Source organism: Teredinibacter purpureus (assembly GCF_014217335.1).
Lineage (GTDB): Bacteria > Pseudomonadota > Gammaproteobacteria > Pseudomonadales > Cellvibrionaceae > Teredinibacter > Teredinibacter purpureus.
On record NZ_CP060092.1, the window covers coordinates 3,706,092 to 3,763,431 of the forward strand.

Consider the following 57,340-nt stretch of genomic DNA (forward strand, 5'->3'; position numbering starts at 1 on the left):
AAGCTGAAGGACCAGTCACCCCCAGCCACACATTGTATTTCTTCATCTGACAATTCTCTCAGAGGAGAGAATTCCAAACTAACAATACTTTTCAATTCACATTTGTCTAATTTACGCATATTAAAGGTCCTATTTTTGTTAAGGGTTATTCCTTAGATAAGGAGTCTAATTTTATCTGCCTTCCCGCAGATTCGACTGTTTCCAGCCTATGTGCAACCAGAACTCTAGTAATATCCAAAGCTTTGATATTACTGCTAATCATTGCTTCATTTTCAACATCAAGATGACTGGTTGCCTCATCCATGAATAGGATCCTCGGATTCCGATACAGGGCTCTTGCCAATACTATCCTCTGCTTCTGGCCCCCACTAAAGCTGGTTCCCATTTCACCAACCAAAGTATTCAACTGCATTGGCATTTTGTTAATTTCGTCATAAATGCATGCTAACATTGCACATTCAACAACCCTTTCCATATCTGGAGCTTCAACAAAACATGAAATATTGTCTATCAAATCCCCACTCAAAAGCTGATCTTCTTGCATTACTGAGGATATTTGACTGCGATAATTATTCAAGTAACCGACAGGCATTCCATCAATCAATATCTCACCCTCAGTAGGCTTAACTAGCCCCATCAAACATTTAATCAATGTAGACTTGCCACAGCCACTAGGCCCAGTGATTGCCACAGTTTCACCGGCCTCTATTGAAAAACTTACATCCTTAAAAACCCAAGGCTCGAACTCTGCATAGCGATAGGACAACCCTTTAACTTCAATTCTTCCATTTATTTCTTGCAAGCTCCGCTCCTCAGAGCTGGAGGTATCCTCTTCACATTCAGTCAGCGTGATATCTGCCAATCTTGTCAGATGCAGACCGATCATTTTGAATTCGATCACCCTTTCAATCAAAGCATTCATTGAACGGACGAAATGATCTTTGTAACTCATAAAGGCATATAGCATGCCAAGTGTTAACACACTATCTATGACTTGTTGTGCAGCGAAGTACAAAACCAATATATGCTCCAACCCAAATAAGAGCCCACTTACTGCACCAAAACTTATGCCCCACCTTGACAGTTCAATTTGTTTATTTAACCTATTTACAAATTTATTTTGCCACTCATTCTTCCGATCATTTTCTCTCTGGAATATCTTAATGGTTTGAGCAGCACGGATACTCTCCATCAAATGACTACTCTCGGATGCTGCAGCAACAATTTCGGCCTCACTTAAATTTCTAAATGGCCTGTACACTGCCAACCTAAATCCCAAGTAGCACAAAAGAAATATTACAACTATAAAACTCAAAAAACTGCTGTACACGATCATTGCTGTGAGTGTTAAAACTGCAAGTATACCGTCAACAAGTACGGACACTACGCCATGAGTCAATATATTTTGTACCTGACCTATGGAGCCAAACCTAGATACGATATCCCCCATATGTCTCTTCGAATAGTAGTCTACGGGCAACCTAATTAGATGCCTAAATAGGTTTGCCGTCATTTGTGAGCTAAGTAACGTCGTCATCCTCAGCTCCACAAAACTTCGGAATGCCTGCACAGATACATTAACCAACGTCAATATGCCAAAGCCGATAGCCAAGACAGTCAACAGGTTCAAGTCATTCCTTACTAACACATCATCAACAACATACTGCATGTAAAGCGGCGACAATAGCGCCAATAACTGTAGTAGTAGGGATAGGCCAGCCACATATATAAGGCTTTTGAATAAACCACTACTGTTTGACCAAAAATCAGTTAGGGATAACTTTGCTGCTTCAGACCTTGGTTTAAAATCAACCGATGGAAACAACTCTAGAATAACACCGGTAAAATCTAAGTCGAATTCCTCTCTGCTAATCTCACGCGGCCCCATGGCTGGATCTGTCAGGCAAAACTTGTTCTTTTTGATGTCTGTCAATACAGCAAAATGTTTCATTCCCCAATGCACGATGCATGGTAACTTAACCGATGAAAGGTCCTCAATCTCACATCTCACTGCTCGAGATGACATATTTAACGCTTCAGCAGAAGCAATCAGTTGCTTGAGTGTCGCTCCTTTACTCGAAACGGAAAACTTTTTCCTTAAGCTAACCAAGTCTGTTTCTAAGCCATAGTATCCAGCCACCATCGCAATACAGGCCAACCCACACTCTGTAGTTTCTGCCTGTAATATTAGCGGTACTTTTTTCTTCGACCCAAAACTAAGTCGCGCCGTTATATCGTTGATCAATTTTTATCACTCATAATCAAAGCCTATTTTTTAGGCCAAAAAATGGCTCGAATATCCACTCAACTATTTTTCGCTCTTCGAGCTCCACATCCGCCTTGAATGTCATTCCTGCTCTGAGCTTATAGCTTACCCCTGCCATTCCAACTTCTTGCCCTATATTTTTCACTCTAACAAGATAAACTGGCTCACTAACTTGCACTGGAGGGTCAATTAATTCGTATGGCATTATTGGTGATTCTGAAATACTGTCAATTTCGCCAGGAAACCCTCCAAATTTTTGGTATGGGAATGGGTCATACCTCAAATGAACTTTATTTAACTCTTCTATCATTCCAATAGCTCTTATTGGCACCAAAAGCGTCGCATACAGTTCATTTTCCTTCGAAACAAGTGTCATCAGGGGCTTTGCACTTGCAGGATTAATCTGCAACCCTTCATGCACTTGTAGATTGGAAACAACGCCACTTAATGGTGCCACAGTCACCCTTGACCTTTGCCCCCTATAGACTATCAGCTCCTGCTCTAACTCACCTTTCTGGCTTTCATACTGAGCCAACCTATTCAACCTTTCCGTTGGCAATATTCTTAACTTTGATTCGAGTGAGCTTATCTCATTTTTTTGAGACTCCACTGCGCGAACCACATCTTGATAATGTGCTTCCACTTCCAATTTGGCTCTTTCAGCTCCTTCAACCTGCTTATCCGATGAATTATTTGAGCTACGCAGCGCTCGCTGCCTTTTAACTTCCAAGATCGCAAAGGATAATATTCCCTCACGAGTTACAACTTGGCCTTCTAACAACTTCAAACTCCTCTTTTTGAAGGCCAGCTCCGCTGTCAAACGAGCTTCTTCTTCGCGCGAAACAGCAGTATATCGTGCGATGCTTGCCTCCAAGGCATCTATCTGTTTTAGATACTCAGATTGTACCGCCTGCACAGCATCCTCTTTCCCTCGCAGAAATTGATCTTCTTCAATCTCAAGCAGCTGCGCACCTTTTTCTACGTACTGTCCCTCAACCACATATACCTTGGTTACAACGCCAACACCCTTGGGGTAAATGCCCGAAGAGCCCTCAGCCGTGATAAGCCAACCCACCACTGTCTCTTTTTTTGTGTATGTCCCTTTACAAGCGAACACAACAACACCAACTGTCACACACAAGATGATCAACGAAATTATTTTTTGAGCTTTATTTGGAGACACTAATACATCGCCATAGAGCCTACGCCTATAGTTTCGTACAAACCGCTTCCTAAAAAGATTTTGATAGTCCATTTGTTGACCACTACCTTTCAATATCCCCAATGTCATGCCAAGCCGTCTCCGCTCCATTTCTTATTAATGAAGAGTTAGATTAGGCTGGGGGATGGTTATTTCATGATAAGAGATAGAAAACTACTAACAGCCAATTCTTTTCATAAACCAGCTAGCATACACTTCCCTTAAGAAGTGTCCTACTTCTTCCTACTCCTACACAACATTACTGCAAGTAATGGACTCCTTCCGCTAAAGCTAACCATGTTATGTTTTTTGCATGATCCTATAATAGTGCGCGCTGTTATTCAAGTTTCAACGAGAACTGTTTACTGCCATTACTGTATTTGCGTGTAGTGTGTAGTGGTCTAATAGCACCGGACACTTTAATGAGAGACAATATTAGTCAACAATTAAGGTGTCATTATGAGTCAGAAGCGTACTTACAAGCAGTACCCGAAAGAGTTTAAGGAGGAGGCCGTTGCGCTTGTTCGAGAACAAGGCTATTCCGTTCCTGAGGCCGCTAAATCGTTGGGTATCGCAACCAACATGCTCTACAAATGGAAAGAAAAGGTGGAGTCTAGTGAGGCAGGTGAAGTGCTGGCCGAGGATGAGAGAGTCGAGCTTAAGCGCTTGCGCAAGGAAAACAAAGAGCTGCGCATGGAGAAAGAGATTTTAAAAAAGGCCAGTGCCTTCTTTGCGAAAGAAATGAAGTAAAGTACGATTTCATTCAGACTGAATCACCTCGCTTTCCTGTAGTTATGTTGTGTCGCGTGATGGGCGTTGGGAAAACGTCCTATTACGATTGGCTTAAGCGCCCAGGCACAGTGATAACAAGCGATACCTTGCACCTACACCGTAGGATGAAGTGGCTTTTCGAGCAGAGTCGCAATAGCCTGGGTAGTCGCGAGATGATGAAGAAATTACGCGAAGAAGGCTTTCAGATTGGTCGTTATCGGGTTCGTAACTTGATGCGCAAGCTTGGCTTAAGGGTCACTCAGCGAACCGCCTATAAAGTGACAACCAAACGCAAAACCTCGGATGCCGTAGCCGACAACTTGCTGAATCAGAATTTTAACCCAGTGGGGCCGGATCAAATTTGGGCGGGCGATGTCACTTACCTGAAGACCGGCGAAGGTTGGATGTATTTGGCGATTATTATGGATTTGTACTCGCGTCGAATTGTTGGTTGGTACATTGATAAGCGCATGACAACTAATTTAGTGAGCAAGGCCCTGATAAAGGCCTACAACCTAAGACAGCCGCCTAAAGGCTTAGTTTTTCATAGCGATAGAGGCTCACAATATACCAGTAAGCGCTATCGAAAACTTCTAGCGGCTTACGATATGCGGGCGAGTATGGGAGACGTTGGTGCCTGTTGGGATAATGCGGTTGTTGAACGCTTCTTCGGAAGCCTTAAACACGATTGGATATTTAAGATTGCGCAGCCGACAAGAGCGCACATGAAGACTGACGTGGGCAAATATATGCGCTACTACAATGTACATCGTTTTCATTCGGCGAATGAAGATTTATCGCCAATAAAATACGAAGAATCCAAGTATGTGCTGCAAAATGGAAGAGTCGGTTCTGCTCGAATAGAGCAGGTTCGACACTTCCATTCTGCAGTCAACAAGTGAAGCGCGTTAGCAGGGAATTTATAAAAAATAGGTGTCCGGTTTTACTTGACCAGAACAGTGGTCAACCTTTTTTGGCCAGCCGATTAGAGGTTTCCCAATAATACGCTTCTTTTTCGTTCGGTGACATTCCAAGATTGTGACTGTGAGGTCTCACCGAATTGTAATATTTGAAAATGTAGTTCCGCACAGACTCGCAGGCTACAGCTTCATTTTTGTATCCCACCTTAGGCAAATTCTCAACTTTCAAACTTCTGAAGAATCTTTCCATAGGTGCGTTATCCCAACAATTTCCTCGACGGCTCATACTCTGCTTAATTTTATAGGACAAAAGCAACTGACTGAACTCTAAGCTTGTATAATGACACCCTTGATCTGAGTGAAACATTAAACCTGAAGGCCGGCCTCGCAACTCAAATGCATTGGCTAGTGCTTGTTTGGTTAATTCACAGTCAGGTGAAAACGATAGCGCATACCCAACAATCTTACGGCCATATAGATCTAATACAGTGGCCAAATAAAGCCATCTATCTCCTATCCAAAGATAGGTCACATCACCACACCAAACTTGATTAGGCCTCACAGGGCTAAACTCTCGCCTCAAGTGATTCTTTATTTTCTTATGGCTCTTCTTTGCAGGCTTATATTTATGCTTCGGGAGCTGACAGCTCTCCAACTCTAGACGTTTCATGGCCTTAGATGCCTTGTAACGACTTAAATCATAACCGCCTTTGGTGACAACAGTCGCCACGGTTCTTGCTCCAGCAGAGCCTCCGCTTAATTCAAACGCCTCTTTCACTTCTGCATCTACTCTCAGCTCTTCAGGACGGATTCTAGTTGATGCCTTTTTCCAGTACTGATAACTGCTACGATGCACACCAAAAACTTGGCAGAGTATTTGGACTGAGTAGCTCTCTTGAAGCTTGTCTATCAACGCGAAACGCTTAGTTCGTCCGTCATCAAGAGAGCGGTAGCCTTTTTTAAAATTTCTTTCTCCGTTTTAAGCCGCTGGATTTCTCGCTCCAACGCTTTAATTTTGACTTGCTCTTCAGATATTGGGGTACTCTCTGGCGGTTCTCCTTGGCGTTCGTTGTTTAATGAACGTGACCACTTATCAACGGTGGACTTACCAACACCCATCGCCTCAGCGGCTTCTCGGATGGAATATCCTTGATCAAGAACCAGTTCTGCAACTTCCTGTCTGAATGCGGGTTTAAAATGTTTTGGCATGATGCTACCTTCGTTAAGGGCGATTATAATATCACCTCTAAATAGGTGGCCAGATTCAGTGTGCCACTACACATCGCCTCAGAGGCTTCTCGTATAGAATAACCCCTATCAACAACAAGCTCTGCAACTTCCTGCCTGAATGCAGGTTTGTAATGTTTTGGCATATTGCTACCCTTCTTTAAAGATGACTATAATATCGCCTCTAATTCGGTGGTCAAAATTAGTATGCCACTACAAGTGTGATGGCTGGGGTTTTTAGAACGTGCTCGAACAAAAAACGTATACCTTGAAACTGTAACCGGCAGGAACTCGGGGATAGCTTTTTGTCTCTTACCAAGTGAAGAATATAGTTTTGTACGTCATCTTCGCTCAACAAGTCTGGTGAGCGGGCATAATATGTCGCCAAACTTGTTACTCCATACAAGTAACATTCTTTCGTGTTTTCTGCCAAATTCCTGACTGTCATGATGTCAATCATCGATTGGCGAAGCGGGGTCATTTTACGGGTCTGGGTATCCATTACTTATCTCCAATTGCCCGCCAGGATTTGGCAGGATAAGATAAGTTTGGACCGGAGAGTGCAAAAGGTTAAATTTTAAGCAGGAAGAAGAAAGGGGCGCCAGCTACCGCGCAGCGGTTTAGTTCAACGTCTGGTTTTGGCGGGTTTTTGGAGTGCTTTCTTTTGTGCCTTCAGCACAAAAGAAAGAACGGAAAAAACCTCGCCAAGAACCTATTGTTATGGCAACGGCTTGTTTACCACTGCTAAGTTAATTTGTAGGTAGCTACCTAATACACTAGGACTAAAACTACCCGATAAGGCGGACTTTGTATAGGGTTTGTTGCGCCAGAACCCCGCAAACCAGTGGGAATCTTGCGCGATATCTCAGAGCCGCCTGCCTTGAACCTGAAAGAATAGCTCTGATGCTGATAAGGGAGGGTTTGTATGATGCACTTCCCTTATGCTTTACCGTGAGTACTTGCTCACATTTACTTGCCAGTGTGCCGAACTTTGGTAGCGGCGGCCTGTAATTACACTGTGTTTTACACGCTAGTCATGGTAGAACGGCCAGTTACCCGAACCGCCCCCATACAGATCCGGACGTGCGGAATTACCGCATCCGGCTCTTCAATAATATCGTTGCTCGTGTAAATCACGAACCCTCAATACCAATCTACTGTAATGTATCGCTTCGACACACGCATAGGTTGGATCTGAAAATATCTTAACATGTCCTTAAAACCATTCCAGCTAAAACTCCGCTTCTGACTGCGACGGTTAAGCCATTTATATAAGCAATGTAATACATGATTATATAGGCTCGACACGCTACGGCCGTTGCCTGGCAGCGCAAAGTAATTTTTAACGCCAATGAGTTTACGCCTAAGCATAGGCATTAAAATATTTAACCGCTTGGATCGATTGTTCTTAATCCAGCAATAAATATCAGTCATCAACGCCTTGTGTTTCTTTGCAGCCGTTTGACGTTTCAGCCTTGGCTCACCATTCCTATCGGCACCCCAGAAAAATTCAAAACCTAGAAACTGAAATTTTCGGGTTCTACTTGGGTGGAATCGACTAAATCGCTTTATGTGCGTTTTCTCAGGTGCTACTTCAAGATCAAACTCTCTTAATCTTTCAGGTAAACGCTGATAAAACGCACGTGCTTCATCGCGATATTGGAAGGCAACCACAAAATCATCGGCATAACGAATTAACATCGCCTTACCTTTTAGTGTTGGCTTAACACGCTTCTCGAACCAAAGATCTAAGGCGTAGTGCAAGTATATATTTGCCAGTACTGGACTGATTACCCCACCCTTGGGGTGTTCCCTTAGTGGACTTAATGTAATACCCTTCCGGCGTCTTAATTCTTGCTTTTAACCACTGACCTATTAATTTGAGTAGCGCTTTATCGTTAACCCTTTCCTTTAACATCTTCATTAGCCAGTTATGGTTCATGTTATCGAAGAAACCTTTGATATCGGCTTCGACGATATACCCATAACCACCAAACTGAAGATTAAGGTTCAAACTATGCACCGCTTGGTGGGCACTTTTTACAGGACGATAACCATAACTGCTCCGTAAAAAGTCGTTTTCCCAGATAGCTGATAATATCTGACTGACGCCTTGTTGAACTATTTTATCATCCAGTGTCGGCAAGCCCAGCGGTCTTAGTTTTCCGTTTGATTTTGGTATCAGTACGCGTTTAACATCGCTAGCTCGATACGTTTTCTGTTTCAAACTGTTCTGTAAACATGTGATATTTTCAGAGAGCCTTGGTAGGTAATCAGATGATGTTATTCCATCGATACCAGCCGCTGACTTCTTATTGATTTGACCCCAGCTTTGTATCAGTAAATCAGAATCAAGCTTTCCATAAAGATTCTGAAACTGATGCTTAGGGTGAGTCTGTGCTTTAAATGCTATGGATTGCAATTCGGTTGTCATAGTGGTTCCAGCCCTACTTTGTCCGGCCTATGTATCTGTTACAATCCGTGATATTACTGTCAGCCCCGTCGTAATGCTTATTAAGAAAACACGTACTGTTTTTTTTCATCATTACTACCATGGGCTAATCCGACTTCCAAAGTGCCATCGTTCGCTTCGTGTTTTACTCGGCAGCCCTACCCACCTCCTGCGGGAGCAACCTTGGATCTCACAAGTTCCTGCCTCATCTCTTTATACATGCCACGGCTTTATAACTCCGCTAATTCGCCACAATCTTGCCTTTACGATTGCTTTGCGTGGGCTTCGACAGCGTTACAGGCCTTGCCAATTAGAACAACACATTTACGGAGCGATACCAACACTTCAGGGACACGAATCCCCTGTGGCCTACATAATTCTCTGTCTACGCTTCACACTGTTTGTTCGATTAATTGAAAACTTTAAAAATAAATAACGTTTTCCGGAAAGGTATCAGCAATCCTTAATCTCCGCGCAGCGCGCAAGACTCGATACGGGTGAGCGGCTAACTCTTACCCGACAGGGACTTTCACCCCGCAAGATGGGACAAGCTTCCTTGTCGCACTAACGCCGAGCTCACCGGCGCATATTGCGGAGAGCGTTTTTATGTAAAATGGAGCACCGCGACATACATAAAAACGAGCGTAGCAATATGCGTCCGTGTGCAGCGATTTGTTACTTGTACCAAACACCTACTCACTTTTAACTACGCTGCTACGCCAATTGCTGTATTTTTTTAAAAAGCCTGAAGCTTTGGTTAGACCCAACTATAACCGTGGGATAGCCAAAACAGAAGGCATAAAATTGACCCAAAACAACAAGTGATTATGGCAACCAACAGAAAGGAACAAACGGGAGGAATAAGCCGCAAACTCCCTTTGCTAGGTAAAGCTTGGTTGCGCTTTTTTGCAACGAAGCTTTACCGGATTACCAAATCTACCTTTTACAAAGCACGTTGTAAGCGACCAAAGGTGGCTTACCTAAACTTGATGGAGGGTAACGAATTTAGGAACACCCTACTGAAACTTAACTACACACCAAACTTTTTTTAATAGACAAGTAACGCCTGTGTATGAGGCATTTTTTATGTAGTGTAGTTTTGGGGTACAGTGGCGCAGCCACCCCAAAACGAAGCGAAGTAAAAAATGTCCTTATGACACATTTGTTAGGGCTTTGGCGGATTTTCATAAGTTAATACTCTAATGCTCCGCGTTCCTATTTTGGACTTTAAATATTGCGTAACGGCCGCTGTGGCCGATTTTACACTTTGCCGCTCCTTCTCGTCTGTAAGGAAGTTATTTTTACCGTGCTCTAACTCCATCTCTCTGAATACAACTTTCACGCTCGATTTAGAAATTTCAACATAGGCTTGAACGTAAATATTTTCGCCCAACTTAAAGCCAAGGTTTTGGGTATGTCCGGTTGCTGGTAACAGCCCAAAAGATACACTCTGATTAGTACGCTCGAAATCAAACTCTCTTAGAACCTGAGTAATTTCCTCTGCGGCAATATCCACATCCTCATTCGAAAGAAATAGTTTACCCGAATCACTATCTGCAACAAAGCCAGCTTCAACTTCCTGTAAACTCTGAGTCTTGAGCATTGCACTAGGCGGAATACAGCCTGCCAAAAAACACACGAAGAAAAGAATTGTAATGCTTAATTTCATATTGGCCTGGTCTTACCCACAAAAAGTAGACACCATATTAGGCGCACTCTTGGTAATAAATTTCTTCAAACTCTGCAGGGCTTATATAGTCATTCGCAGAGTGGCGTCGTACGCGATTGTAAAACAATTCAATATATTCGAACACACTTGAATACGCGTCATTTAAGCCTATGTACGATTGACCAAACACTTCCTCTACTTTCAGACGTGAGAAGAAGGATTCCATTGCCGCATTATCCCAACAGTTACCCTTTCGGCTCATGCTGGGAGTTATATCAGCATCGTGCATCGCTAGGACATATTCTCCGGATCGATACTGCACTCCCTGATCTGAGTGAAGCAACAACCCTTGCTCGCATCCCCGACTTGAGGTGGCCATGTTAAGTGCATCTAAAATCAAATCCGTGGTCATTGTTTTATCCAATGACCAGCCAATGATCTTGCGGGAGAACAAGTCCATGATCACCGCCAAGTAAACGTGACCGTTCTTAACCGGTATATAGGTAATGTCCGACACCCACTTTTCATTTGGCTTAGTGGCCTCAAAGTCGCGATCCAATACGTTTTCAGCGAAGTTATTATCCCCTGAACCTTGATGACCATACTTGAAGCGTTTGCCGTTACGGGCCTTTAGACCCTCTTCCTGCATAATTTTAGCAACATGATTAACTGAGCAAGCGAAGCCTTTTTCATGCAGCTCATAGATTAATCTAGGCGCACCGTATCGTGCCTTAAACTCCTCAAAAGTCTCACTGATAGCCTTGCGCAGCATTTCTCGATACTCATACTCGAAACTAGGCTCTCGTTCGCGCCATTTGTAATAACCTGATCTGCTGACAGCTAACCACCCCGCCATCTTGATTATTGGGAATTGACCACGAAGCGACTCCATGTAGGCATACCTCACCAGCTTGGCTTGCTGAAGTATGCCGTCGCTTTTTTTAGGAATTCGTTCTCTTCTTTCAGGTCGCTTATTGTCCGCTGCAGCTCGCGTACAGTCTCGCTTTCAGGCTTTGAGTAATCCACACCATTCACACCATTAAATTGTTTTTCGGATAGTCGCTTATATTGACGTCGCCAATTATAGATTTGACCGGGGTGAATACCCAACTCTCTCGCCACTTCAGCAGCTGAGGTGTCAGGCCCTTCTGAGCGTCGAACGGCCTCCCTACGAAAATCTTCGGTGTAATGGTTGTATTTGTTCTTAGTTTTTTTAGTCATAATTAATACCTCATTAGGTGGGAATGAGGTGTCTACTTTTCGTGGGTAGCTCTAGGCCCTAACGCCTTTGTAACAGGCATTTTTTGTGTAGTGGAGTTATGCGGTAAAGTGGCGAAGCCACCGCAAAACGGAGCGCAGCAAAAAATGTCCTGTTGACAAACTTGTTAAGTGCTTTACTCATTTAGATGCTTACAGCTTGCTTTAAGCAACAATATAGCAGGCTCTGGTTTAGTATTTGTTGGTTGCGTTACCCAGATAATTTGAGCACTTTCTAAATGTGGGTACAAGTTAAATTGTATTTGCTCTGCACCCTCGATGCTAACTGCAGAAACGTAACTGCTAGTTTGCCCTATCAATTCTAGATTGTGCCAGCGATCTTCTCTTTTCGGTTCAATGACACCAGTGCCATCTATAACGTACCTCAAGCTACCCAATCCTGCATGAGAGTATGAGAACTCGTAAATAGTGCCATCGTTCAAAGTGATGGGTTCAGCTTTACCGCTAACGTAATTAATGTGCTCTCCAGTAAAATTCTGGCACTTTGCTGAGAACGAGCCTGCAAAGGTAGGTGTAACAAGTGAAGCTACCACTATGATGAAAATATATTTCATAACTCGATTCCTGAGGGCACTTAACGCCGAGCTCACCGGCGCATATTGCGGAGAGCGTTTTTATGTAAAATGGAGCACCGCGACATACATAAAAACGAGCGTAGCAATATGCGTCCGAGTGCAGCGTTTTGTTATGGGCTGGGTGGCACTTATTCTCTACAGCGCTCGTTGTGGAGCAAACGCGGAACTTTAGCCTATTAAAAACCCAACCCGTATAAACTACTATTCTTACAATTCGCACTTTCTTGATGGAGCCTTGAAGATGCGAACCACCCATTTTCTATTTCGCAGTGGAATCCCAAACGGTGAGCCAAAGAACGAACAGTTTTAGACTCACCTTGTTCCAATACTTTTTATTGTAACCACTTCACTACATTCTTGTGCCGAGTGAAACTATTTATTCTTTCTCCACGATTGCACTTACTAAACTGCGAACTCTCAATTTAATAAAAATTCTGGAACGACAACTAAATCATTTAAACCCGCCATAACGCCGCTGTAACCTGCCCAAATTATGGAGCAGTTTTGTGCGAGAATGTGCGCAGCGCATTGCACAAAATCGCGTAGTAATTTGGGTCAGGTTGACAGCTTTGTTAAGTGCTAATGCTAAGCCGTTTGTATAAACCACAGAAAGCCTAACCCCAAGGAAGCTATACTAATAAAAATTGATTTTAATATAATTTCACGATGAAATACCGCCTGATAAAAAAGAGTAATAACGTTAACTAGAAGCATATAAGGTAGCGCCAACCCTAAATAATATGGAACTGGAAATAATTGCAAGTACACCGAAATAAAAGCAAAAACCACAAGCACTGCGGTTAACAAGGGTATTGCCCAATATGAAGAGAAGAGTTTAGTCATCTATCATTCCCAACCACGACGTTGATATGACTCTTTGTCTTGATCGGGATAATCAGATTTGTATTCGCCCCACTTCATATATTTGTAGTATTTAGTCATTGCGTCAAAATGAGAGTCAGCCTCACAAACCCAAACAAGTGTTGCATCTTCATCCAATAATTTTCTTGCTCCATCCCCATGAACACCTGCCAGACAAAACGTCTGTGATCCCTCATCTTCTTCAACCCAGAGTTCATGCTTCATAATTTGGTGACACTTAACGCCGAGCTCACCGGCGCATATTGCGGAGAGCGTTTTTATGTAAAATGGAGCACCGCGACATACATAAAAACGAGCGTAGCAATATGCGTCCGTGTGCAGCGATTTGTTACTTGTACCAAACACCTACTCACTTTTAACTACGCTGCTACGCCAATTGCTGTATTTGTTTAAAAAGCCTGAAGCTTTGGTTAGACCCAACTATAACCGTGGGATAGCCAAAACAGAAGGCATAAAATTGACCCAAAACAACAAGTGATTATGGCAACCAACAGAAAGGAACAAACGGGAGGAATAAGCCGCAAACTCCCTTTGCTAGGTAAAGTTTGGTTGCGATTTTTTGCAACGAAGCTTTACCGGATTACCAAATCTACCTTTTACGAAGCACGTTGTAAGCGACCAAAGGTGGCTTACCTAAACTTGATGGAGGGTAACGAATTTAGGAACACCCTACTGAAACTTAACTACACACCAAACTTTTTTTTAATAGACAAGTAACGCCGCAATAATTTGCCGCCGAAGCGGAGTAGTTTTTTGTGTAGAATAGCGAAGCTATACACAAAAAAGTGCGGAGCTTTGGCGGTCAAATTGATTGCCTTGTTAACTCGGGCACCCTATTAATGGGACACATTTTCAGCTATCGAATTTTTGACATTAAGTCTGGCGTCGCAGCCAAAAATGAATTCACCGTCTCTCTCTGTAACCCAATGATTGCCAACTCCCCTAGGGTCCGATGCAAATTTCGCCTTCTTTCTCTTTATGAGGCGCTTAACTTCTACCAACCCGACCTTTGGCCCCAATTTCATTTGTTCGAGAAGCATGCTCTCATATTTATTGCAATTTTCCCACGAATCCATAACTACAGAATTCCAAGCAGTCACAACTATTTTCATAGCTGCTTCTAGCTCCTCTTTAGAGTGATCGCGAGGCAAGCTCAATATAAGCGATTTCCCAAACTCTAAAATAGTATGCGATATTTTCGTTGTTGGTATCATAGCTTCAAATGTTCTGGTTCAAGATAGAGTTAACGCCGAGCTCACCGGCGCATATTGCGGAGAGCGTTTTTATGTAAAATGGAGCACCGCGACATACATAAAAACGAGCGTAGCAATATGCGTCCGAGTGCAGCGTTTTGTTATGGGCGCCGAATTCGCAAAGTAAGTGCAACGCGCCTGCATCTTCCTTTATATAGGGTGAACTGGGATACTCATGGTTTTTCTCGACCGGCAAGAAGAGGGACCTCATGATGTACCACCAGCTCACCACTGATGAAAGATATACTATAGCGGCCTATTTAAAGCAACGTAAATCTCAAGCCTATATTGCACGGGCCTTAGGCCGCGATCCTTGCACGATCTCCAGAGAGTTAAAACGAAATCGTCGCCCAGACGGTAAATACTGCGCAGCGCGAGCAGTAAAACGTACCTCTCGAATACGGAGGGAGTCTCGTCGTAAATGGCAATTCAATGATACCGAGCTTCAGATGGTCATCGCCTTAATACGCCTCGATTGGAGCCCAGAACAAGTTTCCTTGTGGCTTAAGAAGTGCAATATATTATCGATCAGCCATTCGACCATTTATCGCTATATTTGGTACAACATGTTTTATTCAGGGGATCTCTATAAGCACTTACGTCAATCAAGCAAGAAACGCCGAAAAAGATATAGAAGCCCTGACTCTAGAGGCGTTTTAGCCAATAAGGCCCATATCTCTGAGCGACCTCTAGGGGCAGAAAATAAGAGCCGAATCGGTCATTTCGAAATTGATACCGTTCATGGTTCACGCGATCAACATTCAATTGTCACGTTAGTTGATCGAAAAAGTAAATACACGATCATTGGCAAAATTAGGAACCGTACGACTGACGAGTTAAATCGAAAAGTTATTCAGCTAATCAAAAAACAGGTTAATCAGGTAAAAACAATTACCGCTGATAACGGTACCGAGTTTCATCAATACAAAAAAATTGAAGACGTCACTAACTCAACATTTTACTTTGCCAACCCCTACCACTCATGGGAAAGAGGGTTAAACGAAAATACCAACGGTCTCATACGACAATATTTACCTAAAGGAGAATCAATGAAGAGCATAACTCAAAAGGATTGCGATAAAATTGCAATGAAACTTAACCGACGACCTAGAAAATGTTTAAATATGGAAACACCGGAGGCAGTCTATGTTCGTTAATCACTTTCATTGCACTTCAGTTGATAACCTGGGGGCTGGGTGGCACTTATTCTCTACAGCGCTCGTTGTGGAGCAAACGCGGAACTTTAGCCTATTAAAAACCCAACCCGTATAAACTACTATTCTTACAATTCGCACTTTCTTGATGGAGCCTTGAAGATGCGAACCACCCATTTTCTATTTCGCAGTGGAATCCCAAACGGTGAGCCAAAGAACGAACAGTTTTAGACTCACCTTGTTCCAATACTTTTTATTGTAACCACTTCACTACATTCTTGTGCCGAGTGAAACTATTTATTCTTTCTCCACGATTGCACTTACTAAACTGCGAACTCTCAATTTAATAAAAATTCTGGAACGACAACTAAATCATTTAAACCCGCCATAACGCCGAGCTCACCGGCGCATATTGCGGAGAGCGTTTTTATGTAAAATGGAGCACCGCGACATACATAAAAACGAGCGTAGCAATATGCGTCCGAGTGCAGCGATTTGTTATGAGCTGGGTGGCACTTACTTTCTACAGCGCTCTTTGTGGAGCGAACGCGGAACTTTAGCCTATTAAAAACCCAACCAGTATAAACTACTATTCTAACAATTCGCATTTTCTTGATGGAGCCTTGAAGATGCGAACCACCCATTTTTTATTTCGCAGTGGAATCCCAAACGGTGAGCCAAAGAACGAACAGTTTTAGACTCACCTTGCTCCAATACTTTCTATTGTAACCACTTCACTACATTCTTGTGCCGAGTGAAACTATTTGTTCTTTCTCGACGTTTGCACTTACTAAACTGCGAGTTCTCAAATTGGACAGTATTCTGGAACGATTTACAAATTATTTAAACCCGCCATAACGCCCGGCTAAGCCGCCGAAACGGAGTTGGTTGTTTTGTGCGAGCGTAGCGAAAAAGCACAAAACGAGCAACGCAGTGGAGGTCGGTTTGAGCCGTTTGTTAAATGTTGATAGTACTAAGAACCGTCTCATCACGACTGACCTTCTTGGCTTTAAATGCATTTGAAAACTTTGATTCGCTTCGGTATTTACCTTTTTGTTTTGATATGTCTTTTCTAGTTAGAACGATTTCAGACAGCCCTTTTAGATAAGCGCAATAGTAAGAGTATTTGCTGCTATCAAAATTATTGATTCGCTTTTGTACTTTAGCTAGCTCTCTGAAAGCTAGAATCGTTGCGCGCTCAGAAATACCCACTGCGATCTCTTCCGGTAATGAATATATGGCTAAATCTTCTTCTGGCATTATATCAATGAGAAGCCTACCGTTTTCAAATTCACCATCTACGTTCTCCATTCTTATTGCAAGCCGATTACCGTCAAACTGCTCTAATCCATATTCTTTAAGAAGGCGAACAGCATCACCAAATCGAATCGGGAAATATCGCCCTTTTTTGGGCTGAGATTTAAGATCCTTTCTCCAGCTCATAGCTCGCTCTTAAATTTAACGCCTTTGTCAGTTGCGTTTTGGTTGTAGTGTATTTTTGTGCAAAAATGGCCGAAGGCCATGCACAAAAAGAAGCGAAGACCAAAACGTCAACTGGACAAACTTGTTAGGGTTTTGATTTACTTGCACAGTAGTTTTGACCTAGTAATATAAAAATAATGCACCCAGCAAATTAAAGGTATAAATAATAGCAACGGAATACCTGATTTAAACCCTATAACGCTACCCCATATTATGGCAGACGGAACAAGTAAGTAGAGATAAACCATCATTCCATATTTAATTGGAATATAACATTTACTACCACAACTTGGGCACTTAGCAGGGCTGAACCTAGTTGCCCAATATTTTTGCCAACTACTTATACAGTTTTCATTACAACTTGGGCATTTATACATATTGCTATAGCACCCTAACGCCGCCAGCAACTGCCGGAGTGAATTGGCTGCTTTTTTGCGTCTTTTTGCAAAAAAGAAGACAGTTTACGGAGGTCAGATTGACTGGCCTTGTTAGAATTTTTCCCTTATTTATACATCACACTAAAACAGTCCACCATTGTGGTGAGTAGTATTTGCAATTTTTCTGCGAGCCACTTCTTTCTCCTTCTCCTTTTTTCGGTAATCATCTAACTGCCTTTCTTGTGCGGCATTCGCCTCCTCAAGCTCAACCAATTTTTCGTCTTTTTCACTTTGAGAGAAATGATATTCTTCTTTATAGGCTTCGCCACAATATATGCATTTGTTGTACATATTTCTGGGAGTTTTCCTAGAGCATTTTTCACAAGTAACCTTCTGCTTGCTCATATTAGACTTTTCCGTTTTCTAACGCCGCCATATGCGGCAAATTTGGAGTTGTTTTTTTTGTGCTAGCGTAGCGTTAAAGCACAAAAAAAACAACGGAAAATTTGTCCAGCCAGCTTGCTGGCGCAGCATGATGGCCTTGTTAAATGGCGATACACCAAACAACACCAACACTGCGTTGCGGAACGCAAATGGAGCCTTGCTACCAAAGTGGCGAACAACGCTACATGAACACCCGTAAACGCTAAACCTGAAAACTCTAAGAAGAACGACCGGTAAACTTTACATCACTACCCCGCTCTGCTTTTTTCTTCATTAAAACTACCCGCTCGAAAATAACACTTTTTACGAGTTACTAAAATATGCTTGCAACCAGTAAAACTTAAAATACTAAAACAGACTTTTAGAGTGGTTTGCACGGTTTAATGCTGGTAGAGCTAAACGAACTGTTTCGTTATGAAACTAGCATAATATTTAAAACCACTACACAGCTAAAAATGTAAGTTTAAAACTGAAATCTTCACGCCGTATAAATAGTATGTTGCCGAGCTATTTAACGCCGAGCTCACCGGCGCATATTGCGGAGAGCGTTTTTATGTAAAATGGAGCACCGCGACATACATAAAAACGAGCGTAGCAATATGCGTCCGTGTGCAGCGATTTGTTACTTGTACCAAACACCTACTCACTTTTAACTACGCTGCCACGCCAATTGCTGTATTTGTTTAAAAAGCCTGAAGCTTTGGTTAGACCCAACTATAACCGTGGGATAGCCAAAACAGAAGGCATAAAATTGACCCAAAACAACAAGTGATTATGGCAACCAACAGAAAGGAACAAACGGGAGGAATAAGCCGCAAACTCCCTTTGCTAGGTAAAGTTTGGTTGCGCTTTTTTGCAACGAAGATTTACCGGATTACCAAATCTACCTTTTTCGAAGCACGTTGTAAGCGACCAAAGGTGGCTTACCTAAACTTGATGGAGGGTAACGAATTTAGGAACACCCTACTGAAACTTAACTACACACCAAACTTTTTTTAATAAACAAGTAACGTCGTATTAAGGGGCGCCGCTTGCGGCGTCCCTCTTGAATACTTTGTTATATGCCACTCTCCAATAGTACACAAAAATTGTACAACAGATCGTAAATAGAAAAAAAGACCAACTAAGTATCATTGATTCCCTAATGGCAGAATTAGACCACTCTATTAAATCATATGCCCGTGTGGTTTCTCGCCTCGTCTCACTATCGTATTTCGTAGGAACGTATTTAACCCTTCGGTCATTGTCATCTAAGACATCTACGATAATCCCCTCATCAATATAGATCGTCGATGCCATTTGCATGGTCACACCTTCAATTTTTTCTTTGGCTGCCCTACCAGAGCTAAGATATTTTTCATAAGTTTCGAGAAAATCAGGATGCGATTTTAAAATAGATGGACGCTCTAACTTAGCATCCAATACAACGAAGTTTAAATACGTAAAGCTTAGGCAATACATAAACCCTGCAAAAACGCACATCGAAAAGATAGTAACCGATTTTTTCGACGACGATTCTCTCACTGGGCCAAATAGCTTTATCGTGATCAGCAAAAACCCGAGGTATAGTGATGCGGTTCGCGCAAAACCTAACAGCCCTAAGTGCAACGACTCTGCTTCTGATAGAAACATAATATTTACAGAGTCCAAGTAATATCCATGCACAAAGTCAAAAACGAGATACAGGATAAATAGCGTAGAGATAATCTTGTTCATAAAAGCATATAACGTCTTGCTCACCTGCACATACTGCGGAGAGCGTTTTTGTGTAAAATGGAGCGTAGCGACAGACACAAAAACGAGCGTAGCAGTATGTGTCAGCGTGCAGCAACTTGTTAGCTTTTTTTCTCATACTTTCTAACTGTTTCTTGCCGCTCTTCTAGCCGTTTTAAACAGTATTCTTTATCGGTTTCAGACTCAGGAAGTTTACAAAGGAGCGATTCTGTTTCAGATTCGACAGGATTTAAACTACGATAACTTGCTATGTTTTCAATTGATTTTTCCAAGTGATCGAGGTGACTGGACAAAAACACCTTCGAGAACAAATGATCTCCTGAGCTACGATACCAATTATATGAGTCTATAGCCTCGCTTATGGACATTTCATACTCCCAGTAAATATATTTTAACTCCTTCTCACTACCACCCTTCAAGTCTTTCGCTCGAAGCACATCAATGTTAGATGACAGTACTTTCTCTAGGTGGGAATAGTTTTCTACGCCGGCATGAAATCCGTAATAAACACCGCCACTAAATGCAACCAAAATAAAACTTAATGATATGTAGATATTTTTCTTCATATTTACTCGAATTTTCGCGTAGAAGCTAACGCTGCCATAATTTGCCGACTGAAGCGCAGCGTAAGGCGGTCAAATTGATGGCCTTGTTATAAGCCTGCAACTTTAATTCCTGGTACAGAATCTGCGATGTGCTTTGCATCATGCTCATTTATCATCATGGTAGTTCTGAAAAACTCGCAGCCTTCAATCGTACAATTTTTAAGAACGATAATACCTGTTATAAGGGTGTTCTCTGGAAGAGGGATAATATCGCCCCCGTCAATAAAACCAGTATTTATCATACGACAACCCATTATCGCAATTGCTGCGGGGCCAACAAACTTACATCTGGTAAAGTGCTTATTTTCGTGAACCTGTATACCGGGTACCCTCAGTTCTTCAATAGGGATAATTTGGTCTTTAAAGCTTTCTTGAAGAGGGTTGACTCTGTTTTTGGGTTGGCTAACTGAGTGGGTGTATTCAGCCATTGCAGATTGATTTTGTGCAGCTTTTACTAGATAAAATATTAGAGAAACACTGATAGCGCCAATTAGACCAATAGCGACCCAAACCAATATCCCCAGCTCTTTAAATAGTGGTGACTCAGAAGCAAAGAAACCAGTCAAAGTGCCACTACCACCAATTATAGCGATAGTGACTAACCGCCATGCCCAGTCTGCAGCAGACATCCCCGTCGCGAAAATATTAATTGATTCAAATATTTTATTTTTCATTTTATCCCTCTAGGGCTTATAACGCCAAGTGCAGCGGCAGTTTGTGGAGTGGCTTTTTGTGTAGCGTAGCGATTTACACAAAACAAGCCACGTAGCAAACTGTCCGTCTGGCACGACTTGTTAAATTTTTTCATGCACGGAGAACACAACAGGTTCTTTACCATGCTGCTCTAGAAATAGCCCTCGACTTAAATAAGTACAGCCATGTAATTTCTTTAGCCCGCGCCCAATTTGACCAAACTTAATCTTACTCCCTACCTGACCAGATAAATACTCCATCGCTTCTGCGTGACCCGACAAAGACATTGGCCGCTTATACCCAGACCAGTACTCTTGATCATATATCCCTTTAACGAGGATAGAATTGCAATTTTTTCCAATACCTTCGCCCGTGAAATTCAGAGTGAGATGAAATTCACTGCCTTCTTCGAATGGCTCTACGTATTCTAAAAGTAATCCATCGTAATATTCCCCACCTGAATAAGAGTTGGAGCATACAAAAAATAAAAGAATAGTGATTATCTGCTTCATAAATTTAACGCCTTTAGCATGTGCGCCCGCCTTTTGGGCGTCGCATGGCTAAACTTGTTAAGGGCAGCACTGTATTAGCTAATTGTGCTGGACTTAGCCCGGCACAAACAAATGCGAAGCACTGCCCTTGATTATTAGTTGACGACAAAACGGAACACAGGGAACGGATGGATTGAGATGGATACAACACGCTAAACCCTCCATTGGTGCCACGTTGACGCGGTCTTTATTACAAGCCACTTTACCGGTTAAACACACGGACTGAAAGAGGCGGACGATCACTGCTAACTCGTTGGTGGAAAACCCTAAAACCACGAACAGCCTTTAACGCCTTTAGCATGTGCGCCCGCCTTTTGGGCGTCGCATGGCTAAACTTGTTAAGGGCAGCACTGTATTAGCTAATTGTGCTGGACTTAGCCCGGCACAAACAAATGCGAAGCACTGCCCTTGATTATTAGTTGACGACAAAACGGAACACAGGGAACGGATGGATTGAGATGGATACAACACGCTAAACCCTCCATTGGAGCCACGTTGACGCGGTCTTTATTACAAGCCACTTTACCGGTTAAACACACGGACTGAAAGAGGCGGACGATCACTGCTAACTCGTTGGTGGAAAACCCTAAAACCACGAACAGCCTTTAACGCCAAAATCACCTGAAAAATTAAGCAGTGAAAAGGCATTGATAATAGTTTTTGTTCCAGTTTACCGCCTGACTACAACCAAGGCGATGCTTAATTTTGTCAGGTGCATTTTCTTGTTAGCAATCTCATGGTACAGGACTATGCCTGATCCCGAATGACAATCGTTCGTCCGGCTGACTAAATCGACTATCTATTGAGTGTACCGTTAACCTTACAGTAACTTTTTTTGGAAAGAGTTTCCAAGAGATAGATTTCAGCTGGTTAAACGACAAGGAATTATAGCACTTTTCATCGCCCAAAAAACCGGCTCTAAGTTTTAGGTTTTGGCTTTCAATTATTTTCTCCTTCCGGAGAACCTCTATAAGCACTTCCCAATTCAATTTATCTACCTTGGTGCCATCTCTATTTGCTAGAAAAAGATCCTTGGGGAGAATACAATCAGAATCATAAATAACGATTTCTGGCCTTACAAACCTTTTAGGCGTAAAGGTGTAACTCCGAACCTCTCCCTGCTTGTAGAAGAAATATTCGTCTTCAATCCACGGCTCATGATTTGAATAGGCCTCACTGGTCATAAGCATTAATATGATTGCAATATATTTGTTCATTTGGCTTGCTAACGCTGGTGTAACCTGCGCCCGAAGTGGAGCTGGTTTTGTGCAAAAATGGCCATAGGCCATGCAACAAAACCAGCGTAGCTTTGGGCGTCAGGTTGACACCCTTGTTAAATGCTTTACTATGCGCATAGATATACGCATAAACGAGGTGTTTATATGGAACCCCTGTACGATACCGAAGCCCCCAAAAAGCCTACAAACCTCACTGTAAATAGTGACTTGCTGGCAAAAACGCGCGCCTTAAACATAAACCTTTCAGCCACATTAGAACAAGCCTTAAAGCATCAGTTGGCTCAAGCCGAAGCCGCTAAATGGGCAAAAAAGAACAAAGCAGCCATTAAAGTATACAACTCCTTCGTAGAGGAGAATGGCTGTTTTGCTGACGAATACAGGGCTTTTTAATGGCTCAATTTGATGTATACCGTAACCCCAGCAAGCAGAGCAAGAAGCACTACCCGTACCTGCTTGATATTCAAAGCCCCTACATTTCGGAAATTGCAACTCGGATAGTTATCCCCTTGGGCTATGCTGTTTCATTTAAAAATGAGGCAATGACAAACCTTACACCAGAAATTTCCTTTGAAGACGAACAGCTTCTTCTATTAACACCACAAATCTCTTCCGTTCCAGCAAATATCTTAAGCGACCCCGTTGGCTCTCTTTCACATTTTAGAGAACAAATTATCAATGCCTTGGACTTCGCAATTACGGGCATTTAACGCCTAAATAATTTGCCGCAGTAAATTGGCGGTTTTTTTGCCCCGCAAAAAAGACGACAGTTTACGTAGGTCAAATTGATTTACTTGTTACAACAGCTGCATGATTACCTGCTACGAAGCACTATGCGAAGCCGTTGGTTAATTATCAAAGGGCAAGAATACCGAATTTGAAGATTCCTTGCACTCACTTATTGGCAGCTTACATTGAACGGGTTTGGCTGCCGATACTGCTTATTATTTAGTGGCACCGGAACGAACTGAAGGGATAGAAACCCAGCACATTCCTTGATGCTATTTCTCTGCTAGTGGCAGAGTTTTTAAAACCATTACAAATTAAATTGAAACAGCCTGTAACGCCGCTGTAACCTGCCCAAATTATGGAGCAGTTTTGTGCGAGAATGTGCGCAGCGCATTGCACAAAATCGCGTAGTAATTTGGGTCAGGTTGACAGCTTTGTTAAGTGCTAATGCTAAGCCGTTTGTATAAACCACAGAAAGCCTAACCCCAAGGAAGCTATACTAATAAAAATTGATTTTAATATAATTTCACGATGAAATACCGCCTGATAAAAAAGAGTAATAACGTTAACTAGAAGCATATAAGGTAGCGCCAACCCTAAATAATATGGAACTGGAAATAATTGCAAGTACACCGAAATAAAAGCAAAAACCACAAGCACTGCGGTTAACAAGGGTATTGCCCAATATGAAGAGAAGAGTTTAGTCATCTATCATTCCCAACCACGACGTTGATATGACTCTTTGTCTTGATCGGGATAATCAGATTTGTATTCGCCCCACTTCATATATTTGTAGTATTTAGTCATTGCGTCAAAATGAGAGTCAGCCTCACAAACCCAAACAAGTGTTGCATCTTCATCCAATAATTTTCTTGCTCCATCCCCATGAACACCTGCCAGACAAAACGTCTGTGATCCCTCATCTTCTTCAACCCAGAGTTCATGCTTCATAATTTGGTGACACTTAACGCCGGTGTAATTTGCCGAGTGAAGCGAAGCGTAACGAGGTCAAATTGACACCCTTGTTACGTTTTTTAACCTACTCTCCACAAACCAAAAGAATAAAATTGCTAATAAATAGGGAAGAGAGATTTCTCCAATACCCATTTGGAAACTATGCTGAAATCCGTATTCATCTAGGATATTCATCGTGTGCCAAAAGCCTAGAAGTACTACCACAACAGCCCAAAACATAGCCGAAAAATTAATTCCATATTTTTGAGACTTTCTTAATAACTTTGTGATTATAATTGGTGTTAACAAAATAACAAATGAAACCCAAAATGCGATTAGAGCCTGAACAAATAGTTGCAGCCCAGTAGAGCACCCTATCGGGCTATCATTTGGTTCCAAAGTGTCAAAGCATGCCTCATCACCGCCAAATAGAGTATGAACCAAATACCATACAGAACTAGCAATCAATACCATTCCAGCATATAGAATTAAATTCCGTAGCACTGAGCCTCCCTAGAAACGTAACGCCTTTGTCATTTGCGTTTTGGTTGTAGTGGAGTTTTGGGGTAAAGTGGCGAAGCCACCCCAAAACGGAGCGTAGACCAAAACGTCAAATGGACAAACTTGTTAAGGCTTTGTATACAATAATATTCCAAAAATTAAAAAACAATATGTTGGCTATATGGAAGCTTCGAATGCCAACTAAAATGCTAGATATTTTTGGTGAATTTCCATTTACGTAAACTTTCACCGCTGGATATTCAGATATAGCTTCACTATAAGCCTTAGATACAAGCGACCGAATATTCCACGACGAAAACCCGAAGGCAATTCGTTTTCCGTTATATCTGCGACCTCGATATTCATAAGCATATTCGACTTTAGCTTTATACATAGAATCACCGTCACTATCTCTACTCTCGTCCATTTCATGAGAGGTGATTTTTCCAGTAACAGGAACCCAACCACATGAGATTTTTGCCATTATGGTTGCGTAAGCTGAATATAAAGCACCGCCGATTCCAATGACGACGAATAATGCTTTAATTAGAAATTCGAATTCTTCGGGCATGTGGGCCTTAACGCCGAGCTCACCGGCGCATATTGCGGAGAGCGTTTTTATGTAAAATGGAGCACCGCGACATACATAAAAACGAGCGTAGCAATATGCGTCCGAGTGCAGCGTTTTGTTATGGGCTGGGTGGCACTTATTCTCTACAGCGCTCGTTGTGGAGCAAACGCGGAACTTTAGCCTATTAAAAACCCAACCCGTATAAACTACTATTCTTACAATTCGCACTTTCTTGATGGAGCCTTGAAGATGCGAACCACCCATTTTCTATTTCGCAGTGGAATCCCAAACGGTGAGCCAAAGAACGAACAGTTTTAGACTCACCTTGTTCCAATACTTTTTATTGTAACCACTTCACTACATTCTTGTGCCGAGTGAAACTATTTATTCTTTCTCCACGATTGCACTTACTAAACTGCGAACTCTCAATTTAATAAAAATTCTGGAACGACAACTAAATCATTTAAACCCGCCATAACGCTCAAAGCAGAGGCGAGCCGTCAGGCGAGTCCTGCTGGCTTTGTTTGTTAAGCTTTTCTAGGTGTAACGAAAACACCCTGTATCCAAATATAGTAATTAGACATCCCAACATATATTCAATAACGCCAATAACAACTGCGAAGATAGATCCAATAGCGCCTGTTGATTCTACTACCTTTTCTAATAGCCATACTGGTATCGATGTGGCTACCGCAATCAAGAGCACCCCTACTAAAAGCAGCCATTGATAATCTCTAGTTTGATGCCAGCTAGATTCAAACGCTTCCACTGGGCTTTGCTCATAAAGCAAACAGTAGAACTCAGAAAACATTATACGTGAAAATACGATTAATCCAGGAATTATAAGAAGAAAAAACCCTCCGCACATAGCTAGAGCACCCAAGATATAAAGCCCAAACAAAGGTGCCCAATATTTAGCGCCAAGACGGTAGCAAACACCTCTCGGTAGAGCTTCTCCAGTTAATACCGAGGAGATATAAAATATCATCGCAGCTTGGATAATTGGATAAAGAAATATAACAACGCCAAGCACAACCCAAGAAACTACCCCATCAGACGGAAGGTATTCTGATAACGCTGTACTAATTATTGATACCGGAACTATTATGGGAAATAAAACTTTCCATAAGCCCCATATATTGGCCCGAAAGAATCTCCATGTATCATTTAGTAAATTCGGTAGTTCGTTCATACTCATTAGAGCTTAACGCTGCCATCAGCGGCAGACTAGTTGTTGATTGTTTTGTGTAAAAATGGCGTAGCCATGCACAAAACGAGCAACGACTAGGCTGTCCAAGCCACGCAGTGGCTGTGCTGCATGGCCTTGTTAGATGATTCTTAACCACCGATTATAAGGCGAGAGTACTCTCCGTCATTTAAAGAGACAACTTTCTCAGTGTGCTCGGGAGACCAAACTAGATATAGCTGCCCGTAATATCTTTCCCAACGGAAAGGAATTCCAGCCTTTTCAAAACTTTCTGCGATTGGGTGCAAATGCTTTTCAGGTGAAATACTAATTGACCTTCCTCGTGGAGGAATATTACCAACCACGGATTCCTTAATAGCTTGAACTTGAGAATCAACAGCCTTAGACCAGAAAACAAACTCCTTTCCACCATCCATTAACTTGGTTGAAAATTCGATATTGCTATTCTCGAGTTCCGTCTTAAATTCATTACGGAGATTTTCGTCTGCGATATGTGTATTTGGGGAGGACTTAAAAATATATCCATCACCGTCGATATCACACGACACCAGAAATAGCGCCATGAAGGTAGCCGTAATGATTCGATATATATTCATTGGACGTGTTCTCATCTAACGCCGCAATAATTTGCCGCCGAAGCGGAGTAGTTTTTTGTGTAGAATAGCGAAGCTATACACAAAAAAGTGCGGAGCTTTGGCGGTCAAATTGATTGCCTTGTTAACTCGGGCACCCTATTAATGGGACACATTTTCAGCTATCGAATTTTCGACATTAAGTCTGGCGTCGCAGCCAAAAATGAATTCACCGTCTCTCTCTGTAACCCAATGATTGCCAACTCCCCTAGGGTCCGATGCAAATTTCGCCTTCTTTCTCTTTATGAGGCGCTTAACTTCTACCAACCCGACCTTTGGCCCCAATTTCATTTGTTCGAGAAGCATGCTCTCATATTTATTGCAATTTTCCCACGAATCCATAACTACAGAATTCCAAGCAGTCACAACTATTTTCATAGCTGCTTCTAGCTCCTCTTTAGAGTGATCGCGAGGCAAGCTCAATATAAGCGATTTCCCAAACTCTAAAATAGTATGCGATATTTTCGTTGTTGGTATCATAGCTTCAAATGTTCTGGTTCAAGATAGAGTTAACGCCTCAATAATGGGCCGGAAAACCGCGCAGCGGTTTGGAGGTCCAGCCCCGCAGGGGCGACATTGATTGACTTGTTACGTTTTTATACTGCATTGCGAAAAACATACCCCGACTCAGAAAACGAAACCAATTTTCTATGGATTTCGTATATTTCATCTACGATTGGCTGTAGCTCAAAGCGATGTCCCAGAACTTCAAATACTCCAATTCTATTGTAGAAAGCACGAAATACATGCAGTGGGACACCTTGAGTGTCTTGCTCCTCGCCCACATAGTTTGGCAAGATAGTACCTACAACTGGCTTGCTAACAAAAACATCTAGGTTTTCATCAAAGTGCTCAATTAGATTTCTTAAGTCACGATTCTTTATCGCGCTTTCTTCAGATATGCCAAATACACGACGAAGATACTGAGAACGTTGTTTGTGGATTTTTTCTTTCTTTTTAACAGCCCAAAAGTAGCGAGACAAAGCGGCAGCCTGAGTTACGATATTTTGGACCCAATCTAATATTTCTTCATGTTGTAAATCTGACAAATCCTCGTTTGGATTGAAAATTATTGCCAATTTCTCAGTAGAATCAATCGCAGAGGAAGTAATAGATAACATGCTTTCTATATAAAATGCTTGGCAAGGAGGCCATGTTTCTACGTTTTGTTCCAATTCTATTACTCCATACTTTGCCAAGACACGTAACGCCGCTATGTGGGGCATTTATTGTGGAGTGGAGTTTTGGGGTAAAGTGGCGTAGCCACCCCAAAACGGAGCGTAGCAATAAATGTCCCTACGATAGCTTTGTTATGCGACTTTCTATATATACAAAACACCCCGTTCACCACACACAACAAAGCCATAAATTTAGTAAAAATAGCTTTGATTTAGACTTAAAACCCAAAGCCACTACCAACAACCATTGAGATTAACCTAGCTTTACATCTGAGCCAAGTACCCGTCGAAAATAGAGTTACAACTACGAATACAAGAAAAACCAAAAAACTATAAACGTGAAGACTAGAATACTGGTAGCGTTTTGACGCTGTTGTGCTGATTGCTAAAGTAAACGGAGGATGCACGTAAACTCTTCGAAACCAGATGAGACTTTTACAGTAAACAACACCAATGAATTCCAAGCCCTACTCTACCAGCCGTTAAGACGCATAACGCCTTTAGCATGTGCGCCCGCCTTTTGGGCGTCGCATGGCTAAACTTGTTAAGGGCAGCACTGTATTAGCTAATTGTGCTGGACTTAGCCCGGCACAAACAAATGCGAAGCACTGCCCTTGATTATTAGTTGACGACAAAACGGAACACAGGGAACGGATGGATTGAGATGGATACAACACGCTAAACCCTCCATTGGTGCCACGTTGACGCGGTCTTTATTACAAGCCACTTTACCGGTTAAACACACGGACTGAAAGAGGCGGACGATCACTGCTAACTCGTTGGTGGAAAACCCTAAAACCACGAACAGCCTTTAACGCCCAAAGCAGCCGCGCGCTTTTTGCGTCGGCTGACTTTGTTTGTTAGGGCTGACCTTGAATAAACATACTGAAGCTATCAGTAAATAAATTGAGACGAGTAACCGTGGCCTTGTTCTCACCTGCTTGCTCCACCAGCCAAGCGGTAGTTTCATCACTAGCTCCAATAGGGTTATGTAAGTCTTCTACTGTTAACATCCGGGTCTCATACCTCGCACCTTCCGAAGAAATTAAAACCAAAGCTATTTTGTGTGCTTTTGCGTACTCTAACGCGCCGGATTGAAACCCAGTGGTTGAGCACAATATAGCCTTTTGCGCCCCTAGGGACTGTAATTTCCCATGTAATTCTTGTACATATGATCTTTCAATTTTTCGTCCGTGTTTCTTACATTCTACAAGAACTTTAAACTCCGCATCTTCAAATGCATTGAATGTAGCAAGCACATCTATTTGGTAAGTACCATCGTGCGCCGAAATTTTTTGATCATGCAGGACTTCGATATTTTTGAGGTCTTTTCCACAAAAATTCACCCAGTTACAAACCGCAATTTCGAATTCTTTCGAGCTCATATTCGAATCAATATGTTTAAAAGGCGATATCATTTTGATTTCCTAGCGAGCCCTAACGCCGCCAGCACGCGTGCCAATGAGTGATGGCCTGTTTTTTAGGCCATTGCTTATTGGCATCGCCGTGGCTGGCCTTGTTATAGCTGCCGAATTCGCAAAGTAAGTGCAACGCGCCTGCATCTTCCTTTATATAGGGTGAACTGGGATACTCATGGTTTTTCTCGACCGGCAAGAAGAGGGACCTCATGATGTACCACCAGCTCACCACTGATGAAAGATATACTATAGCGGCCTATTTAAAGCAACGTAAATCTCAAGCCTATATTGCACGGGCCTTAGGCCGCGATCCTTGCACGATCTCCAGAGAGTTAAAACGAAATCGTCGCCCAGACGGTAAATACTGCGCAGCGCGAGCAGTAAAACGTACCTCTCGAATACGGAGGGAGTCTCGTCGTAAATGGCAATTCAATGATACCGAGCTTCAGATGGTCATCGCCTTAATACGCCTCGATTGGAGCCCAGAACAAGTTTCCTTGTGGCTTAAGAAGTGCAATATATTATCGATCAGCCATTCGACCATTTATCGCTATATTTGGTACAACATGTTTTATTCAGGGGATCTCTATAAGCACTTACGTCAATCAAGCAAGAAACGCCGAAAAAGATATAGAAGCCCTGACTCTAGAGGCGTTTTAGCCAATAAGGCCCATATCTCTGAGCGACCTCTAGGGGCAGAAAATAAGAGCCGAATCGGTCATTTCGAAATTGATACCGTTCATGGTTCACGCGATCAACATTCAATTGTCACGTTAGTTGATCGAAAAAGTAAATACACGATCATTGGCAAAATTAGGAACCGTACGACTGACGAGTTAAATCGAAAAGTTATTCAGCTAATCAAAAAACAGGTTAATCAGGTAAAAACAATTACCGCTGATAACGGTACCGAGTTTCATCAATACAAAAAAATTGAAGACGTCACTAACTCAACATTTTACTTTGCCAACCCCTACCACTCATGGGAAAGAGGGTTAAACGAAAATACCAACGGTCTCATACGACAATATTTACCTAAAGGAGAATCAATGAAGAGCATAACTCAAAAGGATTGCGATAAAATTGCAATGAAACTTAACCGACGACCTAGAAAATGTTTAAATATGGAAACACCGGAGGCAGTCTATGTTCGTTAATCACTTTCATTGCACTTCAGTTGATAACCTGGGGCTTTTACATTGTAGCAACAGCATAAATATTAGCTCCTATTACTATTGCGGATATAATCGAGCTTGCCAACGCTAACCTTGGTGTTTTTGTAAAAAGAAACCCAGACAGCCAAATTGAACTTGAAAACATTATTATTGGCACTGCAAAGAAAACATTCTGTGCCAACGTGGCAGGTTGGTCAGCAGCACGCATACCAAATACGAGAGCCTGAAAAAGTAATGGCCAAGAAATTAGTGCAACTACAATATTTAACGATGCCAGTAATTTATATTTCATATTGTGTAGCTATAACGCCGCCATAAATTGCGGCTTTGTAGTTGATTGTTTTGTGGCAGCGTAGCGTTAAGCCACAAAAAAAGCGACGGAAAAGCCGTCAATTTGATGGCCTTGTTACAAGCTGCCGTACTATGAGCCAAAAGACTAAGCCTGAAACTGCACCACAAAAGCCAAAACCCAGCAGAAACTTTAATTGGTACAAAAGGCCTGCTGTAGTGTAGCTGCCATTTTCAATGATTATTGTTTGCCCCACAACACTACGAGTCGTGCCGCCCGGAAAACTAAATAGTAGCCAAGGAGCGGCTGAAATTAATGCACCGCCTAAAGTTAAAGAACGAAAGTTAATACAACCTTTAGCTTTAAGAAGTAAATATATAGGTATACCAACAATTGCGGAAATAACCCAACTTACAATAACTGCCCAAGCAGATATCCCACCAAAAATTTCACCAATACCGCCATATAGCACAACCCATATTAGTGCACCTATAGGCGGGGCTATTAAAAACCCACTGATTGGATACAACGATGCTCGATTCATTTTGCCTTGTAACGCCTTTATAACGGGCGCGCTGTAAGCGCGTCCAGCCGAAGGCGTTCGTTGATAAACTTGTTAAATGTTGGGCTAGATGCAATCACTAAACACATAGCATGCCGTCCAAATTAATGAAAACCAACTGAAAGCAAAAGCTATGGCAAAATATACTATTACAAGCTCCCAGCTACTTTTATACTGCTTATATAAGAATGCCCCAAGTGACGATGACAAAAATAGAACTGCATAGCTTATTGGAGCAGAGCTAATCCCCAAAAATTCACCAAGAGAGAAGATTAGGAAAACTGGCAATAAGGGTACTACAAATGCTCCTGCAATATATTGACGCCTACTCAATGCTAATTCCTTGTGTACATTTAACGCCTGCATTTGCGGTTTGGGTGAAGTGGCGGCTGTTTTGCGTTTTTTTGCAAAACAGGTGGCAGTTTACCCAAATCCGGCAAGATGCACTTGTTATGAGTGTTTATACCAAGCGTCGGATTTATATTGCTCTGGAATATCTTGATCAAACGGGTCGTCATAACCTAGTTTCTCTAATTCACTAAACCAAAGCTCGCTCTTATTAGGTAATTTAGTACCACACCAAGGGCAATTTCTAATTGGTGTTCGAGCAGGCCTAGGATCGTTAATTGCGTACTCATCAAATTTAGGGCTATATAAAATTATTACGTCATCACACTCGATTGAATCTGAGTGCTTATCACATTTGAAAGTAGCATATTTTGCCATATGTACACATGGGTATCTCTCAAGATCAACACCATCAATCTTGAGTTGAACTGCTGTCATAACATCACTGCACGATTCACAATCTCTTACGTGATCAAAGCATGAAGATAGAATTTCTCCTTCCATGTTTTGATAACCTTTATAATTTTTGACGAAATCTTCGCAATTCATTTCATGCTTCCATACTCATAACGCCCCAAGCAGAGGCTTATTTTGCGTTTTGGAGCGAAGCGACAGCAAAATAAGTCCTGCTGGCTTGGCTTGTTAGTTTTCTTTGTAGAGAACTTTACATTCATCAATTCCATATCCTTCAGATTCAAGGTTAAAACTATGCATGAAGATATATACTCCCGGCTCACCAAATATTTTTATATTCTTTCTAACTGGCGTCCATTTGACGGGGGCTGCAACGGCATTATTAACACTGATCTCAAAGCTACTAATATTCTTAAATTTTTCTGCATGGTAAAGAGATGGAAAATCCTCATCAGGAGCAGGATAAACTATAAACATCCAATTATCGTCAGGAGTTTTTACCCCAAAATATCCCCCATGAGGAACAGAAATCGAGAAATTTAAAACATCTCCGTTTGATACCTCTTTTGGACTACAACTAAACTCAACTTCTCCAAAAGCTAAGGGACATACTAAGTATAAAGTAATAAGTAGATTAATTTTTGCCATAACCTTCCTGAAAAACTAACGCCGAGCTCACCGGCGCATATTGCGGAGAGCGTTTTTATGTAAAATGGAGCACCGCGACATACATAAAAACGAGCGTAGCAATATGCGTCCGTGTGCAGCGATTTGTTACTTGTACCAAACACCTACTCACTTTTAACTACGCTGCTACGCCAATTGCTGTATTTTTTTAAAAAGCCTGAAGCTTTGGTTAGACCCAACTATAACCGTGGGATAGCCAAAACAGAAGGCATAAAATTGACCCAAAACAACAAGTGATTATGGCAACCAACAGAAAGGAACAAACGGGAGGAATAAGCCGAAAACTCCCTTTGCTAGGTAAAGCTTGGTTGCGCTTTTTTGCAACGAAGCTTTACCGGATTACCAAATCTACCTTTTACGAAGCACGTTGTAAGCGACCAAAGGTGGCTTACCTAAACTTGATGGAGGGTAACGAATTTAGGAACACCCTACTGAAACTTAACTACACACCAAACTTTTTTTAATAGACAAGTAACGTCTTGCTCACCTGCACATACTGCGGAGAGCGTTTTTGTGTAAAATGGAGCGTAGCGACAGACACAAAAACGAGCGTAGCAGTATGTGTCAGCGTGCAGCAACTTGTTAGCTTTTTTTCTCATACTTTCTAACTGTTTCTTGCCGCTCTTCTAGCCGTTTTAAACAGTATTCTTTATCGGTTTCAGACTCAGGAAGTTTACAAAGGAGCGATTCTGTTTCAGATTCGACAGGATTTAAACTACGATAACTTGCTATGTTTTCAATTGATTTTTCCAAGTGATCGAGGTGACTGGACAAAAACACCTTCGAGAACAAATGATCTCCTGAGCTACGATACCAATTATATGAGTCTATAGCCTCGCTTATGGACATTTCATACTCCCAGTAAATATATTTTAACTCCTTCTCACTACCACCCTTCAAGTCTTTCGCTCGAAGCACATCAATGTTAGATGACAGTACTTTCTCTAGGTGGGAATAGTTTTCTACGCCGGCATGAAATCCGTAATAAACACCGCCACTAAATGCAACTAAAACCAAAATAAAACTTAATGATATGTAGATATTTTTCTTCATATTTACTCGAATTTTCGCGTAGAAGCTAACGTTGCAATTTGCGGCTGAAGTGTAGGCGCGAAGCGCCGAAACGGAGGTCCAGTGAGCGAAGCGAACGAGGCAAGATTGCCTTGTTAAGTTTTTGCATCACTCCCTTCACCTGAGCCGCTTGATTCTGATTTATTTCCTGAAAAATACGTGGCGGATATCGCAAGAACCAAGGCGAGGAACAATTGCCCATAAAAACCACTAAGAATCTCTTTTTCCGAAGGCCAATACAAAGCCTTAAGATTTAGAATGACGAACAACACTCCGCAATTTATGAAAAAATATTTAGTTAATCCATCTATCCTAAGGCTTGCAATTACTGCATGTATTTTCTTCATTTTCTCTTCCAACTGATGGAACTTAACGCCGCCAGCAACTGCCGGAGTAAATTGGCTGGTTTTTTGCGTCTTTTTGCAAAAAAGAAGACAGTTTACGGAGGTCAGATTGACTGGCCTTGTTCTGTGTTACTTGGCACATATGTATGCCTTAGGATATAGAATGACTCTGTTTTGATCATGTGCAGATGTACGATAAAAACCGTTCATTTCAGAGTTATACTCTTGGCCTTCCTGTAAGTATACCCTCTCTATATTTAGTACATTTGCACCAGACAAATAGGCTTCGTGACGCCAGCCATTTAGAAGACCAAGAACAATTGCTTCACCTTCATGGGAAGACAATGAAACATTCGTTTTAGAGCCAATCATATCACCAAGAAATTTACACTCATCTACAGATTTTGAATCATATAATAGCTCTATACTCATGTACCCAATACTTTCCGCCTTGCACTCAAGTGAATTTAAACAAAGGAAAAAACATACTGCTATATATTTCAAACCAAAATCCTTGTTACACAGAACGCCTAAATAATTTGCCTCAGTAAATTGGCGGTTTTTTTGCCCCGCAAAAAAGACGACAGTTTACGTAGGTCAAATTGATTTACTTGTTACAATAGCTGCATGATTACCTGCTACGAAGCACTATGCGAAGCCGTTGGTTAATTATTAAAGGGCAAGAATACCGAACTTGAAGATTCCTTGCACTCACTTATTGGCAGCTTACATTGAACGGGTTTGGCTGCCGATACTGCTTATTATTTAGTGGCACCGGAACGAACTGAAGGGATAGAAACCCAGCACATTCCTTGATGCTATTTCTCTGCTAGTGGCAGAGTTTTTAAAACCATTACAAATTAAATTGAAACAGCCTGTAACGCCCAGTTAACCCGCCGAAACGGAGTTGATTGTTTTGTGCGAGCGTAGCGAAAAAGCACAAAACGAGCAACGCAGTGGAGGTCGGGTTGAACTGATTGTTATACGTTTTTCTTTGCAAGGTAAACTGCTCCAGAAAAACACACTAAAAAGACCAAGATCAGTAGGTTAAAGCCTTTACGATCGTTCATTTCTGGATTAAGAACTGAAAATCTATAATTTGAACGGCTATAATAGACACTTGTCTGACTACCTACAGGATACTTACTAAGTATTTCTTCAACTGAATCCTTATAGCGACTACCCTTAAAGCCAAAGCCAACCCTCGAAGACTTATATTTTTCTCCTGCTATCTCGTATTCATAAACAATATGAAACCTATACGCAGGCTTGAAACCTTTCTTTATTTCAGACTCAAGAATGACACCATTAGCTTGTTCGAAGTTAAATGACTCCGGAAAGTATGAACCACGTACATCGTGGAATCTTAAAGCAACCACGATAGCAGAAATCACGACCACGTAGATAATACCTTGATACCTTTTAATATTTCGATTCATGGTTTACGTATAACGCCAAGTGCAGCGGCAGTTTGTGGAGTGGCTTTTTGTGTAGCGTAGCGATTTACACAAAACAAGCCACGTAGCAAACTGTCCGTCTGGCACGACTTGTTAAATTTTTTCATGCACGGAGAACACAACAGGTTCTTTACCATGCTGCTCTAGAAATAGCCCTCGACTTAAATAAGTACAGCCATGTAATTTCTTTAGCCCGCGCCCAATTTGACCAAACTTAATCTTACTCCCTACCTGACCAGATAAATACTCCATCGCTTCTGCGTGACCCGACAAAGACATTGGCCGCTTATACCCAGACCAGTACTCTTGATCATATATCCCTTTAACGAGGATAGAATTGCAATTTTTTCCAATACCTTCGCCCGTGAAATTCAGAGTGAGATGAAATTCACTGCCTTCTTCGAATGGCTCTACGTATTCTAAAAGTAATCCATCGTAATATTCCCCACCTGAATAAGAGTTGGAGCATACAAAAAATAAAAGAATAGTGATTATCTGCTTCATAAATTTAACGCCTGTAGCACCTGCACAAATTGTGGAGTGCCGTTTGTGTAACATTGAGCGTAGCGAAAACACAATAAGGCGCGTAGCAATTTGTGTCAGGTGACTACACTTGTTAGCTTAATTCTACCGCAGTAGTAGTTATACCATACTCATCAATGAGCTTGTTATTAGCCATAGCAGCCCAAAGACCATCTAGTGCGGTATTCGCTTTTTCCAAAAATTTAATGTTTAGATAGGCATCAAAGGGCTGGCAAAAAACGGAGAATTCGTCTTCCTCCGTTTTCGGCTCACACTCGTAAGATGAAGGCTTCGCATGTGCAAGTACATCCCTGGTCTCTTGAAGAGAATCCAGAACGCAGTGCAGATCAGCTATATGTCCAATATCTAGCTGACTTAGAACCTTTGAGCGCTTTTTAATATAGCTATCTCTTTCCCTAAACTTTTCTCGAAATATTCCGTACCCAGCCATATTAATTAGAGCCTCTGCAAGAAAAGCTTGGGATATTATGCAGGCCTGCATATCTAACCCGAGTCCCGATTGATTATCTGACGCAGCTTTTCTCCTTACTAAATTCAACTGATATCGAACCATATTTTCTAAATCTGAATGAGGCTTGTATTTGACTAGAAATTTCATCAGATCTCCCAGAAAGCTAACGCCGTTATAACCCGCCGGAACGGAGTTGATTTGTTTGCGCTAGCGTAGCGTTTAAGCGTAAACAAAGCAGCGCAGTGGAGGTCGGGTTGATAACCTTGTTATGTATTTTTTTTCGAAATAAGCACACCAACAAAGCATAGAAATACCCCTATAGTAATCAAAATCAATAATGCAGGTAATGTAAGATTACTGTCGTTCGTTTCTTCTAGAGCTACACCATAACGTAAAGACGCTAGTGGTAATTCTAAAAAGTATACCAAGCCATAAAGTAATACAGCGCTGGGAGCTATAGTAAGCCCAAGTTTCAATACTTTCCCTTTAATTTTGAAGGCTGGGAAAAACCAAAACTCATTTATCCCCGCAACCCCTAAAAAAACTAAAATGCTAATCATATTCTCGACTAATTTAATACATAACGTCGTTGTAACAAGCGCGCAATTGACGAACTTGTTACGGAAAAATGCACTTGAATTCCGCTTACAAATTTAAGCGTTGTCTGGCGCGTCTTTGTTTACAACCTTGTTAGAATTGCCCGCGCAGACCTCTATTTTATAGCACGAAATACCAATACACGACCCAAAAAACTGGCGCCACCAGCAACCATTGCGACCTCCAGCTCGATGACTTACCCAATATTACAGCGGCTAATAGAATACAAAATCCTATTGGCGAAAAATACATAATAAATAGATATTCCCAGCCCCCGCATTCAAAGTGATTTTCCGGGCAGCTGAAGTACAAGTAAATATTAAACACACAAAAAGACAGCAACGGTAGCGATATTGTAACCTCAAGATAAAATGTAGCTCGCTTAAAGTTCATTCTTCCTCGTGCAACTTTCTAACGCCGCCAGCAACTGCCGGAGTGAATTGGCTGCTTTTTTGCGTCTTTTTGCAAAAAAGAAGACAGTTTACGGAGGTCAGATTGACTGGCCTTGTTAGCACTTTTTGCCAACGATACTATACTGCCGAGCATAGCATTCCTCCATTTTTTTAGCCCCTGACTTTGTGAAGCGTAAATACTGACCTTTACGTTTTACAAAATTAGTGGACTTTGCTAGATTGAGATCATGTGAATGAAAACCAAGTACAGCCATAATTCGATTTGCTTTGCTTAGATTGCATTCGATCACAGTCTCTAGATAGCCCACCTGCCCAGCATTCCACTTTTTGATATTTTCTTCGGACAATACACCGATCTTGTGAAATACATCAATTGTTTTTACTACTCGCTCACACTCAAGTATTTCGGAAACGACACCAACAACTTTGGGATAATATTTATCTTCTTTGTAATTGCTTAAAGTAACTCGATAATTCATATGTTTTGAGTGCTAACGCCGCCATAAATTGCGGCTTTGTAGTTGATTATTTTGTGGTAGCGTAGCGTTAAGCCACAAAATAAGCGACGGAAAAGCCGTCATTTTGATGGCTTTGTTATGGCCTTGACATGACGAAGACCAACAAGCCATACCGAAAAGGCAACTGCCAACGAATAATATGCGACCATTAATGAAAAAACGATGTCTTTAGTAATTAGAACTGTTATAGCAGAAGGAATGATAGAAGCTATTAGTAGCGAAGATAATGAAAGCCTTTCAAAACGCCACAGCAGATACCAACTTAAGCTCCCAAACGTGGCTGTAACTATATATGCGATGCAAATACCCCATAAACTAATAAATAATCCGGTAATTACAGCATCAATTGAGCTTTGAAAAGTGAACTGCGCAACGGCTGAAAAAAGTGTCCAGAATAGAGTAGCGGGAAGTACCGCTAGCGGTGCAACAAGCACTCCTCTCCAGTACGCAATTTTTATTGAGCTATTTTGCTTCATAAATTTCCGTAAGGCTGACTAGCCATAACGCCACAATAACCGAGCGAAGCTAAGCGTGGTATTGTGAGCAAAGCGAACCACGCTTAGCGAAGTCCGGTTGATTGTTTTGTTACATTCATTTTAATAATTCGAGCACCCAGTCATGATCAGCTTTTTCGACTTTTTCCTTCGCTTTGGTAATATTGATATTCATACCTCCATTACACTTAGCTTCGAATTCTTCTATAGTTTCGACGTCTGAGTGCTTTAACACCATACAACCCATAGCCTCGGTTAAAACCTCCATCGAATCAATGTTCCTGTTTTTTACGCAAGGCTCTCGGTGTTGCACCAAACCTTTTGTACACGCCTCAATGGTTTCTCCGTTTCTGCACCCAAGATACACATCGTCATAGCAAATAAAAATGGGGAGCTGATAATAGAAGTCTTCCAGCGTATTAGCTCTAGCTGAAATACTGACCACAATCAGAATTAGTGAAAGCGCTATTTTCATTTAAAATTTTCTACAACCCAGTTTGTGAATGTAACGCCGCCATAAATTGCGGCTTTGTAGTTGGTTGTTTTGTGGTAGCGTAGCGTTAAACCACAAAACAAGCGACGGAAAAGCCGTCAATTTAATGGCCTTGTTAGTGCATGCCCGCGATGTGCGATAAACCAGAACAATACACCCGCACCAATACCTGTTAATGAATAAAATATTAGCCTAGCAGCCAAGTTAATATAGCCGGCCAAGGTACGTTTACCCTCAATAATAAGGTCGATACCATGCTGGCGCACAGTGATGAAACCACCTTCGCTACCTAAGCTAGATAGCCATCCAAATAAATCTAACGACAAAGCCGGAAGCACACCTAGAATAGCGAAATGCCACCATTTTAACCATTGCTTCCATAGCATGACCCCATAGATTGGAAGCGCTACAAATACCGTAATTAGGTACGAAAAAAAAGCTACTAACGGTAAAGCTTGTAAAAATTTATCGATACCTAAAACAAAAATACTTAGCAAAACTATTGGCACTATAGGCGAGACGATAAAAGCTAAAATAGACCGAGATATTTGATTCATGGTTTTAAGCACTAACGCCGAGCTCACCGGCGCATATTGCGGAGAGCGTTTTTATGTAAAATGGAGCACCGCGACATACATAAAAACGAGCGTAGCAATATGCGTCCGTGTGCAGCGATTTGTTACTTGTACCAAACACCTACTCACTTTTAACTACGCTGCTACGCCAATTGCTGTATTTTTTTAAAAAGCCTGAAGCTTTGGTTAGACCCAACTATAACCGTGGGATAGCCAAAACAGAAGGCATAAAATTGACCCAAAACAACAAGTGATTATGGCAACCAACAGAAAGGAACAAGCCGCAAACTCCCTTTTCTAGGTAAAGCTTGGTTGCACTTTTTTGCAACGAAGCTTTACCGGATTACCAAATCTACCTTTTACGAAGCACGTTGTAAGCGACCAAAGGTGGCTTACCTAAACTTGATGGAGGGTAACGAATTTAGGAACACCCTACTGAAACTTAACTACACACCAAACTTTTTTTAATAGACAAGTAACGCCGCCATATGCGGCAAATTTGGAGTTGTTTTTTTGTGCTAGCGTAGCGTTAAAGCACAAAACAAACAACGGAAAATTTGTCCAGCCAGCTTGCTGGCGCAGCATGATGGCCTTGTTAAATGGCGATACACCAAACAACACCAACACTGCGTTGCGGAACGCAAATAGAGCTTTGCTACCAAAGTGGCGAACAACGCTACATGAACACCCGTAAACGCTAAACCTGAAAACCCTAAGAAGAACGACCGGTAAACTTTACACCACTACCCCGCTCTGCTTTTTTCTTCATTAAAACTACCCGCTCGAAAATAACACTTTTTACGAGTTACTAAAATATGCTTGCAACCAGTAAAACTTAAAATACTAAAACAGACTTTTAGAGTGGTTTGCACGGTTTAATGCTGGTAGAGCTAAACGAACTGTTTCGTTATGAAACTAGCATTATATTTAAAACCACTACACAGCTAAAAATGTAAGTTTAAAACTGAAATCTTCACGCCGTATAAATAGTATGTTGCCGAGCTATTTAACGCCGCCAGCAACTGCCGGAGTGAATTGGCTGCTTTTTTGCGTATTTTTGCAAAAAAGAAGACAGTTTACGGAGGTCAGATTGACTGGCCTTGTTAGCACTTTTTGCCAACGATACTATACTGCCGAGCATAGCATTCCTCCATTTTTTTAGCCCCTGACTTTGTGAAGCGTAAATACTGACCTTTACGTTTTACAAAATTAGTGGACTTTGCTAGATTGAGATCATGTGAATGAAAACCAAGTACAGCCATAATTCGATTTGCTTTGCTTAGATTGCATTCGATCACAGTCTCTAGATAGCCCACCTGCCCAGCGTTCCACTTTTTGATATTTTCTTCGGACAATACACCGATCTTGTGAAATACATCAATTGTTTTTACTACTCGCTCACACTCAAGTATTTCGGAAACGACACCAACAACTTTGGGATAATATTTATCTTCTTTGTAACTGCTTAAAGTAACTCGATAATTCATATGTTTTGAGTGCTAACGCTGCCATCAGCGGCAGACTAGTTGTTGATTGTTTTGTGTGAAAATGGCGTAGCCATGCACAAAACGAGCAACGACTAGGCTGTCCAAGCCACGCAGTGGCTGTGCTGCATGGCCTTGTTAGATGATTCTTAACCACCGATTATAAGGCGAGAGTACTCTCCGTCATTTAAAGAGACAACTTTCTCAGTGTGCTCGGGAGACCAAACTAGATATAGCTGCCCGTAATATCTTTCCCAACGGAAAGGAATTCCAGCCTTTTCAAAACTTTCTGCGATTGGGTGCAAATGCTTTTCAGGTGAAATACTAATTGACCTTCCTCGTGGAGGAATATTACCAACCACGGATTCCTTAATAGCTTGAACTTGAGAATCAACAGCCTTAGACCAGAAAACAAACTCCTTTCCACCATCCATTAACTTGGTTGAAAATTCGATATTGCTATTCTCGAGTTCCGTCTTAAATTCATTACGGAGATTTTCGTCTGCGATATGTGTATTTGGGGAGGACTTAAAAATATATCCATCACCGTCGATATCACACGACACCAGAAATAGCGCCATGAAGGTAGCCGTAATGATTCGATATATATTCATTGGACGTGTTCTCATCTAACGCCGTTAGCAACGGCCGTAGTGTAGGTGTTTTTGTGCGTTAGCGTAGCGATAAACGCATAAAAATACCGGAACGGAGGTCCAGCCCGCTTGCGGGCGAGGTTGGCTAACCTTGTTAAACATGTACTCCCCCGTTTAGGACAATACCAAATGAACAAACAGCTAAGAAAGCACCGAGAACTAAAAAGATGCATAAAGCAATAATTAGGTTCTTGCAACGCTTCCCATCTTTTTCTAGGCTATCTTTCTCTGTTTTCAATTTTTCATTACCCTCAGCCTCACTAAGGCGTAGTATCCGCACATAGTGCGCTAGGCAATCAGATGAGTAAAACCTGTGCGCAAGAGCCGCCAAGGAAGAAAGTAAAAAAGCAATTGGACCCAAAAAAAGAAAAACTACCGAGCTCATATTGGCATTGAGAGCTAACAGACCGCTCTCCCCGATTTCCAGCACGATGTTAGATACTAAAAACCCATATACAGCTATTCCCAATAACGCCAATCTCAATATTTCAGTAGAAAACGCCATATATTTTTCTAGTACTATGACATCTATTTTGTATCTATCTTCGTGAACCTTACTTCCGCCAAGATATTTTTCAGAAAATGTTCTCATGACTATCTCTTGGTGTTTAACGCCGAGCTCACCGGCGCATATTGCGGAGAGCGTTTTTATGTAAAATGGAGCACCGCGACATACATAAAAACGAGCGTAGCAATATGCGTCCGTGTGCAGCGATTTGTTACTTGTACCAAACACCTACTCACTTTTAACTACGCTGCTACGCCAATTGCTGTATTTTTTTTAAAAAGCCTGAAGCTTTGGTTAGACCCAACTATAACCGTGGGATAGCCAAAACAGAAGGCATAAAATTGACCCAAAACAACAAGTGATTATGGCAACCAACAGAAAGGAACAAACGGGAGGAATAAGCCGCAAACCCCCTTTGCTAGGTAAAGCTTGGTTGCACTTTTTTGCAACGAAGCTTTACCGGATTACCAAATCTACCTTTTACGAAGCACGTTGTAAGCGACCAAAGGTGGCTTACCTAAACTTGATGGAGGGTAACGAATTTAGGAACACCCTACTGAAACTTAACTACACACCAAACTTTTTTTAATAGACAAGTAACGCCTAGCTCACCGGCCCATTTTGTGGAGAGCATTTGTGTATTATGGAGCGCAGCGACTACACAAATGAGCGTAGAAAAATGGGTCCGCGTGCAGCGTTTGGTTATGTGTAATGCCCGCCAAGTACGGCATACACTGTTATTAGCCCAACCCATATAAGAAACCCACCAAACAATATGGGAAAGATTGCCTCTAAAACTGCCCTTTTGCTAAGACAACCAAACGCAATAAATAACTGCCCGCCCCCGATTATTACAAAAAGCAAAGAGATCGCTGGAACGATGACATACACAATAAAATTGAACCCCAAGAATAAAACACCTACCAAACCAAACAAGATGGTCAGGAGAAAAAACATTTTGAATGCTTTACTCTCAGTTACTCTCCGGTTCCATTTTAGCGATTTCCGATAGAAACTCTTCATACTCTGCTCGTATACACATAACGCCCCGCTTAGAGGCAGTTTTGGAGCTGATTGATTTATGGCAGTCTTTTCGCCATAAATTTAAGCGGCGGAAAAACTGTCCTTCTACAGCGGCTTGTTAGGATTGCACTGTTAACCATCACCAAGGCACTTAATAACACCCTCAGTTAAGGGGTGAAATACTTGCACTGGGTAATAACTACTGTGACCACCATTTTCTTTTGAAACGATATCATATCCACTTGGGCATAATTCTGCGGCTCGTTTTTCCCAATATAGCTCGACTGTTTCTGGAGAAGTAGTACCGTTTCCCTGATACGAAACTTCAATAGACCCATCATCTAACTGCTTATCTTTATAGCCACCTGAGAAACCATATTTACCATATGCAGTTGCGCATCCAGACAAACATAAAACAAAAATTGTGAAATATAAGTTTTTCATAAATCCCCTAGATTGATAGATAGAAATATCCTAACGCCGCCAGCAACTGCCGGAGTGAATTGGCTGCTTTTTTGCGTCTTTTTGCAAAAAAGAAGACAGTTTACGGAGGTCAGATTGACTGGCCTTGTTAGAATTTTTCCCTTATTTATACATCACACTAAAACAGTCCACCATTGTGGTGAGTAGTATTTTCAATTTTTCTGCGAGCCACTTCTTTCTCCTTCTCCTTTTTTCGGTAATCATCTAACTGCCTTTCTTGTGCGGCATTCGCCTCCTCAATCTCAACCAATTTTTCGTCTTTTTCACTTTGAGAGAAATGATATTCTTCTTTATAGGCTTCGCCACAATATATGCATTTGTTGTACATATTTCTGGGAGTTTTCCTAGAGCATTTTTCACAAGTAACCTTCTGCTTGCTCATATTAGACTTTTCCGTTTTCTAACGCCTAAAGCAAGCGCGCCGCTTTTTGGCGTCGCCTTGCCTTTACTTGTTAGCTGTGGACTCAGGACTCTCAAATAAAGCCCCAAGAATATTTTCTACAGTTTTTTTACATGGCGAATCAATCTTCCCGAAACTAAACTTCCTGCCATCTTTGAATAACGCCAAAAGAACAGAGCTATCATCATAAGTAAAATATTCAACTGCATCGAGTTTTTTTGTCCATTTCATGTCACTCAGAGTACTACCACGAAAAGTCATGATGTTCCTTGATGGGGCTAGTGAAATCCTTCTGCTAACTTCACCTCTCGCAAATTGTATAATCAACACACCATTTTCAGACAGGTCACATCGTGTCTGTGAATATTCTTCCGCTGAAAAGCATCCCAAACTAAAAAACATGCTAAAAAGAAATATTACTTTATTCATATATCCCAGCCCAAAACACCGCTAACGCCGCATTAACGGGCGTTTTTGTTGTTGTTTGTTTTGTGCTAACAAGCACAAAACGAGCGACGACGAAAACGTCACGTTGAATGCCTTGTTAGAAACTGTACGCATAAAACTTTGAATCTACATGCATTACAGGAAAAGCCGGTGGTAGATCGAGTTTAGTCACTTCTTTAAACCCCGATTTTTCGTAGAATCTGTGTGCCGCTATAAACTTGTCAGTTGTACCAAGGAAAATTCGGCTATAGCCTTTCAGTGCGCACCAATTTAAAGCGGTTTGAAGCAGATTGCATGAAACTGCCTTTTCTTTGCCACGGAACTCTGATGCGACAAACATCTTTCGCAAAGCGCCGATTTTATCACCAACATCTAGAATGGATATTGTACCTACAACCTTCCCCTCGAAAATTGCCACCCAGAAATTACCTGACGCTTTCTGGTAGTAGGCGCCAATATTTTGTAAATCCGGCTGGTCTGACTCGGTTATACGGATATTAAACTCGTTGTTCTGAATATTTAGGATGAGCGATATGATCTCTTCCTTAAATTCGTCTCTATATTCTCGAATTTCCATTTCTCACTATGACCTAGACGTTTCTAACGCCTAAATAATTTGCCGCAGTAAATTGGCGGTTTTTTTGCCCCGCAAAAAAGACGACAGTTTACGTAGGTCAAATTGATTTACTTGTTACAACAGCTGCATGATTACCTGCTACGAAGCACTATGCGAAGCCGTTGGTTAATTATCAAAGGGCAAGAATACCGAATTTGAAGATTCCTTGCACTCACTTATTGGCAGCTTACATTGAACGGGTTTGGCTGCCGATACTGCTTATTATTTAGTGGCACCGGAACGAACTGAAGGGATAGAAACCCACCACATTCCTTGATGCTATTTCTCTGCTAGTGGCAGAGTTTTTAAAACCATTACAAATTAAATTGAAACAGCCTGTAACGCCGAGCTCACCGGCGCATATTGCGGAGAGCGTTTTTATGTAAAATGGAGCACCGCGACATACATAAAAACGAGCGTAGCAATATGCGTCCGTGTGCAGCGATTTGTTACTTGTACCAAACACCTACTCACTTTTAACTACGCTGCTACGCCAATTGCTGTATTTGTTTAAAAAGCCTGAAGCTTTGGTTAGACCCAACTATAACCGTGGGATAGCCAAAACAGAAGGCATAAAATTGACCCAAAACAACAAGTGATTATGGCAACCAACAGAAAGGAACAAACGGGAGGAATAAGCCGAAAACTCCCTTTGCTAGGTAAAGCTTGGTTGCGCTTTTTTGCAACGAAGCTTTACCGGATTACCAAATCTACCTTTTACGAAGCACGTTGTAAGCGACCAAAGGTGGCTTACCTAAACTTGATGGAGGGTAACGAATTTAGGAACACCCTACTGAAACTTAACTACACACCAAACTTTTTTTAATAGACAAGTAACGCCGCCATATGCGGAAAATTTGGAGTTGTTTTTTTGTGCTAGCGTAGCGTTAAAGCACAAAACAAACAACGGAAAATTTGTCCAGCCAGCTTGCTGGCGCAGCATGATGGCCTTGTTAAATGGCGATACACCAAACAACACCAACACTGCGTTGCGGAACGCAAATGGAGCCTTGCTACCAAAGTGGCGAACAACGCTACATGAACACCCGTAAACGCTAAACCTGAAAACTCTAAGAAGAACGACCGGTAAACTTTACATCACTACCCCGCTCTGCTTTTTTCTTCATTAAAACTACCCGCTCGAAAATAACACTTTTTACGAGTTACTAAAATATGCTTGCAACCAGTAAAACTTAAAATACTAAAACAGACTTTTAGAGTGGTTTGCACGATTTAATGCTGGTAGAGCTAAACGAACTGTTTCGTTATGAAACTAGCATAATATTTAAAACCACTACACAGCTAAAAATGTAAGTTTAAAACTGAAATCTTCACGCCGTATAAATAGTATGTTGCCGAGCTATTTAACGCAGAGTGCAGCTGCATTTTGGTTGGTGTGGAGTTTTGTGTAGCATGGCGAAGCCATACACAAAATGGAGCGCCGACCAAAATGTCAGCTGGCACGTATTGTTAGGGTTACCCATAGTCCTCGCCCCAATCTAGCATGAACGTTTCTCCCGACCAAACAACGTCAGCTAGGTGCCCACATTCCATACACATCACCCAAGATAGGGCATCGCCTCTAACCAGAAAAGCAGAAAACCCCGGCCTGTCGTATTTCGTACTTAAGGAATGAAGTAACTTTCCATCTTTGGAAGTTGCGAAAAGGACTTTGTAATATTGCCCTTGCTTTGATTTAGCCACTCCAATACGCCATATTTCAATAATGCCATCAGAGTTAAAATCACCTTCGACAGTCAAGCTTAGATTATTCCCATCAATTTCTGCGCACTCTTCTGCCGAGAACGTAGCGGGCAGTTTACAGCTCAAGATTGAGATTTTCTTAAAGTCAGAATTCAGAGCGGTAGCCTCGATATTCTTGAAATTCATACTCTTCGGTTCTACTTTATACGTCAACCACCATGCATATGCACCGCGCCACATTCGGCGGCAACCGAAATTAGGACAATAATAAAAAGTACGAGATTTCTCATAGGAACCCTAACGCCGAGCTCACCGGCGCATATTGCGGAGAGCGTTTTTATGTAAAATGGAGCACCGCGACATACATAAAAACGAGCGTAGCAATATGCGTCCGTGTGCAGCGATTTGTTACTTGTACCAAACACCTACTCACTTTTAACTACGCTGCTACGCCAATTGCTGTATTTTTTTAAAAAGCCTGAAGCTTTGGTTAGACCCAACTATAACCGTGGGATAGCCAAAACAGAAGGCATAAAATTGACCCAAAACAACAAGTGATTATGGCAACCAACAGAAAGGAACAAACGGGAGGAATAAGCCGCAAACTCCCTTTGCTAGGTAAAGCTTGGATGCGCTTTTTTGCAACGAAGCTTTACCGGATTACCAAATCTACCTTTTTCGAAGCACGTTGTAAGCGACCAAAGGTGGCTTACCTAAACTTGATGGAGGGTAACGAATTTAGGAACACCCTACTGAAACTTAACTACACACCAAACTTTTTTAATAGACAAGTAACGCCGCCATATGCGGCAAATTTGGAGTTGTTTTTTTTGTGCTAGCGTAGCGTTAAAGCACAAAAAAAACAACGGAAAATTTGTCCAGCCAGCTTGCTGGCGCAGCATGATGGCCTTGTTAAATGGCGATACACCAAACAACACCAACACTGCGTTGCGGAACGCAAATGGAGCCTTGCTACCAAAGTGGCGAACAACGCTACATGAACACCCGTAAACGCTAAACCTGAAAACTCTAAGAAGAACGACCGGTAAACTTTACATCACTACCCCGCTCTGCTTTTTTCTTCATTAAAACTACCCGCTCGAAAATAACACTTTTTACGAGTTACTAAAATATGCTTGCAACCAGTAAAACTTAAAATACTAAAACAGACTTTTAGAGTGGTTTGCACGGTTTAATGCTGGTAGAGCTAAACGAACTGTTTCGTTATGAAACTAGCATAATATTTAAAACCACTACACAGCTAAAAATGTAAGTTTAAAACTGAAATCTTCACGCCGTATAAATAGTATGTTGCCGAGCTATTTAACGCCGCCATATGCGGCAAATTTGGAGTTGTTTTTTTGTGCTAGCGTAGCGTTAAAGCACAAAACAAACAACGGAAAATTTGTCCAGCCAGCTTGCTGGCGCAGCATGATGGCCTTGTTAAATGGCGATACACCAAACAACACCAACACTGCGTTGCGGAACGCAAATGGAGCTTTGCTACCAAAGTGGCGAACAACGCTACATGAACACCCGTAAACGCTAAACCTGAAAACCCTAAGAAGAACGACCGGTAAACTTTACACCACTACCCCGCTCTGCTTTTTTCTTCATTAAAACTACCCGCTCGAAAATAACACTTTTTACGAGTTACTAAAATATGCTTGCAACCAGTAAAACTTAAAATACTAAAACAGACTTTTAGAGTGGTTTGCACGGTTTAATGCTGGTAGAGCTAAACGAACTGTTTCGTTATGAAACTAGCATTATATTTAAAACCACTACACAGCTAAAAATGTAAGTTTAAAACTGAAATCTTCACGCCGTATAAATAGTATGTTGCCGAGCTATTTAACGCCTTTGGAAGGGGCTGCGTTGTGGCGAAGCCACGCTTTTAGCAGTCCCGCTTGCCAAACTTGTTAGGGCTTTAGTCGGCATATAGGTTAACTTTAATAGCATTAATAATATTACCCTTTGCTTGAAACTCAATACAATTGGCGGCACCGCAATAATTTAGAGTACCTTCATGCGGAGAAACAGGTAGTTTGGATAGCACACTTAGGCTTTGGCCAATTGCAATACCATTGGAAAGAACCCAGTTGCTTGAGCTTATAGTTATTTGAGTTACATGGGCTTTTTTAGTCTCTGTTTGCTCAACAATGGCACAAACCTCAAGGCCGGGGAACCTATAAGTTACAGATTTCAACGGATTGGCAGCATGCCCTACAGAATACTCTTCTTCAGTAGATTCGATAAGTTTACCAAGCTCGATAATCTTACCTTCTGTTGCTGGGCTACCAAAAGGAAATGCCTCGTATATCCAGCTATCAAATTCCTCATACTTTTGCATTTCAGCTAAATCAATATCCGCATAGAGGTTACACGAACATAGCATTGTAATTAAAAGTATCGCTGATCTCATGGTGGCCCTAACGCCGCCATAAATTGCGGCTTTGTAGTTGGTTGTTTTGTGGTAGCGTAGCGTTAAACCACAAAACAAGCGACGGAAAAGCCGTCAATTTAATGGCCTTGTTAGTGCATGCCCGCGATGTGCGATAAACCAGAACAATACACCCGCACCAATACCTGTTAATGAATAAAATATTAGCCTAGCAGCCAAGTAAATATAGCCGGCCAAGGTACGTTTACCCTCAATAATAAGGTCGATACCATGCTGGCGCACAGTGATGAAACTACCTTCGCTACCTAAGCTAGATAGCCATCCAAATAAATCTAACGACAAAGCCGGAAGCACACCTAGAATAGCGAAATGCCACCATTTTAACCATTGCTTCCATAGCATGACCCCATAGATTGGAAGCGCTACAAATACCGTAATTAGGTACGAAAAAAAAGCTACTAACGGTAAAGCTTGTAAAAATTTATCGATACCTAAAACAAAAATACTTAGCAAAACTATTGGCACTATAGGCGAGACGATAAAAGCTAAAATAGACCGAGATATTTGATTCATGGTTTTAAGCACTAACGCCGAGCTCACCGGCGCATATTGCGGAGAGCGTTTTTATGTAAAATGGAGCACCGCGACATACATAAAAACGAGCGTAGCAATATGCGTCCGAGTGCAGCGATTTGTTACATTTTTAGCTCGATATTGTACTCCGCATAGCAGCCAACAAACGAGAAACTATTACTTTCCTTATTGTAGCTACCAAGTTTCTTGTAATTTACCGACAAATTAGCTGCATTAAAGAATTCTTTGCTTCCAATAACTGTTGTCGATACCCAACCAATATAATCTATTCTGGTGAAGCTCAAGGCAACTTGTATTTTACCACTTGTAAGTGTGCCACTTACATATTTATGCTCTTTGTAATACTCAGGAACCGATATAAACAATTCGATCTTTTCATTATTTGAAGACCACTCCATTCGTTGTGGGATCTCCAAATCATCACATGACAATGAGCAATTTGAAAAGAGCAGTATTAACAGTGAAATATGTTTTTTCATGGGTAAATGTAACGCCTTTAGCATGTGCGCCCGCCTTTTGGGCGTCGCATGGCTAAACTTGTTAAGGGCAGCACTGTATTAGCTAATTGTGCTGGACTTAGCCCGGCACAAACAAATGCGAAGCACTGCCCTTGATTATTAGTTGACGACAAAACGGAACACAGGGAACGGATGGATTGAGATGGATACAACACGCTAAACCCTCCATTGGAGCCACGTTGACGCGGTCTTTATTACAAGCCACTTTACCGGTTAAACACACGGACTGAAAGAGGCGGACGATCACTGCTAACTCGTTGGTGGAAAACCCTAAAACCACGAACAGCCTTTAACGCCTATAGCACCTGCACAAATTGTGACGCGCCTTTTTGGTAAAATGTGAGCAACGCGAACACCAAAAAGGCGCGTTGCAATTTGTGTCAGGTGGCTATACTTGTTAGGCATTTATATTGAATTCCAGTAGGTTTTTGATGGAACGAAGCCCTTCTCAGTATTTAGCTTAGCCTTATAGTCAATTTTAATTAGTTTCTCAATGCCTTCGAGATTGATGTAGCTAAAACTAAAAACATAATCTTTGTTTATCTCAATATCGCTAATCCACGGTGTAATTAATATATCTCTTACTGTGTTTAAGCCCCCCATATTCTTTAGGTGGCCATAGGTTTCGTATTTATCAATATCTTTGTACCATGAGTCGCGAAGGACAAGGTTCTCTGGTTTAAGTAAAAGTAAATTAGCTTGACTCTCATCACGTAATGATACCGACGTAATCGTGAACGGAGAATCTTTGTGCTTAATATTTGCTGAGACATGAATCAATATGCGTGGTGGAAAAGCATATTCTCGACTATGCAGATTTTCGTTAGCTTCACGAGATATGAGCGTGCCCTCAGTCAATACGATAATGTTTAGGTCTCCATCCGAAAAATTTGATTGAACCGGCTGTAGCTCTTCGGATTTGAAATCAATTTTGGTGCATGCAGATACCAAGAGAATTAGCGCCACAAACCCCATTATTCGAAACACTGAACTCTCTCCTTGTGGGTTGCCTAACGCCCAAATAATTCGCCGGAGCGAGATGGCTGCTTTTTTGCTCCGCAAAAAAGAAGACAGCTTGCGGAGGTCGAATTGATTTGTTTGTTATGGCTATGTACTTGAACCAACATTATTAACCTTGTGATTGGCAAAAACTAGAAGCAAGAGCACCAGTAAGCTCACTATTGTACCTAAACTTGAAACTAGATAGCTTGGAGCGATTAAATCTCCATACATCCTATCACCCGGCCTGACAGAACCAGAAACAAGCATGTAAGAAATCATCGCAGACTGAATGAAAAATAGCAGAGTTGGAATTACAGCGATATAAATTAGAATTCTTTTCCCCAAGCTCACTCTCCTATCGTTTAACCTTAGCCATAACGCCGAGCTCACCGGCGCATATTGCGGAGAGCGTTTTTATGTAAAATGGAGCACCGCGACATACATAAAAACGAGCGTAGCAATATGCGTCCGTGTGCAGCGATTTGTTACTTGTACCAAACACCTACTCACTTTTAACTACGCTGCTACGCCAATTGCTGTATTTTTTTAAAAAGCCTGAAGCTTTGGTTAGACCCAACTATAACCGTGGGATAGCCAAAACAGAAGGCATAAAATTGACCCAAAACAACAAGTGATTATGGCAACCAACAGAAAGGAACAACCGGGAGGAATAAGCCGCAAACTCCCTTTGCCAGGTAAAGCTTGGTTGCGCTTTTTGCAACGAAGCTTTACCGGATTACCAAATCTACCTTTTACGAAGCACGTTGTAAGCGACCAAAGGTGGCTTACCTAAACTTGATGGAGGGTAACGAATTTAGGAACACCCTACTGAAACTTAACTACACACCAAACTTTTTTTAATAGACAAGTAACGCCGCTGTATGAGGCATTTTTTGTGTAGTGGAGTTTTGGGGTATAGTGGCGAAGCCACCCCAAAACGAAGCGAAGCAAAAAATGTCCTTATGACAGCTTTGTTATGTGTTGGGGTAATATACAAGAGAGCTACCTTCGCGAAGCGCTTCTTCGTAAAAACCCGAAAACCCTTGATACATTTGAGTATTAAGTGATTCTACGCTCATTCGCTTCCCATCAACACTTTCCAAATCTACAAATCCAAAACGGCCGATTTCATTTCTTGCTGATAATGTATCAATTTCAGCGGATTCTTGAGCAATAAAGATCAAACAGCTATGCGTATGCCCTGCGACTGGTGCATGGTAGTCATAGTCTGACCCCCCAGAATAAGTACCGCGAAACTTATAGATAAAAACTTTCTTCATTATTAGCTACACATAACGCCGTTAGCAACGGCCGTAGTGTAGGTGTTTGTGTTGTGCTAGCGTCAGCGTTAAAGCACATAAACAAACACCGGAACGGAGGTCCAGCCCGTTTACGGGCGAGGTTGGCTAACTTGGTTATGTTTTTACTTATATAGGCCAAATAGAGGGTAAAAAAACACTTCCCAATAGCAAAGCATTATTCCAAATGCAATTACCCAACCAATAAACCAACCATCCAACTCCGAGTTTTTAATTATTTCTAATTGAAAGGTGTCCACGTACAAAAACCATTCATTCCCTTCTTGTATCTCAGTACGAGTGTTCATCACTGCATGCCGTCGCCACGAATCGTATTCTATTGCCCACCATCCGGGTGACTTAGGAATCAGATCGGTGGCCACATAGAAGCTAAATAAGCACGCAGCAATGAGCGATAATAGGCTACCTCGCTCCACCTAGACCTCTCCTTTATTCAGCCGCAAACATAACGCCTTTGTAACGGGCATTTTTTGTGAAGTGGAGTTTTGCGGTAAAGTGGCGAAGCCACCGCAAAACGGAGCGTAATAAAAAATGTCCTGTTGACAAACTTGTTATGCATTTATAGCTCTTGTGCCCCATTAAAATATCTAATTGGTACGTCTGATACTTGCTGCCTAGCCAAACCAAAATTTATGGCAGTTTTTGGATTGGGTTGTCCTGTTTTAGTTTCATAATGAGTGACACAACCGCAATGACCACAGCGAATAAAATCAAGTTCATGATCACCCCAGGAATATGCCTCTACGCCCCTCTTCCCAATTTCGATTTTGGGCTCATCTGGTTGGTAGTAGCCCCAAAGGCTCATGTATCTGCTACAGATAGAGCAATTGCACTGAGTTACTTGATCAGGTTTCGAGACTTCAATTTTTACGTTACCGCAGTGACAAGTTAACTCCATGTTCAATTTCTCATGTTGCATAACGCCCGTGTATGCGGACGGAGTGGAAGCGCGAAGCGCTGGAATGGAGTTCCGACATGACACGCTTGTTAGCCTCTGTTTTTAGCCCTTTGGTATTGCTTTTTTTAAGCCGTCTGTTAAAAGCAGAGAAAACACACTAAAATGTGTTTCTCCATCCAATACATAGGCGTTAAACGTTAATCCCTTATATTGCCTATTTTTAAGTATTTTTTCGAAAAGCAAGACATCATCAACCATGCTTTTATGGTTGTTTTTATTTTCTTCGCTACCAATATACATAAAGACAGTTGCATTCATCGCTTTGTTCTTTTTTGCATACGCCTCTTCTAGACGGAAAATAGCTCCTTCGTCATACCATAATGACGGACTACCTATAATATATTTCTGAAATAGTTCTGGTTTAACCAAAAGGGTGTAAGCTCCCAAAAGCCCTCCAAAAGAGTGGCCTATATAGATTTTATTATCCACATCAATACGGTATTTTTGAGATATTAAAGGAAAAACCTCCTTCTCCAAAAACTCCAAGTACTGGAATGCTTTACCCGAATATTTTTGAGCTTCTAAGGAATGTGCTCCTTTTTCACCTGGAGCGAAAGTTGGCGTGTAATCTCTAGTCCGACTAATTTCGGAAGAACTCCCTTTTGAATATGATATACCTACTAGAATGAGATCTTCAATATCTCTGCCTCCCATAAGGCCAACTACACCACTAGCGATAGGAAAAGAAAATCCAGTATCACTTAAAATTGCAACGGGATAATTTTTTTTCGTCTGTGAATAGTTACGAGGTAGCTTTATATATAATTCATAATCTTGTTTATTAATACCTGAACTGATTGTTACTATTTCCGTACCACTTATTCTATATTCCGAAATTTCCTCAGCCTTAATGGTGAGTGATAACATAGATAATATAAGTGCATAAATATAACGTAATAACATTAATTTTTTGATTCCTTTAGGGAAGCTAACGCCCAAATATGGGGCCGTAGTGGAGGAGCGAAGCGACGGAACGGAGGTCCCAGCAGCTTTGCTGCGCCATGATTTGTTTGTTATGTTTTAATCGAACTCCCATAGTTCCTGCTCGGTTAGATCAATGATTGTTCCACCCTGAATTTTGAAACCCTCTGAATAGCTAGTTGAAGATCCAAACAAGTGATATTTGGTTGCCTCAACGATTACGTTTAACGTGCCATCCTGATCCATTTCACTATAAATAACCAAAGGATATTTTTTGCCAAAAACATCGTATTCTTTTTTCAATGGCTCTTTTTCATAAACCTTTAACTCTGCTTCAGGCTTTGACTTAAGCGAATCCCTCAAACGGATTAAATCAGATTTTATTAGATCAATTGTTTCCATACCTGCCTTAAACATAACAGTTGTATCTACGACATAAGGCGTCATATCCCCATGTCGGTATATTTATTTTCGATAACGCAACAAATTACTCGCAACGCCCCGTCCCGTCAAGGTCTCAGAGGAGAACGGTTTACGACGCCAGCCGTGATATGGAACCTTATGTCGGTATATTAAGATAATTTTGCGCCGCTAACCCATTGATTTCAATAGGAAATATATTTAAGTCCCTTGTATTGAGGACATAACAGCAAAACTACTGCTGGAAAACGTGCGACCACGACTGTAAGCTGTATATATAAACAGCAGTATGAGCGCAATTTACCATGGATGATATACGACCAAACCTACCGCAAAAACCCGTTAGATTTATGGATCAACTGCGGAGCCATATTCGCAGTAAGCAGCTCGCCTACAGCACTGAAAAAACCTATTGCAGCTGGATTAAACATTTCATTCATTTTCACAATAGAGCTCACCCCAAAGATCTTGGCGCTGAGCAGGTCGACGCCTTTTTGAGTTATCTTGCAGTTGACCGTAATGTTTCCGTCAACACTCAGAAAACCGCACTTAATGCTTTGGTCTTTATGTACCATCAATTTTTTAATATTCAATTGGGCACGCTTCAGTTTGTTCCGAGCGTCACGCCACAAACGTTGCCTACAGTTTTTAGCCATCGTGAGGCAATGGCGGTTATTAATCAGTTGCAGGGCGTTTACAAATTGGCGGCATTGCTTATGTATGGCTCTGGCCTACGCGTAATGGAATGTGCTCGATTAAGAATTCAAGACGTAGACTTCGAAAATAATTGTATCGTCGTTAGGGAGGGTAAAGGAAGAAAATGGCGTAGAACAATATTACCTGAAGTCAGTCTAGATACTCTTAAAGTACAAATACAATATGCTTTGGCATTACATAATAAGGATATCGGCGAAGGCTTTGGCGAAGTCTATCTTCCCGATGCTTTAGAAAAGAAATACCCGTGTGCAGCGCGCAACCCCGCATGGCAATATGTTTTTCCTGCAAAGAATACAGCCGTTGATCCTCGTGGAGGGACCATTAGGCGTCATCACATTGGTGAAAAACAAATACAGAGAAAAGTTAAACTCGCGATCCAGGCGGCCCATGTTTATAAAAAATCAGGGTGCCATACTTTTCGTCATTCATTTGCAACACAACTTTTACAAAGTGGCGCTGACATTCGAAATATTCAGGAATTAATGGGGCATTCAGATTTGTCGACTACCCAAATATATACGCATGTTATTGGTGTTCATGAACGAGGGCTGTGCAGCCCCGTTGATAAAACCATTTACGAGTAAGGTATGACGGTAAAAAATGTAAACTCCGGCATTAACATGGGTGTCCGATTATTTGATTATTTTTTGATGTATTAACAAACTGAATAACGACTGCATCAATGCCCTCATGGTAACGAGCGATACTATAATACCCCGGTAACAAGCCGGTATGCCCATACACATAGACAGAGGAGTAAATAGCCTGTTCATATTCAT

69 protein-coding genes (2 of these 69 only partly in view) are annotated in these 57,340 nt (G+C 41.6%); 6 read left to right on the forward strand and 63 right to left on the reverse strand.

Annotated features, from left to right (window positions below; all coding sequences use genetic code 11):
- The 3 genes in view from H5647_RS16325 to H5647_RS16335 are tightly spaced (at most 26 nt apart) and all read right to left on the reverse strand, a layout consistent with a single transcriptional unit that may run on beyond the window.
- Positions 1–119 carry the 5' portion of a hypothetical protein gene (locus tag H5647_RS16325; RefSeq protein WP_121495386.1) on the reverse strand. The gene continues 124 nt to the left of window position 1, outside the view, so 119 of the gene's 243 nt are visible here — the first part of the coding sequence; it begins with the start codon at positions 117–119; its stop codon lies beyond the left edge, outside the window.
- Positions 120–145: 26 nt separating this feature from the next.
- On the reverse strand, positions 146–2,245 hold the full coding sequence (locus H5647_RS16330) for a peptidase domain-containing ABC transporter (protein WP_045860059.1): 2,100 nt from the start codon (positions 2,243–2,245) through the stop codon (positions 146–148).
- Positions 2,246–2,261: 16 nt separating this feature from the next.
- Positions 2,262–3,557, reverse strand: coding sequence for an HlyD family secretion protein (locus tag H5647_RS16335; RefSeq protein ID WP_045860060.1), 1,296 nt, complete (start codon positions 3,555–3,557; stop codon positions 2,262–2,264).
- A 369-nt stretch (positions 3,558–3,926) separates the two neighbouring features.
- Here H5647_RS16335 and H5647_RS16340 point away from each other — a divergent pair.
- Positions 3,927–5,140, forward strand: a protein-coding gene (locus H5647_RS16340) for an IS3 family transposase (RefSeq protein ID WP_236074878.1) whose coding sequence is annotated in 2 segments (ribosomal slippage) — positions 3,927–4,176 and positions 4,176–5,140 — 1,215 coding nt in all. Because the reading frame shifts where the segments join, the coding sequence is not laid out codon by codon here.
- 61 nt (positions 5,141–5,201) lie between these two features.
- Here H5647_RS16340 and H5647_RS16345 read toward each other — a convergent pair.
- The 11 genes from H5647_RS16345 to H5647_RS16390 form a co-directional block, all read right to left on the reverse strand.
- Positions 5,202–6,367 (reverse strand): IS3 family transposase gene (locus tag H5647_RS16345; RefSeq protein WP_121495387.1). Its coding sequence is split into 2 segments (ribosomal slippage): positions 5,202–6,121 and positions 6,121–6,367, totalling 1,167 coding nucleotides; the frame shifts between segments, so codons are not numbered across the junction.
- Between the two features lie 23 nt (positions 6,368–6,390).
- Positions 6,391–6,531 carry a hypothetical protein gene (locus H5647_RS16350; protein WP_162926420.1) on the reverse strand — a complete coding sequence of 47 codons (141 nt, stop codon included), beginning with the start codon at positions 6,529–6,531 and terminating at the stop codon, positions 6,391–6,393.
- A gap of 56 nt (positions 6,532–6,587) precedes the next feature.
- The gene (locus H5647_RS22500; protein WP_045860069.1) at positions 6,588–6,887 is read right to left on the reverse strand and encodes a site-specific integrase; all 300 of its coding nucleotides are present in this window, start codon (positions 6,885–6,887) and stop codon (positions 6,588–6,590) included.
- A 641-nt stretch (positions 6,888–7,528) separates the two neighbouring features.
- On the reverse strand, positions 7,529–8,149 hold the full coding sequence (locus H5647_RS22220; RefSeq protein ID WP_236074941.1) for a reverse transcriptase domain-containing protein: 621 nt from the start codon (positions 8,147–8,149) through the stop codon (positions 7,529–7,531).
- Complete coding sequence (locus H5647_RS22225; protein ID WP_236074943.1) at positions 8,109–8,819, reverse strand: reverse transcriptase domain-containing protein; 711 nt, start codon at positions 8,817–8,819, stop codon at positions 8,109–8,111. Before H5647_RS22225 ends, H5647_RS22220 begins: the two co-directional genes overlap by 41 nt.
- 1,183 nt (positions 8,820–10,002) lie before the next feature.
- Entirely contained in the window at positions 10,003–10,506 is a 504-nt protein-coding gene (locus H5647_RS16365; protein ID WP_045856505.1) for a hypothetical protein, read from the reverse strand.
- A 37-nt stretch (positions 10,507–10,543) separates the two neighbouring features.
- Positions 10,544–11,455: an IS3 family transposase gene (locus H5647_RS16370; protein ID WP_121495349.1), complete on the reverse strand. Its 912-nt coding sequence runs from the start codon at positions 11,453–11,455 to the stop codon at positions 10,544–10,546.
- Positions 11,410–11,727, reverse strand: coding sequence for a transposase (locus H5647_RS16375; RefSeq protein WP_045856786.1), 318 nt, complete (start codon positions 11,725–11,727; stop codon positions 11,410–11,412). The genes H5647_RS16370 and H5647_RS16375 overlap by 46 nt, the downstream gene beginning before the upstream one ends.
- A gap of 173 nt (positions 11,728–11,900) precedes the next feature.
- Entirely contained in the window at positions 11,901–12,338 is a 438-nt protein-coding gene (locus tag H5647_RS16380) for a hypothetical protein (RefSeq protein WP_045860073.1), read from the reverse strand.
- Positions 12,339–12,944: 606 nt separating this feature from the next.
- Complete coding sequence (locus tag H5647_RS16385) at positions 12,945–13,202, reverse strand: hypothetical protein (protein ID WP_045860075.1); 258 nt, start codon at positions 13,200–13,202, stop codon at positions 12,945–12,947.
- Positions 13,203–13,205: 3 nt separating this feature from the next.
- Positions 13,206–13,445, reverse strand: coding sequence for a hypothetical protein (locus H5647_RS16390; RefSeq protein ID WP_045860103.1), 240 nt, complete (start codon positions 13,443–13,445; stop codon positions 13,206–13,208).
- A 1,258-nt stretch (positions 13,446–14,703) separates the two neighbouring features.
- Here H5647_RS16390 and H5647_RS16395 point away from each other — a divergent pair.
- Complete coding sequence (locus H5647_RS16395) at positions 14,704–15,651, forward strand: IS30 family transposase (RefSeq protein ID WP_045856342.1); 948 nt, start codon at positions 14,704–14,706, stop codon at positions 15,649–15,651.
- 954 nt (positions 15,652–16,605) lie between these two features.
- On the opposite strand, the gene H5647_RS16400 is transcribed toward H5647_RS16395, so the two are convergent.
- From H5647_RS16400 to H5647_RS16430, 7 genes are all read right to left on the reverse strand, one after another.
- The gene (locus H5647_RS16400; protein ID WP_045860085.1) at positions 16,606–17,091 is read right to left on the reverse strand and encodes a hypothetical protein; all 486 of its coding nucleotides are present in this window, start codon (positions 17,089–17,091) and stop codon (positions 16,606–16,608) included.
- Between the two features lie 557 nt (positions 17,092–17,648).
- Positions 17,649–17,912: a hypothetical protein gene (locus tag H5647_RS16405; protein WP_162926287.1), complete on the reverse strand. Its 264-nt coding sequence runs from the start codon at positions 17,910–17,912 to the stop codon at positions 17,649–17,651.
- 1,056 nt (positions 17,913–18,968) lie between these two features.
- Entirely contained in the window at positions 18,969–19,667 is a 699-nt protein-coding gene (locus H5647_RS16410; protein ID WP_045860089.1) for a hypothetical protein, read from the reverse strand.
- Positions 19,668–19,786: 119 nt separating this feature from the next.
- The gene (locus H5647_RS16415) at positions 19,787–20,251 is read right to left on the reverse strand and encodes a hypothetical protein (protein ID WP_045860091.1); all 465 of its coding nucleotides are present in this window, start codon (positions 20,249–20,251) and stop codon (positions 19,787–19,789) included.
- Positions 20,252–20,337: 86 nt separating this feature from the next.
- Complete coding sequence (locus H5647_RS16420) at positions 20,338–20,964, reverse strand: hypothetical protein (RefSeq protein WP_045860093.1); 627 nt, start codon at positions 20,962–20,964, stop codon at positions 20,338–20,340.
- A 120-nt stretch (positions 20,965–21,084) separates the two neighbouring features.
- Complete coding sequence (locus H5647_RS16425) at positions 21,085–21,495, reverse strand: hypothetical protein (RefSeq protein WP_045860095.1); 411 nt, start codon at positions 21,493–21,495, stop codon at positions 21,085–21,087.
- A gap of 773 nt (positions 21,496–22,268) precedes the next feature.
- A complete protein-coding gene (locus H5647_RS16430; RefSeq protein ID WP_045859122.1) occupies positions 22,269–22,751 on the reverse strand; it encodes a hypothetical protein in 483 nt (160 codons plus the stop codon).
- 165 nt (positions 22,752–22,916) lie between these two features.
- Here H5647_RS16430 and H5647_RS16435 point away from each other — a divergent pair, with 165 nt between their 5' ends.
- A complete protein-coding gene (locus H5647_RS16435; protein ID WP_045860099.1) occupies positions 22,917–23,162 on the forward strand; it encodes a type II toxin-antitoxin system CcdA family antitoxin in 246 nt (81 codons plus the stop codon).
- Positions 23,162–23,479: a CcdB family protein gene (locus H5647_RS16440; protein WP_045860101.1), complete on the forward strand. Its 318-nt coding sequence runs from the start codon at positions 23,162–23,164 to the stop codon at positions 23,477–23,479. The genes H5647_RS16435 and H5647_RS16440 overlap by 1 nt, the downstream gene beginning before the upstream one ends.
- A gap of 469 nt (positions 23,480–23,948) precedes the next feature.
- Here H5647_RS16440 and H5647_RS16445 read toward each other — a convergent pair whose 3' ends face one another.
- The 9 genes from H5647_RS16445 to H5647_RS16485 all read right to left on the reverse strand — a co-directional run bounded on the left by H5647_RS16445 (position 23,949) and on the right by H5647_RS16485 (position 29,959).
- Positions 23,949–24,206 carry a hypothetical protein gene (locus H5647_RS16445; RefSeq protein WP_045860075.1) on the reverse strand — a complete coding sequence of 86 codons (258 nt, stop codon included), beginning with the start codon at positions 24,204–24,206 and terminating at the stop codon, positions 23,949–23,951.
- Positions 24,207–24,209: 3 nt separating this feature from the next.
- A complete protein-coding gene (locus H5647_RS16450; protein WP_045860103.1) occupies positions 24,210–24,449 on the reverse strand; it encodes a hypothetical protein in 240 nt (79 codons plus the stop codon).
- A gap of 57 nt (positions 24,450–24,506) precedes the next feature.
- The gene (locus H5647_RS16455) at positions 24,507–24,956 is read right to left on the reverse strand and encodes a hypothetical protein (protein WP_200911593.1); all 450 of its coding nucleotides are present in this window, start codon (positions 24,954–24,956) and stop codon (positions 24,507–24,509) included.
- A 106-nt stretch (positions 24,957–25,062) separates the two neighbouring features.
- Positions 25,063–25,524 (reverse strand): DUF3592 domain-containing protein, encoded by a 462-nt coding sequence (locus tag H5647_RS16460; protein ID WP_045856721.1) that lies wholly within the window; start codon positions 25,522–25,524, stop codon positions 25,063–25,065.
- 481 nt (positions 25,525–26,005) lie between these two features.
- Positions 26,006–26,722: a hypothetical protein gene (locus tag H5647_RS16465; RefSeq protein WP_045858735.1), complete on the reverse strand. Its 717-nt coding sequence runs from the start codon at positions 26,720–26,722 to the stop codon at positions 26,006–26,008.
- A gap of 140 nt (positions 26,723–26,862) precedes the next feature.
- On the reverse strand, positions 26,863–27,327 hold the full coding sequence (locus tag H5647_RS16470) for a hypothetical protein (RefSeq protein WP_045860107.1): 465 nt from the start codon (positions 27,325–27,327) through the stop codon (positions 26,863–26,865).
- A gap of 138 nt (positions 27,328–27,465) precedes the next feature.
- Positions 27,466–27,843 (reverse strand): hypothetical protein, encoded by a 378-nt coding sequence (locus tag H5647_RS16475; RefSeq protein WP_045856805.1) that lies wholly within the window; start codon positions 27,841–27,843, stop codon positions 27,466–27,468.
- Positions 27,844–27,959: 116 nt separating this feature from the next.
- Positions 27,960–28,538: a cell cycle checkpoint control RAD9 family protein gene (locus H5647_RS16480; RefSeq protein WP_052692121.1), complete on the reverse strand. Its 579-nt coding sequence runs from the start codon at positions 28,536–28,538 to the stop codon at positions 27,960–27,962.
- 863 nt (positions 28,539–29,401) lie between these two features.
- The gene (locus H5647_RS16485) at positions 29,402–29,959 is read right to left on the reverse strand and encodes a restriction endonuclease (RefSeq protein WP_052692038.1); all 558 of its coding nucleotides are present in this window, start codon (positions 29,957–29,959) and stop codon (positions 29,402–29,404) included.
- Between the two features lie 209 nt (positions 29,960–30,168).
- Between H5647_RS16485 and H5647_RS16490 the strand changes: the two genes are divergently transcribed.
- On the forward strand, positions 30,169–31,116 hold the full coding sequence (locus H5647_RS16490) for an IS30 family transposase (RefSeq protein ID WP_045856342.1): 948 nt from the start codon (positions 30,169–30,171) through the stop codon (positions 31,114–31,116).
- A 37-nt stretch (positions 31,117–31,153) separates the two neighbouring features.
- On the opposite strand, the gene H5647_RS16495 is transcribed toward H5647_RS16490, so the two are convergent.
- The 32 genes from H5647_RS16495 to H5647_RS16645 all read right to left on the reverse strand — a co-directional run bounded on the left by H5647_RS16495 (position 31,154) and on the right by H5647_RS16645 (position 55,871).
- Positions 31,154–31,426 (reverse strand): hypothetical protein, encoded by a 273-nt coding sequence (locus H5647_RS16495; RefSeq protein WP_045860113.1) that lies wholly within the window; start codon positions 31,424–31,426, stop codon positions 31,154–31,156.
- A 97-nt stretch (positions 31,427–31,523) separates the two neighbouring features.
- Positions 31,524–31,967: a hypothetical protein gene (locus H5647_RS16500; protein WP_045858663.1), complete on the reverse strand. Its 444-nt coding sequence runs from the start codon at positions 31,965–31,967 to the stop codon at positions 31,524–31,526.
- Positions 31,968–32,435: 468 nt separating this feature from the next.
- A complete protein-coding gene (locus H5647_RS16505; protein ID WP_200911594.1) occupies positions 32,436–32,882 on the reverse strand; it encodes a DUF6980 family protein in 447 nt (148 codons plus the stop codon).
- A 93-nt stretch (positions 32,883–32,975) separates the two neighbouring features.
- Positions 32,976–33,395 carry a hypothetical protein gene (locus H5647_RS16510; protein WP_045857987.1) on the reverse strand — a complete coding sequence of 140 codons (420 nt, stop codon included), beginning with the start codon at positions 33,393–33,395 and terminating at the stop codon, positions 32,976–32,978.
- A gap of 621 nt (positions 33,396–34,016) precedes the next feature.
- The gene (locus H5647_RS16515; protein WP_162926422.1) at positions 34,017–34,451 is read right to left on the reverse strand and encodes a hypothetical protein; all 435 of its coding nucleotides are present in this window, start codon (positions 34,449–34,451) and stop codon (positions 34,017–34,019) included.
- 149 nt (positions 34,452–34,600) lie between these two features.
- A complete protein-coding gene (locus H5647_RS16520) occupies positions 34,601–34,852 on the reverse strand; it encodes a hypothetical protein (RefSeq protein WP_045856326.1) in 252 nt (83 codons plus the stop codon).
- Positions 34,853–34,978: 126 nt separating this feature from the next.
- Positions 34,979–35,281 carry a hypothetical protein gene (locus H5647_RS16525; protein WP_045857980.1) on the reverse strand — a complete coding sequence of 101 codons (303 nt, stop codon included), beginning with the start codon at positions 35,279–35,281 and terminating at the stop codon, positions 34,979–34,981.
- A gap of 548 nt (positions 35,282–35,829) precedes the next feature.
- A complete protein-coding gene (locus H5647_RS16530; protein WP_045858698.1) occupies positions 35,830–36,288 on the reverse strand; it encodes a DUF3592 domain-containing protein in 459 nt (152 codons plus the stop codon).
- Positions 36,289–36,399: 111 nt separating this feature from the next.
- Complete coding sequence (locus tag H5647_RS16535) at positions 36,400–36,810, reverse strand: hypothetical protein (RefSeq protein WP_045860095.1); 411 nt, start codon at positions 36,808–36,810, stop codon at positions 36,400–36,402.
- A gap of 112 nt (positions 36,811–36,922) precedes the next feature.
- Positions 36,923–37,447 carry a hypothetical protein gene (locus H5647_RS16540; RefSeq protein ID WP_200911595.1) on the reverse strand — a complete coding sequence of 175 codons (525 nt, stop codon included), beginning with the start codon at positions 37,445–37,447 and terminating at the stop codon, positions 36,923–36,925.
- A gap of 119 nt (positions 37,448–37,566) precedes the next feature.
- Positions 37,567–37,860: a hypothetical protein gene (locus H5647_RS16545; RefSeq protein ID WP_045860117.1), complete on the reverse strand. Its 294-nt coding sequence runs from the start codon at positions 37,858–37,860 to the stop codon at positions 37,567–37,569.
- A gap of 545 nt (positions 37,861–38,405) precedes the next feature.
- Positions 38,406–38,789 (reverse strand): hypothetical protein, encoded by a 384-nt coding sequence (locus H5647_RS16550; RefSeq protein WP_045856803.1) that lies wholly within the window; start codon positions 38,787–38,789, stop codon positions 38,406–38,408.
- A gap of 98 nt (positions 38,790–38,887) precedes the next feature.
- Positions 38,888–39,304 (reverse strand): hypothetical protein, encoded by a 417-nt coding sequence (locus H5647_RS16555; protein ID WP_045860119.1) that lies wholly within the window; start codon positions 39,302–39,304, stop codon positions 38,888–38,890.
- Between the two features lie 115 nt (positions 39,305–39,419).
- Complete coding sequence (locus H5647_RS16560; RefSeq protein WP_045856711.1) at positions 39,420–39,797, reverse strand: hypothetical protein; 378 nt, start codon at positions 39,795–39,797, stop codon at positions 39,420–39,422.
- Positions 39,798–39,913: 116 nt separating this feature from the next.
- A complete protein-coding gene (locus tag H5647_RS16565; RefSeq protein ID WP_045860121.1) occupies positions 39,914–40,372 on the reverse strand; it encodes a hypothetical protein in 459 nt (152 codons plus the stop codon).
- Positions 40,373–41,493: 1,121 nt separating this feature from the next.
- Positions 41,494–41,877, reverse strand: a complete 384-nt coding sequence (locus H5647_RS16570) for a hypothetical protein (protein WP_045860127.1) — start codon at positions 41,875–41,877, stop codon at positions 41,494–41,496.
- 146 nt (positions 41,878–42,023) lie between these two features.
- The gene (locus H5647_RS16575; protein WP_045860107.1) at positions 42,024–42,488 is read right to left on the reverse strand and encodes a hypothetical protein; all 465 of its coding nucleotides are present in this window, start codon (positions 42,486–42,488) and stop codon (positions 42,024–42,026) included.
- A 133-nt stretch (positions 42,489–42,621) separates the two neighbouring features.
- Positions 42,622–43,119: a hypothetical protein gene (locus H5647_RS16580; RefSeq protein WP_045858642.1), complete on the reverse strand. Its 498-nt coding sequence runs from the start codon at positions 43,117–43,119 to the stop codon at positions 42,622–42,624.
- 1,071 nt (positions 43,120–44,190) lie between these two features.
- Positions 44,191–44,502 carry a CC0125/CC1285 family lipoprotein gene (locus H5647_RS16585; RefSeq protein ID WP_045856500.1) on the reverse strand — a complete coding sequence of 104 codons (312 nt, stop codon included), beginning with the start codon at positions 44,500–44,502 and terminating at the stop codon, positions 44,191–44,193.
- A 157-nt stretch (positions 44,503–44,659) separates the two neighbouring features.
- Positions 44,660–44,923, reverse strand: coding sequence for a hypothetical protein (locus H5647_RS16590; protein ID WP_045860132.1), 264 nt, complete (start codon positions 44,921–44,923; stop codon positions 44,660–44,662).
- A gap of 63 nt (positions 44,924–44,986) precedes the next feature.
- Complete coding sequence (locus H5647_RS16595; RefSeq protein ID WP_045860134.1) at positions 44,987–45,370, reverse strand: hypothetical protein; 384 nt, start codon at positions 45,368–45,370, stop codon at positions 44,987–44,989.
- A gap of 115 nt (positions 45,371–45,485) precedes the next feature.
- On the reverse strand, positions 45,486–45,965 hold the full coding sequence (locus tag H5647_RS16600) for a GNAT family N-acetyltransferase (protein ID WP_045860136.1): 480 nt from the start codon (positions 45,963–45,965) through the stop codon (positions 45,486–45,488).
- A 1,515-nt stretch (positions 45,966–47,480) separates the two neighbouring features.
- On the reverse strand, positions 47,481–47,894 hold the full coding sequence (locus H5647_RS16605) for a hypothetical protein (protein WP_162926369.1): 414 nt from the start codon (positions 47,892–47,894) through the stop codon (positions 47,481–47,483).
- A 1,744-nt stretch (positions 47,895–49,638) separates the two neighbouring features.
- Positions 49,639–50,133, reverse strand: coding sequence for a hypothetical protein (locus H5647_RS16610; protein WP_162926423.1), 495 nt, complete (start codon positions 50,131–50,133; stop codon positions 49,639–49,641).
- 93 nt (positions 50,134–50,226) lie between these two features.
- A complete protein-coding gene (locus H5647_RS16615; RefSeq protein ID WP_045860141.1) occupies positions 50,227–50,685 on the reverse strand; it encodes a hypothetical protein in 459 nt (152 codons plus the stop codon).
- A 122-nt stretch (positions 50,686–50,807) separates the two neighbouring features.
- Positions 50,808–51,104, reverse strand: coding sequence for a hypothetical protein (locus tag H5647_RS16620; protein ID WP_045858627.1), 297 nt, complete (start codon positions 51,102–51,104; stop codon positions 50,808–50,810).
- A gap of 525 nt (positions 51,105–51,629) precedes the next feature.
- Positions 51,630–52,211 carry a hypothetical protein gene (locus tag H5647_RS16625; RefSeq protein ID WP_162926424.1) on the reverse strand — a complete coding sequence of 194 codons (582 nt, stop codon included), beginning with the start codon at positions 52,209–52,211 and terminating at the stop codon, positions 51,630–51,632.
- Positions 52,212–53,200: 989 nt separating this feature from the next.
- A complete protein-coding gene (locus tag H5647_RS16630) occupies positions 53,201–53,506 on the reverse strand; it encodes a hypothetical protein (RefSeq protein ID WP_045856761.1) in 306 nt (101 codons plus the stop codon).
- A 143-nt stretch (positions 53,507–53,649) separates the two neighbouring features.
- Positions 53,650–53,961 (reverse strand): hypothetical protein, encoded by a 312-nt coding sequence (locus H5647_RS16635; RefSeq protein ID WP_045860146.1) that lies wholly within the window; start codon positions 53,959–53,961, stop codon positions 53,650–53,652.
- Positions 53,962–54,104: 143 nt separating this feature from the next.
- The gene (locus tag H5647_RS22575; RefSeq protein ID WP_456243500.1) at positions 54,105–54,464 is read right to left on the reverse strand and encodes a GFA family protein; all 360 of its coding nucleotides are present in this window, start codon (positions 54,462–54,464) and stop codon (positions 54,105–54,107) included.
- Between the two features lie 81 nt (positions 54,465–54,545).
- Positions 54,546–55,406 (reverse strand): alpha/beta hydrolase, encoded by an 861-nt coding sequence (locus H5647_RS16640; protein WP_045859123.1) that lies wholly within the window; start codon positions 55,404–55,406, stop codon positions 54,546–54,548.
- 117 nt (positions 55,407–55,523) lie between these two features.
- Positions 55,524–55,871: a hypothetical protein gene (locus tag H5647_RS16645; RefSeq protein WP_045860149.1), complete on the reverse strand. Its 348-nt coding sequence runs from the start codon at positions 55,869–55,871 to the stop codon at positions 55,524–55,526.
- A 278-nt stretch (positions 55,872–56,149) separates the two neighbouring features.
- Between H5647_RS16645 and H5647_RS16650 the strand changes: the two genes are divergently transcribed.
- Entirely contained in the window at positions 56,150–57,145 is a 996-nt protein-coding gene (locus H5647_RS16650; RefSeq protein WP_045860151.1) for an integron integrase, read from the forward strand.
- Positions 57,146–57,176: 31 nt separating this feature from the next.
- Here the strand turns inward: H5647_RS16650 and H5647_RS16655 are convergent, their stop codons facing one another.
- Positions 57,177–57,340: the 3' portion of a hypothetical protein gene (locus H5647_RS16655; RefSeq protein ID WP_200911596.1), read on the reverse strand. Its footprint extends 85 nt past the window's final position; the window shows 164 of its 249 coding nt (coding positions 86–249); its start codon lies off the right edge, out of view; it ends in the stop codon at positions 57,177–57,179.

Coding starts and splice junctions, on each gene's coding strand:
- H5647_RS16640 (WP_045859123.1), bottom strand. CDS start 55,406: ATGTTATTACGTTATATTTATGCACTTATATTATCTATGTTATCACTC.
- H5647_RS16585 (WP_045856500.1), bottom strand. CDS start 44,502: ATGAAAAACTTATATTTCACAATTTTTGTTTTATGTTTGTCTGGATGC.
- H5647_RS16540 (WP_200911595.1), bottom strand. CDS start 37,447: ATGAAATTTCTAGTCAAATACAAGCCTCATTCAGATTTAGAAAATATG.
- H5647_RS16375 (WP_045856786.1), bottom strand. CDS start 11,727: ATGACTAAAAAAACTAAGAACAAATACAACCATTACACCGAAGATTTT.
- H5647_RS16530 (WP_045858698.1), bottom strand. CDS start 36,288: ATGAATCGAAATATTAAAAGGTATCAAGGTATTATCTACGTGGTCGTG.
- H5647_RS16600 (WP_045860136.1), bottom strand. CDS start 45,965: ATGGAAATTCGAGAATATAGAGACGAATTTAAGGAAGAGATCATATCG.
- H5647_RS16570 (WP_045860127.1), bottom strand. CDS start 41,877: ATGAATTATCGAGTTACTTTAAGCAGTTACAAAGAAGATAAATATTAT.
- H5647_RS16365 (WP_045856505.1), bottom strand. CDS start 10,506: ATGAAATTAAGCATTACAATTCTTTTCTTCGTGTGTTTTTTGGCAGGC.
- H5647_RS16595 (WP_045860134.1), bottom strand. CDS start 45,370: ATGAATAAAGTAATATTTCTTTTTAGCATGTTTTTTAGTTTGGGATGC.
- H5647_RS16460 (WP_045856721.1), bottom strand. CDS start 25,524: ATGCCCGAAGAATTCGAATTTCTAATTAAAGCATTATTCGTCGTCATT.
- H5647_RS16590 (WP_045860132.1), bottom strand. CDS start 44,923: ATGAGCAAGCAGAAGGTTACTTGTGAAAAATGCTCTAGGAAAACTCCC.
- H5647_RS16620 (WP_045858627.1), bottom strand. CDS start 51,104: ATGGAGTGGTCTTCAAATAATGAAAAGATCGAATTGTTTATATCGGTT.
- H5647_RS16390 (WP_045860103.1), bottom strand. CDS start 13,445: ATGAAGCATGAACTCTGGGTTGAAGAAGATGAGGGATCACAGACGTTT.
- H5647_RS16485 (WP_052692038.1), bottom strand. CDS start 29,959: ATGATATCGCCTTTTAAACATATTGATTCGAATATGAGCTCGAAAGAA.
- H5647_RS16520 (WP_045856326.1), bottom strand. CDS start 34,852: ATGAAGAAAATACATGCAGTAATTGCAAGCCTTAGGATAGATGGATTA.
- H5647_RS16580 (WP_045858642.1), bottom strand. CDS start 43,119: ATGAGAACATTTTCTGAAAAATATCTTGGCGGAAGTAAGGTTCACGAA.
- H5647_RS16415 (WP_045860091.1), bottom strand. CDS start 20,251: ATGAAGAAAAATATCTACATATCATTAAGTTTTATTTTGGTTGCATTT.
- H5647_RS16560 (WP_045856711.1), bottom strand. CDS start 39,797: ATGAAAATAGCGCTTTCACTAATTCTGATTGTGGTCAGTATTTCAGCT.
- H5647_RS16385 (WP_045860075.1), bottom strand. CDS start 13,202: ATGACTAAACTCTTCTCTTCATATTGGGCAATACCCTTGTTAACCGCA.
- H5647_RS16470 (WP_045860107.1), bottom strand. CDS start 27,327: ATGAATATATATCGAATCATTACGGCTACCTTCATGGCGCTATTTCTG.
- H5647_RS16610 (WP_162926423.1), bottom strand. CDS start 50,133: ATGAGATCAGCGATACTTTTAATTACAATGCTATGTTCGTGTAACCTC.
- H5647_RS16650 (WP_045860151.1), top strand. CDS start 56,150: ATGGATGATATACGACCAAACCTACCGCAAAAACCCGTTAGATTTATG.
- H5647_RS16555 (WP_045860119.1), bottom strand. CDS start 39,304: ATGAAGCAAAATAGCTCAATAAAAATTGCGTACTGGAGAGGAGTGCTT.
- H5647_RS16505 (WP_200911594.1), bottom strand. CDS start 32,882: ATGAATTGCGAAGATTTCGTCAAAAATTATAAAGGTTATCAAAACATG.
- H5647_RS16350 (WP_162926420.1), bottom strand. CDS start 6,531: ATGCCAAAACATTACAAACCTGCATTCAGGCAGGAAGTTGCAGAGCTT.
- H5647_RS16400 (WP_045860085.1), bottom strand. CDS start 17,091: ATGAGCTGGAGAAAGGATCTTAAATCTCAGCCCAAAAAAGGGCGATAT.
- H5647_RS22575 (WP_456243500.1), bottom strand. CDS start 54,464: ATGCAACATGAGAAATTGAACATGGAGTTAACTTGTCACTGCGGTAAC.
- H5647_RS16395 (WP_045856342.1), top strand. CDS start 14,704: ATGATGTACCACCAGCTCACCACTGATGAAAGATATACTATAGCGGCC.
- H5647_RS16575 (WP_045860107.1), bottom strand. CDS start 42,488: ATGAATATATATCGAATCATTACGGCTACCTTCATGGCGCTATTTCTG.
- H5647_RS16425 (WP_045860095.1), bottom strand. CDS start 21,495: ATGAAGCAGATAATCACTATTCTTTTATTTTTTGTATGCTCCAACTCT.
- H5647_RS16445 (WP_045860075.1), bottom strand. CDS start 24,206: ATGACTAAACTCTTCTCTTCATATTGGGCAATACCCTTGTTAACCGCA.
- H5647_RS16535 (WP_045860095.1), bottom strand. CDS start 36,810: ATGAAGCAGATAATCACTATTCTTTTATTTTTTGTATGCTCCAACTCT.
- H5647_RS22225 (WP_236074943.1), bottom strand. CDS start 8,819: ATGACAACCGAATTGCAATCCATAGCATTTAAAGCACAGACTCACCCT.
- H5647_RS16405 (WP_162926287.1), bottom strand. CDS start 17,912: ATGAGCAAGCAGAAGGTTACTTGTGAAAAATGCTCTAGGAAAACTCCC.
- H5647_RS16525 (WP_045857980.1), bottom strand. CDS start 35,281: ATGAGTATAGAGCTATTATATGATTCAAAATCTGTAGATGAGTGTAAA.
- H5647_RS16420 (WP_045860093.1), bottom strand. CDS start 20,964: ATGAAAAATAAAATATTTGAATCAATTAATATTTTCGCGACGGGGATG.
- H5647_RS16335 (WP_045860060.1), bottom strand. CDS start 3,557: ATGACATTGGGGATATTGAAAGGTAGTGGTCAACAAATGGACTATCAA.
- H5647_RS16630 (WP_045856761.1), bottom strand. CDS start 53,506: ATGAAGAAAGTTTTTATCTATAAGTTTCGCGGTACTTATTCTGGGGGG.
- H5647_RS16495 (WP_045860113.1), bottom strand. CDS start 31,426: ATGAAATATAAATTACTGGCATCGTTAAATATTGTAGTTGCACTAATT.
- H5647_RS16565 (WP_045860121.1), bottom strand. CDS start 40,372: ATGAATCAAATATCTCGGTCTATTTTAGCTTTTATCGTCTCGCCTATA.
- H5647_RS16615 (WP_045860141.1), bottom strand. CDS start 50,685: ATGAATCAAATATCTCGGTCTATTTTAGCTTTTATCGTCTCGCCTATA.
- H5647_RS16410 (WP_045860089.1), bottom strand. CDS start 19,667: ATGAACAAGATTATCTCTACGCTATTTATCCTGTATCTCGTTTTTGAC.
- H5647_RS16430 (WP_045859122.1), bottom strand. CDS start 22,751: ATGAACAAATATATTGCAATCATATTAATGCTTATGACCAGTGAGGCC.
- H5647_RS16645 (WP_045860149.1), bottom strand. CDS start 55,871: ATGACGCCTTATGTCGTAGATACAACTGTTATGTTTAAGGCAGGTATG.
- H5647_RS16380 (WP_045860073.1), bottom strand. CDS start 12,338: ATGAAATATATTTTCATCATAGTGGTAGCTTCACTTGTTACACCTACC.
- H5647_RS16605 (WP_162926369.1), bottom strand. CDS start 47,894: ATGAATTTCAAGAATATCGAGGCTACCGCTCTGAATTCTGACTTTAAG.
- H5647_RS16510 (WP_045857987.1), bottom strand. CDS start 33,395: ATGGCAAAAATTAATCTACTTATTACTTTATACTTAGTATGTCCCTTA.
- H5647_RS16435 (WP_045860099.1), top strand. CDS start 22,917: ATGGAACCCCTGTACGATACCGAAGCCCCCAAAAAGCCTACAAACCTC.
- H5647_RS16500 (WP_045858663.1), bottom strand. CDS start 31,967: ATGAATCGAGCATCGTTGTATCCAATCAGTGGGTTTTTAATAGCCCCG.
- H5647_RS16545 (WP_045860117.1), bottom strand. CDS start 37,860: ATGATTAGCATTTTAGTTTTTTTAGGGGTTGCGGGGATAAATGAGTTT.
- H5647_RS16450 (WP_045860103.1), bottom strand. CDS start 24,449: ATGAAGCATGAACTCTGGGTTGAAGAAGATGAGGGATCACAGACGTTT.
- H5647_RS16475 (WP_045856805.1), bottom strand. CDS start 27,843: ATGATACCAACAACGAAAATATCGCATACTATTTTAGAGTTTGGGAAA.
- H5647_RS16440 (WP_045860101.1), top strand. CDS start 23,162: ATGGCTCAATTTGATGTATACCGTAACCCCAGCAAGCAGAGCAAGAAG.
- H5647_RS16550 (WP_045856803.1), bottom strand. CDS start 38,789: ATGAATTATCGAGTTACTTTAAGCAATTACAAAGAAGATAAATATTAT.
- H5647_RS16465 (WP_045858735.1), bottom strand. CDS start 26,722: ATGAGTATGAACGAACTACCGAATTTACTAAATGATACATGGAGATTC.
- H5647_RS16490 (WP_045856342.1), top strand. CDS start 30,169: ATGATGTACCACCAGCTCACCACTGATGAAAGATATACTATAGCGGCC.
- H5647_RS22500 (WP_045860069.1), bottom strand. CDS start 6,887: ATGGATACCCAGACCCGTAAAATGACCCCGCTTCGCCAATCGATGATT.